44 protein-coding genes and 1 pseudogene (2 of these 45 running past the window's edge) are annotated in these 57,671 nt (G+C 63.8%); 23 read left to right on the plus strand and 22 right to left on the minus strand.

All coding sequences use genetic code 11. The annotated features are described in order from the left end of the window. Nucleotides 1-784, plus strand: the 3' portion of a protein-coding gene (gene pyrC / locus KSS90_RS20115) for a dihydroorotase (protein ID WP_217866986.1). 263 nt of this gene lie to the left of the window's left edge; only the last 784 of its 1,047 coding nucleotides appear in the window; the start codon falls outside the window, past its left edge; the stop codon is at nt 782-784. Nucleotides 785-843: 59 nt separating this feature from the next. After that, entirely contained in the window at nt 844-1,455 is a 612-nt protein-coding gene (gene rnt / locus KSS90_RS20120; protein WP_225933324.1) for a ribonuclease T, read from the plus strand. A gap of 76 nt (nt 1,456-1,531) precedes the next feature. On the opposite strand, the gene KSS90_RS20125 is transcribed toward rnt, so the two are convergent. Beyond that, nucleotides 1,532-2,134 (minus strand): peroxiredoxin, encoded by a 603-nt coding sequence (locus KSS90_RS20125; protein WP_023629028.1) that lies wholly within the window; start codon nt 2,132-2,134, stop codon nt 1,532-1,534. 213 nt (nt 2,135-2,347) lie between these two features. Between KSS90_RS20125 and KSS90_RS20130 the strand changes: the two genes are divergently transcribed. Further along, entirely contained in the window at nt 2,348-2,569 is a 222-nt protein-coding gene (locus tag KSS90_RS20130; protein ID WP_046854452.1) for a bacterioferritin-associated ferredoxin, read from the plus strand. Nucleotides 2,570-2,770: 201 nt separating this feature from the next. Beyond that, nucleotides 2,771-3,244 (plus strand): bacterioferritin, encoded by a 474-nt coding sequence (gene bfr / locus KSS90_RS20135; protein WP_046854451.1) that lies wholly within the window; start codon nt 2,771-2,773, stop codon nt 3,242-3,244. Nucleotides 3,245-3,368: 124 nt separating this feature from the next. Here bfr and grxD read toward each other — a convergent pair whose 3' ends face one another. Beyond that, the gene (grxD, locus tag KSS90_RS20140) at nt 3,369-3,704 is read right to left on the minus strand and encodes a Grx4 family monothiol glutaredoxin (RefSeq protein WP_110701969.1); all 336 of its coding nucleotides are present in this window, start codon (nt 3,702-3,704) and stop codon (nt 3,369-3,371) included. A 91-nt stretch (nt 3,705-3,795) separates the two neighbouring features. Further along, nucleotides 3,796-5,904, minus strand: coding sequence for a molybdopterin oxidoreductase family protein (locus tag KSS90_RS20145; RefSeq protein WP_217866987.1), 2,109 nt, complete (start codon nt 5,902-5,904; stop codon nt 3,796-3,798). Between the two features lie 364 nt (nt 5,905-6,268). Here KSS90_RS20145 and argF point away from each other — a divergent pair, with 364 nt between their 5' ends. Together argF and KSS90_RS20155 are read left to right on the plus strand one after the other, a co-directional pair. Next, nucleotides 6,269-7,189, plus strand: coding sequence for an ornithine carbamoyltransferase (gene argF / locus KSS90_RS20150; protein WP_217866988.1), 921 nt, complete (start codon nt 6,269-6,271; stop codon nt 7,187-7,189). After that, a complete protein-coding gene (locus tag KSS90_RS20155) occupies nt 7,186-8,295 on the plus strand; it encodes an ABC transporter ATP-binding protein (RefSeq protein WP_217866989.1) in 1,110 nt (369 codons plus the stop codon). Before argF ends, KSS90_RS20155 begins: the two co-directional genes overlap by 4 nt. 71 nt (nt 8,296-8,366) lie before the next feature. On the opposite strand, the gene KSS90_RS20160 is transcribed toward KSS90_RS20155, so the two are convergent. Both KSS90_RS20160 and ybaK read right to left on the minus strand, forming a co-directional pair. Beyond that, complete coding sequence (locus KSS90_RS20160; RefSeq protein WP_217866990.1) at nt 8,367-9,146, minus strand: PhzF family phenazine biosynthesis protein; 780 nt, start codon at nt 9,144-9,146, stop codon at nt 8,367-8,369. A 98-nt stretch (nt 9,147-9,244) separates the two neighbouring features. Next, the gene (gene ybaK / locus KSS90_RS20165; protein ID WP_217866991.1) at nt 9,245-9,715 is read right to left on the minus strand and encodes a Cys-tRNA(Pro) deacylase; all 471 of its coding nucleotides are present in this window, start codon (nt 9,713-9,715) and stop codon (nt 9,245-9,247) included. A 305-nt stretch (nt 9,716-10,020) separates the two neighbouring features. Here ybaK and KSS90_RS20170 point away from each other — a divergent pair, with 305 nt between their 5' ends. From KSS90_RS20170 to KSS90_RS20220, 11 genes are all read left to right on the plus strand, one after another. Continuing rightward, a complete protein-coding gene (locus KSS90_RS20170; RefSeq protein WP_217866992.1) occupies nt 10,021-10,872 on the plus strand; it encodes an MIP/aquaporin family protein in 852 nt (283 codons plus the stop codon). A 78-nt stretch (nt 10,873-10,950) separates the two neighbouring features. Further along, nucleotides 10,951-12,450, plus strand: coding sequence for a glycerol kinase GlpK (gene glpK / locus KSS90_RS20175; protein WP_050704018.1), 1,500 nt, complete (start codon nt 10,951-10,953; stop codon nt 12,448-12,450). A gap of 155 nt (nt 12,451-12,605) precedes the next feature. Next, nucleotides 12,606-13,361 carry a DNA-binding transcriptional repressor GlpR gene (gene glpR / locus KSS90_RS20180; RefSeq protein WP_217866993.1) on the plus strand — a complete coding sequence of 252 codons (756 nt, stop codon included), beginning with the start codon at nt 12,606-12,608 and terminating at the stop codon, nt 13,359-13,361. Nucleotides 13,362-13,582: 221 nt separating this feature from the next. Beyond that, a complete protein-coding gene (glpD, locus tag KSS90_RS20185) occupies nt 13,583-15,115 on the plus strand; it encodes a glycerol-3-phosphate dehydrogenase (protein ID WP_217866994.1) in 1,533 nt (510 codons plus the stop codon). A 299-nt stretch (nt 15,116-15,414) separates the two neighbouring features. Further along, the gene (locus tag KSS90_RS20190) at nt 15,415-16,332 is read left to right on the plus strand and encodes a glutamate/aspartate ABC transporter substrate-binding protein (RefSeq protein WP_217866995.1); all 918 of its coding nucleotides are present in this window, start codon (nt 15,415-15,417) and stop codon (nt 16,330-16,332) included. A gap of 147 nt (nt 16,333-16,479) precedes the next feature. Continuing rightward, entirely contained in the window at nt 16,480-17,226 is a 747-nt protein-coding gene (locus KSS90_RS20195) for an amino acid ABC transporter permease (RefSeq protein WP_011532507.1), read from the plus strand. Then, a complete protein-coding gene (locus tag KSS90_RS20200) occupies nt 17,227-17,898 on the plus strand; it encodes an amino acid ABC transporter permease (RefSeq protein WP_217866996.1) in 672 nt (223 codons plus the stop codon). Further along, nucleotides 17,895-18,629, plus strand: a complete 735-nt coding sequence (locus KSS90_RS20205; protein WP_217866997.1) for an amino acid ABC transporter ATP-binding protein — start codon at nt 17,895-17,897, stop codon at nt 18,627-18,629. The genes KSS90_RS20200 and KSS90_RS20205 overlap by 4 nt, the downstream gene beginning before the upstream one ends. A 68-nt stretch (nt 18,630-18,697) precedes the next feature. Next, nucleotides 18,698-20,602, plus strand: coding sequence for a two-component sensor histidine kinase AauS (gene aauS, locus KSS90_RS20210; RefSeq protein WP_217866998.1), 1,905 nt, complete (start codon nt 18,698-18,700; stop codon nt 20,600-20,602). Beyond that, nucleotides 20,599-21,927 carry a two-component response regulator AauR gene (gene aauR, locus KSS90_RS20215; RefSeq protein ID WP_217866999.1) on the plus strand — a complete coding sequence of 443 codons (1,329 nt, stop codon included), beginning with the start codon at nt 20,599-20,601 and terminating at the stop codon, nt 21,925-21,927. The genes aauS and aauR overlap by 4 nt, the downstream gene beginning before the upstream one ends. 27 nt (nt 21,928-21,954) lie before the next feature. Further along, nucleotides 21,955-22,290, plus strand: coding sequence for a GlpM family protein (locus tag KSS90_RS20220; protein WP_110738817.1), 336 nt, complete (start codon nt 21,955-21,957; stop codon nt 22,288-22,290). Between the two features lie 35 nt (nt 22,291-22,325). Here KSS90_RS20220 and KSS90_RS20225 read toward each other — a convergent pair whose 3' ends face one another. After that, complete coding sequence (locus tag KSS90_RS20225; protein WP_217867000.1) at nt 22,326-23,321, minus strand: alpha/beta fold hydrolase; 996 nt, start codon at nt 23,319-23,321, stop codon at nt 22,326-22,328. Between the two features lie 197 nt (nt 23,322-23,518). Between KSS90_RS20225 and metR the strand changes: the two genes are divergently transcribed. After that, complete coding sequence (metR, locus tag KSS90_RS20230) at nt 23,519-24,436, plus strand: transcriptional regulator MetR (protein WP_217867001.1); 918 nt, start codon at nt 23,519-23,521, stop codon at nt 24,434-24,436. Here metR and KSS90_RS20235 read toward each other — a convergent pair. Further along, on the minus strand, nt 24,420-24,833 hold the full coding sequence (locus KSS90_RS20235; RefSeq protein ID WP_217867002.1) for an NUDIX hydrolase: 414 nt from the start codon (nt 24,831-24,833) through the stop codon (nt 24,420-24,422). The genes metR and KSS90_RS20235 overlap by 17 nt on opposite strands. Nucleotides 24,834-24,982: 149 nt before the next feature. Here KSS90_RS20235 and KSS90_RS20240 point away from each other — a divergent pair, with 149 nt between their 5' ends. Then, nucleotides 24,983-29,284 (plus strand): DEAD/DEAH box helicase, encoded by a 4,302-nt coding sequence (locus KSS90_RS20240; protein WP_217867003.1) that lies wholly within the window; start codon nt 24,983-24,985, stop codon nt 29,282-29,284. Here KSS90_RS20240 and KSS90_RS20245 read toward each other — a convergent pair. After that, nucleotides 29,269-29,526, minus strand: coding sequence for a type B 50S ribosomal protein L31 (locus KSS90_RS20245; RefSeq protein WP_217867004.1), 258 nt, complete (start codon nt 29,524-29,526; stop codon nt 29,269-29,271). The genes KSS90_RS20240 and KSS90_RS20245 overlap by 16 nt on opposite strands. Nucleotides 29,527-29,707: 181 nt before the next feature. On the opposite strand from KSS90_RS20245, the gene KSS90_RS20250 reads away from it, so the two are divergent. Continuing rightward, a complete protein-coding gene (locus KSS90_RS20250) occupies nt 29,708-31,327 on the plus strand; it encodes an FMN-binding glutamate synthase family protein (RefSeq protein ID WP_217867005.1) in 1,620 nt (539 codons plus the stop codon). 138 nt (nt 31,328-31,465) lie between these two features. Here the strand turns inward: KSS90_RS20250 and KSS90_RS25615 are convergent. The 4 genes and pseudogenes from KSS90_RS25615 to KSS90_RS20265 all read right to left on the minus strand — a co-directional run. Beyond that, nucleotides 31,466-31,552: pseudogene (locus KSS90_RS25615) on the minus strand (IS5/IS1182 family transposase); the annotation flags it as partial. 25 nt (nt 31,553-31,577) lie between these two features. Continuing rightward, a complete protein-coding gene (locus tag KSS90_RS20255; protein WP_217867006.1) occupies nt 31,578-31,787 on the minus strand; it encodes a hypothetical protein in 210 nt (69 codons plus the stop codon). Nucleotides 31,788-31,869: 82 nt separating this feature from the next. Further along, entirely contained in the window at nt 31,870-40,248 is an 8,379-nt protein-coding gene (locus KSS90_RS20260; RefSeq protein ID WP_217867007.1) for an RHS repeat-associated core domain-containing protein, read from the minus strand. 382 nt (nt 40,249-40,630) lie between these two features. After that, nucleotides 40,631-42,049, minus strand: coding sequence for an amino acid permease (locus KSS90_RS20265; RefSeq protein ID WP_046854430.1), 1,419 nt, complete (start codon nt 42,047-42,049; stop codon nt 40,631-40,633). A 425-nt stretch (nt 42,050-42,474) separates the two neighbouring features. Here KSS90_RS20265 and KSS90_RS20270 point away from each other — a divergent pair, with 425 nt between their 5' ends. From KSS90_RS20270 to KSS90_RS20280, 3 genes are all read left to right on the plus strand, one after another. Next, a complete protein-coding gene (locus KSS90_RS20270; RefSeq protein ID WP_217867008.1) occupies nt 42,475-45,594 on the plus strand; it encodes a biosynthetic peptidoglycan transglycosylase in 3,120 nt (1,039 codons plus the stop codon). A gap of 103 nt (nt 45,595-45,697) precedes the next feature. After that, on the plus strand, nt 45,698-46,231 hold the full coding sequence (locus KSS90_RS20275) for a PadR family transcriptional regulator (RefSeq protein WP_038706671.1): 534 nt from the start codon (nt 45,698-45,700) through the stop codon (nt 46,229-46,231). Next, complete coding sequence (locus KSS90_RS20280; protein WP_046854427.1) at nt 46,228-46,989, plus strand: siderophore-interacting protein; 762 nt, start codon at nt 46,228-46,230, stop codon at nt 46,987-46,989. Before KSS90_RS20275 ends, KSS90_RS20280 begins: the two co-directional genes overlap by 4 nt. Before the next feature lie 48 nt (nt 46,990-47,037). Here KSS90_RS20280 and KSS90_RS20285 read toward each other — a convergent pair whose 3' ends face one another. From KSS90_RS20285 to KSS90_RS20330, 10 genes are all read right to left on the minus strand, one after another. Further along, nucleotides 47,038-47,367, minus strand: coding sequence for a PA3694 family proteiin (locus KSS90_RS20285; protein WP_023632434.1), 330 nt, complete (start codon nt 47,365-47,367; stop codon nt 47,038-47,040). Then, a complete protein-coding gene (locus tag KSS90_RS20290; protein ID WP_217867009.1) occupies nt 47,364-48,287 on the minus strand; it encodes an alpha/beta hydrolase in 924 nt (307 codons plus the stop codon). The genes KSS90_RS20285 and KSS90_RS20290 overlap by 4 nt, the downstream gene beginning before the upstream one ends. Next, the gene (locus KSS90_RS20295; RefSeq protein WP_023632436.1) at nt 48,259-49,536 is read right to left on the minus strand and encodes a flavohemoglobin expression-modulating QEGLA motif protein; all 1,278 of its coding nucleotides are present in this window, start codon (nt 49,534-49,536) and stop codon (nt 48,259-48,261) included. Before KSS90_RS20295 ends, KSS90_RS20290 begins: the two co-directional genes overlap by 29 nt. Before the next feature lie 145 nt (nt 49,537-49,681). Further along, nucleotides 49,682-50,230, minus strand: a complete 549-nt coding sequence (locus tag KSS90_RS20300; RefSeq protein ID WP_217867010.1) for a hypothetical protein — start codon at nt 50,228-50,230, stop codon at nt 49,682-49,684. Nucleotides 50,231-50,259: 29 nt separating this feature from the next. After that, nucleotides 50,260-50,964: a TetR/AcrR family transcriptional regulator gene (locus tag KSS90_RS20305; protein WP_217869831.1), complete on the minus strand. Its 705-nt coding sequence runs from the start codon at nt 50,962-50,964 to the stop codon at nt 50,260-50,262. 211 nt (nt 50,965-51,175) lie between these two features. Continuing rightward, nucleotides 51,176-52,678, minus strand: coding sequence for a lysine--tRNA ligase (gene lysS / locus KSS90_RS20310; RefSeq protein ID WP_003252208.1), 1,503 nt, complete (start codon nt 52,676-52,678; stop codon nt 51,176-51,178). 93 nt (nt 52,679-52,771) lie between these two features. Next, nucleotides 52,772-53,867 (minus strand): peptide chain release factor 2 gene (prfB, locus tag KSS90_RS20315; protein ID WP_156177510.1). Its coding sequence is split into 2 segments (ribosomal slippage): nt 52,772-53,794 and nt 53,796-53,867, totalling 1,095 coding nucleotides; the frame shifts between segments, so codons are not numbered across the junction. A gap of 180 nt (nt 53,868-54,047) precedes the next feature. Continuing rightward, nucleotides 54,048-55,052, minus strand: a complete 1,005-nt coding sequence (locus KSS90_RS20320) for a response regulator (protein ID WP_046856850.1) — start codon at nt 55,050-55,052, stop codon at nt 54,048-54,050. A 51-nt stretch (nt 55,053-55,103) separates the two neighbouring features. Further along, entirely contained in the window at nt 55,104-56,117 is a 1,014-nt protein-coding gene (locus KSS90_RS20325; protein WP_217867011.1) for a chemotaxis response regulator protein-glutamate methylesterase, read from the minus strand. Further along, nucleotides 56,114-57,671: the 3' portion of a hybrid sensor histidine kinase/response regulator gene (locus KSS90_RS20330; RefSeq protein ID WP_217867012.1), read on the minus strand. Its footprint extends 743 nt past the window's final position; the window shows 1,558 of its 2,301 coding nt (coding positions 744-2,301); the start codon falls outside the window, past its right edge; it ends in the stop codon at nt 56,114-56,116. The genes KSS90_RS20325 and KSS90_RS20330 overlap by 4 nt, the downstream gene beginning before the upstream one ends.

The following is a 57,671-nucleotide window of genomic DNA, read 5'->3' on the forward strand; positions in this document are numbered from 1 at the left end:
TGCCGCCAAGGCCAGCGGGATCGTGTACGCCGCCAAGCTCTACCCCGCCGGCGCCACCACCAACTCCGATTCGGGCGTGACCAGCATCGACAATATCTTCCCGGCGATCGAGGCCCTGGCCGAAACCGGCATGCCCTTGCTGGTGCATGGTGAAGTCACGCGCAGCGAGATCGATGTGTTCGACCGTGAGAAGCGCTTCATCGACGAGCACATGCGCCGCCTGGTCGAGCGCTTCCCGACCCTGAAAGTGGTGTTCGAGCACATCACCACTGCCGATGCCGCGCAGTTCGTCACCGAGGCGCCGGCCAACGTCGGTGCGACCATCACCGCCCAGCACCTGCTGTACAACCGTAACCACATGCTGGTCGGCGGCATCCGCCCACACTTCTACTGCCTGCCGATCCTCAAGCGCAACACCCACCAGGTGGCGCTGCTGGATGCCGCCACCAGTGGCAACCCGAAGTTCTTCCTCGGCACCGACTCGGCGCCGCATGCCAAGCACGCCAAAGAAGCCGCTTGCGGCTGCGCCGGCTGCTACACCGCCTATGCCGCAATCGAGCTTTACGCCGAAGCGTTCGAACAACGCAACGCGCTGGACAAGCTCGAAGGCTTCGCCAGCAAGCATGGCCCTGACTTCTATGGGCTACCGCGCAACACCGACACCATTACCCTGGTGCGTGAGGAGTGGACCGCGCCGGACAGCCTGCCCTTCGGCGACACCATCGTAATTCCCCTGCGCGCTGGTGAAACACTGCGCTGGCGCCTGCAGGAGGACAACGCGTGAGCGAAGATCTGTACGAAGACGACCAGGATAGCCAGGTCAGCAGCGGCTCGCGCCATCCGATGGCCGAGCGTTTCCGCGGTTACCTGCCCGTGGTGGTGGATGTCGAGACCGGTGGTTTCAACAGCGCCACCGACGCGCTGCTGGAGATTGCCGCCGTCACCATCGGCATGGATGAAAAGGGCTTCCTGTTCCCCGAGCACACCTACTTCCATCGGGTCGAACCGTTCGAGGGGGCCAATATCGAGGCCGCCGCGCTGGAGTTCACCGGCATCAAGCTCGATCACCCGCTGCGCATGGCGGTGAGCGAGGAAAGCGCGCTGACCGATATTTTCCGCGGCGTGCGCAAGGCGCTGAAGGCCAATGGCTGCAAGCGGGCGATCCTGGTGGGGCATAACAGCAGCTTCGACCTGGGTTTCCTCAATGCTGCAGTGGCGCGCAACGATATCAAGCGCAACCCGTTCCACCCGTTCTCCAGCTTCGATACTGCCACCCTCGCTGGCCTCGCCTACGGCCAGACCGTACTAGCCCGAGCCTGCCAGAGCGCAGACATCGACTTCGACGGCCGTGAGGCGCACTCGGCGCGTTACGACACCGAGAAGACCGCCGAACTGTTCTGCGGCATCGTCAACCGCTGGAAAGAGATGGGCGGCTGGCGCGATTTCAACGATTGAAGCCCGCTCCCGCGACATGTTCGCCACGCATAAAAAAACCGGCCATCAGGGCCGGTTTTTTTATGCGCCAGGCAAATTACAGCTTGCCAGCGTTCTCGCTCAGGTAAGCCGCGACGCCTTCCGGCGAAGCGTTCATGCCCTTGTCGCCTTTCTTCCAGTTGGCCGGGCAGACTTCGCCGTGCTCTTCGTGGAATTGCAGGGCGTCGACCAGACGCAGCAGCTCGTCCATGTTACGACCCAGTGGCAGGTCGTTGACGATCTGCGAACGGACAACACCGTTGGTGTCGATCAGGAAGGCGCCACGGAAGGCCACACCGCCTTCGGACTCAACGTCGTAGGCCTTGCAGATTTCGTGGGTCATATCGGCTGCCAGGGTGTACTTGACCTGACCGATGCCGCCGTTATTGACCGGGGTGTTGCGCCAGGCGTTGTGGGTGAAGTGCGAGTCGATCGACACGCCGATCACTTCCACGTTGCGCGCCTGGAAGTCAGGGATACGGTTGTCCAGGGCGATCAGCTCGGACGGGCAGACGAAGGTGAAGTCCAGCGGGTAGAAGAACACCAGGCCGTACTTGCCCTTGATGGCCGAGGCCAGGTTGAAGCTGTCGACGATCTCGCCGTTGCCCAGCACGGCTGGAACGGTGAAGTCCGGGGCTTGTTTGCCAACGAGTACGCTCATTCGATCTCTCCTGATGAGGGGTGAAAAACCTTGCCCGGGCGGAACGCATCCCCCGGATCCAGCAAAGGCCGACCATCATACACAGCTTTGCGTGACAGGCCGAATCTCAACCGCCGGTCGCTCTGGAACGCACCTTACACAAAGTGTTTTGACAAGCATTCTCATTACCATTACTCTCCAACGCATCGACTCAACCCGCGATGGTCAGCCTTTATGTATGTGTGTCTTTGTGTCGGTGTCACCGACGGACAGATCCGCGATGCGATCTACGAAGGATGCTGCAGCTACAAGGAAGTGCGAGCCGCCACCAACGTGGCCAGCCAGTGCGGCAAGTGCGCCTGCCTCGCCAAACAGGTGGTACGCGAGACCCTCACCGAGCTGCAACTGAGCCAGCAAGCCGCCCTGCCCTACCCCGTTGAATTCAACGCGGCGTAAATTCCCCAAATTCGAAGAACCGGACCTAGTGTCCGGTTTTTTTATGCCTGCAATTCAATAAGTTAGCGCTCGAACGCGGTTCACAAACATTCTTATTCCGATTAATTTTCACTTATTATTCAATAACTTAGGTTTGACATAGATAGTTGCGGAGCTCAAACTTGTTTTCATTGGCTCAACTTCTACAGGGCAGACCCCATCATGAAAGGCGACGTAAGCGTCATCCAGCATCTCAACAAGGTCCTCGGAAACGAGCTGGTCGCAATCAACCAGTACTTCCTGCATGCGCGCATGTACGAAGATTGGGGCCTGAACAAGATCGGCAAACTCGAGTACAAAGAGTCCATCCAGGCGATGAAGGATGCTGACAAGCTGATCAAGCGCATCCTCTTCCTCGAAGGCATCCCCAACGTCCAGGACCTGGGCAAGCTGATGATCGGCGAGCACACCAAGGAGATGCTCGACTGCGACCTGAAGCTTGAGAAAAAGGCCCACGCCGACCTGAAAGCCGCCATCGCCCACTGCGAAACCGCTGGCGACTTCGGTTCGCGCGATGTGCTCGAGGACATCCTCGAAGACCAGGAAGAGCACATCGACTGGCTGGAAACTCAGCTGGGCCTGATCGACAAGATCACTATCGAGAACTACCTGCAATCGCAGATGGGCGAAGAGTAACTGCAACGCCCGCACATGGAGCCCTGCCAGTGCAGGGCTTTTTTGTGGGCGTGTCACTCGATCGAGGTCAACAAAAAGCCCCGCTATTGCGGGGCTTTTGCATCCTGGCGAGAGAACGCCGGAATCAGGCTTCGGAAGCCTTGGCCTTGGCCGCCGCATCCTTGATCAGGGTCTGCAGCTCACCCTTTTCGAACATCTCGATCATGATGTCGCTGCCGCCGACCAGTTCACCCGCCACCCACAGTTGCGGGAAGGTAGGCCAGTTGGCGTACTTGGGCAGGTTGGCGCGGATTTCCGGGTTCTGCAGGATGTCGACATAAGCGAACTTCTCGCCACACCCCATCACGGCTTGCGAAGCCTTGGCCGAGAAACCGCACTGCGGGGCATTCGGCGAACCTTTCATGTAAAGCAGAATGGTGTTGTTGGCGATCTGCTCTTTGATTGTATCGATGATATCCATGAAGCACCTCGGCTGAACTTTCCGACTGGGTCGTCGGCACGGTGACGCATTGTATCGGAAAGCCGAGCGCCGTGCTCGGCCTTGCCAAAGCTCATGCGGCTTCTACCTGGACCGGCACGCCATTGAGGGCCGCATTGCCGGAAACGCCATCACGCAAGCGCTCGTCGGTAAGATCGTTGGCACTGGCCCCTGGCTGCGCAGCGGCCACTTGCAACCGCGCGCCCTGGCGGCCATGGCCGTAGCCATGAGGCAGGCTGACCACGCCCGGCATCATCTCTTCACTGGCCTGAACGGGTACTTCGATCACACCGGTACGGGAACGCACCGTCACCAGCTGGCCATCCTGCAGTTGGCGCTGGTGCATGTCCTGGGGATGCATCAACAGCTGGTGGCGCGGCTTGCCTTTGACCAGCCGATGGTAGTTGTGCATCCACGAATTATTGCTGCGCACATGGCGCCGACCGATCAGCAACAACTGGCCTTCTGGCGGCGGAACTTGCCGGGCCAGGCGTTGCAGATCATCGAGCAGCACCGCTGGTGCGGCTTCGACTTTGCCGCTGGGCGTGCGCAAGCGCGCCGCCAGGTTGGCACTCAGCGGCCCGAGATCGAGACCATGAGGGTGCTCATCGAGCACCTGGAGCGAAAGCGCCCAGGACGACTGCTCGCCATAAGGCCCCCTGCGCAAGGCGACGTCGATCATCTGGGCCGGTGGCAGGGTTGCCTTGAGTTCTACCTGTGCCTGTTGGGCGAAGGCTCTTGCCAGCCCCACGAAGATCTCCCAGTCATGCAGCGCCCCCTGCGGCTTGGGCAGGATCGCCCGGTTGAAGCGGGTGACATTGCGTACCGCCAGCAGGTTGAAGGTGGAGTCGTAGTGATCATTCTCCAACGCCGAAGTGGAGGGCAGGATCAGGTCGGCGTGACGGGTCGTCTCGTTGATGTACAGGTCGATGCTGAGCATGAAGTCCAAACCGGCCAGTGCCTCGTCCAGACGCCGCCCATTGGGTGTGGACAATACCGGGTTGCCCGCCACGGTCAGCAACGCCCGAACCTGCCCCTCGCCGGGCTCGAGGATTTCCTCGGCGAGGGCCGACACAGGCAGCTCGCCTCCGTACTCGGGCAACCCCGAGATGCGGCTGCGCCACTGATCGAAGTGACCTCCAGAGGTGCTGGCGACCAGGTCGACGGCCGGTTCGGTACACAAGGCACCGCCCACGCGGTCAAGATTGCCGGTGACCAGGTTGATCAGTTGCACCAGCCAGTGGCATAGCGAGCCGAAGGCCTGGGTCGAGACCCCCATCCGGCCATAGCACACCGCCTTGTCGGCAGCAGCGAAATCCCGCGCCAGCTGGCGAATATTCTCAGCCGGGATGCCGCACAATGCACTCATGCTGACTGCATCGAACGGCTGGAGTGCCTCACGGACCTGCTCCAGCCCCTTGATCGGCAGGTGTGATCCACGCACCAGGCCCTCGGCGAACAGGGTATGCAACAGCCCGCTCAGCAGCGCCGCGTCGCCACCGGGACGGATGAACAAATGGCGGTCGGCCAGTAATGCCGTCTCGCTGCGCCGCGGGTCCACCACCACCAGTTGTCCGCCCCTGGCCTTGAGTGCCTTCAGGCGTTTTTCCACGTCGGGGACAGTCATGATGCTGCCATTGGACGCCAGGGGATTGCCGCCAAGAATCAGCATGAACTGCGTGTGGTCGATGTCCGGAATGGGCAACAACAGGCCATGGCCGTACATCAAGTGGCTGGTCAGGTGCTGCGGCAGCTGGTCAACCGAGGTGGCCGAAAAGCGGTTGCGGGTCTTGAGCAGGCCAAGGAAATAGTTGCTGTGGGTCATCAGGCCATAGTTATGCACGCTGGGGTTGCCCTGGTAGACCGCCACTGCATTGCGCCCGTGGGCTTGCTGCACCGCCCAAAGTCGCTCTGCGGCGAAGGCGAAGGCCTCATCCCAGCCAATTGGCTGCCACTGGTCACCGATGCGCCGGTGAGGCTGGCGCAGACGGTCGGGGTCCTCCTGGATGTCCTGGAGGGCAACCGCCTTGGGGCAGATATGACCACGGCTGAACGGGTCCTGCGGGTCTCCCTTGATCGAGCTGATCCATGCACGGCCCTCGGCTTCGTGGGTGACTTCGATGTTCAGGCCACAGATGGCCTCGCACAGGTGACAGGCTCGGTGATGCAGGGTCTTGGTCATGGCCGCCTCTGCCTTGTTGTTCTGGAGGTTCGACTATGCGCCGCACCCACGGGCCGTGCCAGCGCGCTTCGCGACGTGAATCGGGCGATATCAGGCCGACGATTCGCAACTACGGGTTTGCCAAACGCGACGCAAGCCGTGTACAACCTCTGTAGCAAATAAAAAACAGCTGCCCACCAAAGGCTTACGACACCCTTTGCCACCGGGCAGCCGTTCTCCCTCTTGGTTTCAGGCGACATTTAATTATAGTATTGCGCCTTTCCCTATTCCGTCCGCCCCGTGCGGCTTACGCCGCAGGTCACTCCCGTTGTCAACAAAACCCATACGGTCGACCTGCAGAACGTTGCAGATAAGGTAGTCAATCATGAGCGCTAGGCACTTTCTCTCCCTGCTGGACTTCACCACCGACGAATTGCTCGGTGTGATCCGCCGAGGCATCGAGCTGAAGGACCTGCGCAAGCGCGGTGTACTGTTCGAACCCTTGAAGAACCGCGTGCTGGGCATGATCTTCGAGAAATCCTCGACCCGTACCCGGGTATCGTTCGAAGCCGGCATGATCCAGCTTGGCGGCCAGGCGATCTTCCTGTCTCCGCGTGACACGCAGCTTGGCCGTGGCGAGCCGATCGCCGACAGCGCCATCGTGCTTTCGAGCATGGTCGATGCGGTGATGATCCGGACCCATGCCCACAGCACCCTCACCGAATTCGCCGCCCATTCGCAGGTGCCGGTCATCAACGGCCTGTCCGACGAATCGCACCCCTGCCAACTGCTCGCCGACATGCAGACCTTCCTCGAGCACCGCGGCGCGATCCAGGGCAAAACCGTGGCGTGGATCGGCGATGGCTTCAACATGTGCAACTCGTATATCGAGGCAGCCATCCGGTTCGACTTCCAACTGCGCATCGCTTGCCCGGAAGGCTACGAGCCCGATCCACGCTTCCTGCAACTGGGTGGCGAGCGCGTGCAGATCATCCGCGATCCGAAGGAAGCCGTGCGCGGGGCGCACCTGGTGACCACGGATGTCTGGACTTCCATGGGCCAGGAAGAGGAAACTGCACGGCGCCTGGCGCATTTCGCGCCTTACCAGGTCACCCGCGAACTGCTCGACCTGGCGGCACCCGACGCCCTGTTCATGCATTGCCTGCCCGCCCACCGTGGCGAGGAGATCAGCCAGGACCTGCTCGACGACCCCCGCTCGGTCGCCTGGGACGAAGCTGAAAACCGCCTGCATGCGCAGAAGGCCCTTCTGGAATTCCTTGTAGAACCGGCTTACCACCACGCATGAGTCAACAGCTACTGCTCAACCTGCGCAACCTGGCCTGCGGCTATGGCGACCAGCGCATCGTCCAGAACCTCAACCTGCACCTCAACGCGGGCGACATCGGTTGCCTGCTGGGGTCCTCCGGTTGCGGCAAGACCACCACGCTGCGCGCCATCGCCGGTTTCGAGCCGATACACGAAGGTGAAATCCAGCTGGACGGCGAAGTCATTTCCCGCGCCGGATTCACCTTGGCCCCGGAAAAGCGCCGGATCGGCATGGTATTTCAGGACTACGCCCTGTTCCCCCACCTCACCGTGGCGCAGAACATCGCCTTCGGTATCGGTAAGCACCCGCGCCAGGCGGCGGTGGTCGACGAGATGCTCGAGCTGGTCAAGCTCGGCGGCCTGGGCGGGCGCTACCCGCACGAGCTGTCCGGCGGCCAGCAGCAACGCGTGGCGCTCGCCCGGGCGCTTGCACCCGAGCCACAGCTGCTGTTGCTCGACGAGCCATTCTCCAACCTCGACGTGGAACTGCGCCGGCGCCTGAGCCATGAGGTCCGCGATATCCTCAAGAGCCGTGGCACCAGCGCCATCCTGGTCACCCACGACCAGGAAGAAGCCTTCGCCGTCAGCGATCATGTCGGCGTCTTCAAGGAGGGCCGCCTGGAGCAGTGGGACACGCCCTACAATCTCTACCATGAGCCGCAGACGCCGTTCGTTGCCAGTTTCATCGGCCAGGGCTACTTCATTCGCGGCCAGATGAGCAGCCACGAAGCGGTGACCACCGAACTCGGTGAGCTACGTGGCAACCGAGCCTACACCATGGCGCCCGGCAGTTCGGTGGACGTGTTGCTGCGCCCTGACGACATCATCCATGCTCCGGACAGCACGTTGCGGGCACAGGTCATCGGCAAGAGCTTCCTCGGCGCGTCGACCTTGTACCGCCTGCGACTTCCCACCGGCAGCCAGCTCGAAGCGATCTTCCCCAGCCACAACGACCACCCGATCGGGCAGGAGGTCGGCATCGCCGTGGCGGCCGATCATCTGGTGCTGTTCGCGGTGCCCGGCAGCGTTGCCGCGCAGTTGGCACCCCAGGAAAACGGCGTACGTCGCATCAGCTCGGCGCTTTAGCGCTTCGAACGCACCGCTCCCGTGTCTTGCTATGAGGTGCGGGAGCGGGCTTGCCCCGCGATCGCTTCGAATCACAACAGAAAGGCGCCGGAGGCTACCAACCGGGCCTGCCCACCAATCTTCACCCGCTCCCCCTCCAGCCGGCAGAACAATTCCCCACCTCGCGCCGACCGTTGGAACGCGTGCAACTCCGGCTTGCCCAGGCGCTCAGCCCAATATGGAATCAGCGAGCAATGGATCGAACCAGTGACCGGGTCTTCCGGGATACCGATACCCGGTGCAAAGTAGCGCGACACGAAATCATGCTGCTCACCTGGTGCCGTCACGATCACACCCAAGCCAGGTAACCTCGCCAATGCCACCATGTCCGGCGTGCAAGCACGCACGGCTTGTTCGGATGCCAGTACCACCAGCAGCTCCTTGGTCTGGTAAACCTCCTGCACCTCGCATCCCAGCGCTTCGGCCACGGCAACCGGTCCAGCCAAGGGCTGCGGATCGATGCGCGGGAAATCGAGCCACAGGCGGCCCCCTTCACGAGTCACGCTCAACGGCCCGGAAAGGCTTTGAAAGTCCAGGCGCACCTGCTGCTCGCCATACACCTCGAACAGCACATGGGCACTGGCGAGAGTGGCATGACCGCACAGCGGCACTTCGGTAGCAGGGGTGAACCAGCGAATCCGATAGCCTTCTCCTTCAGCGACCACGAACGCCGTTTCGGCGAGGTTGTGCTCGGCGGCGACCTGCTGCATCAGCGCATCGTCGAGCCACTGTTCCAGGAGGTAGACCATGGCCGGGTTGCCGGCGAAGGGCCGGTCACTGAATGCATCGACCTGGTGAAAATGCAGCTGCATGCCACGACTCCTGTGCTGGGCGGAAAAGGCCTCGAGCATGGAGCAAGGCGCCTGAGCCGAACAGTGACAGAGTCGTGGAATTTGAATCAGTACAGATGTCAGCCGCGACCGATCTCGGCGAACTGTGCCTGGGTATGGGCAGCGAGCACCGCTGCGGCGAGTTCCACTTCCAGACCACGACGGCCAGCGCTCACATGAATAGTTTCATGTTGTTGCGCGGATTGGTCGATAAAGGTGCGCAGGCGCTTCTTCTGCCCCAACGGACTTATACCCCCAACCAGGTAACCAGTGGCGCGCTGCGCCGCCTGTGGATCGGCCATTTCGCACTTTTTCACCCCCGCCGCCTGCGCCAGCGCCTTCAGGTCGAGGGTGCCGACCACCGGTACCACGGCCACCAGCAGTTCGCCTTTTTCGCTGCTGGCGAGCAGCGTCTTGAACACGCGCAACGGATCAAGGCCCAGCTTTTCCGCCGCCTCCAGGCCATACGAGGCGGTTTTCGGATCATGTTCGTAACTGTGTACGCAGTGCTCGGCGCGCACCTTCTTCAGCAAGTCCAGGGCGGGGGTCATCAACGGCTCCAGTCGATCACGGGTCGGCGGGTACTTTAGGGCAAATCCCCTGGAGCGGCCAGCACAGCGCCCAGTCTAGAGCAGCGGCCATCGATTCACGGCGCGGCACGGCAGTCAGAATGTGGCCATACGTTCATTTTCGACCTTTGACATCAGCGTTTCTTGTCTATATTTTTTCGTTTATGAATAAATGATGCACCTATAAGGTGCGTTTCCTGTACCCGCCCGGCGTCAATGGGGATCGACTCCGGGCTTTTTGCTGTCGAGCGCCCAGCGCCTCACAACAACAAGAACCGAGGTCATACATGACGACTGCACTGCGACAACCCACGCTATCCGCCCAATGCCTGGCCGAATTTCTCGGCACCGCCCTGCTTATCTTCTTCGGTACCGGTTGTGTCGCCGCGCTCAAGGTCGCCGGTGCCAGCTTCGGCCTGTGGGAAATAAGCATCATCTGGGGGGTCGGCGTGAGCATGGCGATCTACCTCACCGCCGGGGTATCCGGGGCGCACCTGAACCCGGCAGTCAGCATCGCGCTGGCCGTGTTCGCCGGCTTCGACAAGCGCAAGCTGCCGTTCTACATGCTGGCCCAGGTGTGCGGCGCATTCTGCGGCGCCGCGCTGGTGTACTTCCTGTACAGCAACCTGTTCTTCGATTTCGAACAAAGCCACGCCATGCTGCGTGGCAGCCAGGCCAGCCTGGAGCTGGCCTCGGTGTTTTCCACCTATCCGCACCCGGCGCTGTCCACCGGCCAGGCGTTTCTGGTCGAGGTGATCATCACTGCCATCCTGATGGCCGTGATCATGGCCCTGACCGACGACAACAACGGTCTGCCCCGTGGCGCCACCGCGCCCCTGTTGATCGGCTTGCTGATTGCCGTGATCGGCAGTGCAATGGGCCCGCTGACCGGCTTCGCGATGAACCCGGCACGTGATTTCGGGCCTAAACTGATGACCTTCCTGGCCGGCTGGGGCGAAATCGCCTTCACCGGTGGACGCGATATTCCGTACTTCCTGGTGCCGGTGTTCGCGCCGATCCTCGGCGCAAGTTTGGGTGCGGCCCTGTACCGTGGGCTGATCGCCCGTAACTTGCCGACCACCCAGGCCGCGGCCCAACAGACAGACGATAATCCTCAGGGCGATACCCAGGTTTCCTGATGCCCGCGCCGGGCCCGGACCGCAAGGCCGGCGCCCGCCACGCCCTGACCTACTCCCTATTCGTGCAAGGCCACCGACATGACCGATACCCTGGACAAGAACTACATCATCGCCCTCGACCAGGGCACCACCAGTTCGCGCGCCATCATTTTCGATCGCGACGCCAACGTGGTGGGTACCTCGCAGCGTGAATTCGCCCAACACTACCCGCAGGCGGGCTGGGTCGAGCACGACCCGATGGAAATCTTCGCCACCCAGAGCGCGACCATGGTCGAAGCCCTGGCCCAGGCCGGCATCAGCCACGCCCAGGTCGCCGCCATCGGCATCACCAACCAGCGCGAGACCACCGTCGTCTGGGACAAGGAAACCGGGCGCCCGGTGTACAACGCCATCGTCTGGCAGTGCCGCCGCAGCACCGACATCTGTGCCCAGCTCAAGCGCGACGGCCACGAGCAGTACATCCGCGAGGCCACCGGCCTGGTCACCGACCCGTACTTCTCCGGCACCAAGCTCAAGTGGATCCTCGACAATGTCGAAGGCGCCCGCGAACGCGCCGAACGTGGCGAGCTGCTGTTCGGCACCATCGATACCTGGCTGATCTGGAAGTTCTCCGGCGGCAAGGTGCATGTCACCGACTACACCAACGCCTCGCGTACCCTGATGTTCAACATCCATACGCTGCAGTGGGACGAGAAGCTGCTCGACATCCTTGGCATTCCGCGCCAGATGCTGCCTGAAGTGCGCCCATCGTCCGAAGTCTATGGCAAGACCAAGAGCGGCATCGATATCGCCGGTATCGCCGGCGACCAGCAGTCGGCGCTGTTCGGCCAGATGTGCGTGGAACCGGGCCAGGCCAAGAATACCTATGGCACCGGCTGCTTCCTGCTGATGAACACCGGCGACAAGGCGGTGCAGTCGTCCCACGGCCTGCTCACCACCATCGCCTGCGGCCCGCGCGGGGAAGTGGCCTACGCCCTCGAAGGCGCGGTCTTCAACGGTGGTTCCACCGTGCAGTGGCTGCGCGACGAACTGAAGATCGTCAATGACGCCTACGACACCGAGTATTTCGCCAGCAAGGTCAAGGACAGTAACGGCGTTTACCTGGTACCGGCCTTCACCGGCCTGGGCGCGCCCTACTGGGACCCCTACGCCCGGGGCGCGCTGTTCGGCCTGACCCGTGGCGTCAAGGTCGACCACATCATCCGTGCCGCCCTGGAATCGATCGCCTACCAGACCCGCGACGTGCTCGACGCCATGCAGCAGGACTGCGGCCAGCGCCTGTCCGAACTGCGCGTGGACGGTGGCGCTGTGGCCAACAACTTCCTCATGCAGTTCCAGGCCGACATCCTCGGCACCTGCGTCGAACGCCCGAAAATGCGCGAAACCACGGCGCTGGGCGCCGCCTACCTGGCGGGCCTGGCCTGTGGTTTCTGGAGTGGCCTGGACGAACTGCGCGACAAGGCGATCATCGAGCGCGAGTTCAGCCCGCAGCTGGATGAAGCGGCGAAAGAGAAGCTCTACAAGGGCTGGCGCAAGGCCGTGGATCGCACCCGCGATTGGGAAGACCACGACGCCTGAGTTCAGAAGCAAAGCGGCACGAGCCCGCTCCCTCAAGGCTGATCCTGGGAGCGGACTTGCCCCGCCATGACCCTTTGCGCAACAACCAGACTGGTCCTGCACCACGACCTACGGCATCATTGCAGAATTTGTCCGGCTGCCCCAAAGGACCGCCCATGAATCTGCCTCCCCGCCAACAACAAATCCTCGAGCTCGTCCGCGAACGCGGCTATGTCAGCATCGAGGAAATGGCGCAGCTGTTCGTCGTCACCCCGCAGACCATCCGCCGCGATATCAACCAGCTCGCTGAAGCCAATCTGCTACGCCGCTATCACGGCGGCGCGGCCTACGACTCGAGCATCGAGAACACCGCCTACGCCATGCGCGCCGACCAGATGCGCGACGAGAAGCAGCGCATTGCCGAAGCTGTGGCGCGGCAGATTCCGGACCATGCCTCGCTGTTCATCAACATCGGTACCACCACCGAATCCATCGCCCGCGCCCTGCTCAACCACAATCAACTGAAAGTCATCACCAACAACCTGCATGTGGCGGCGATCCTGGCAGCCAAGGACGATTTCGAAGTGCTGGTAGCCGGTGGCACGGTGCGCCGCGACGGCGGCGTGGTCGGCCAGGCCAGCGTGGACTTCATCAACCAGTTCAAGGTCGATTTCGCCGTAGTCGGCATCAGCGGGATCGATGAGGACGGCAGCCTGCTGGACTTCGACTACCAGGAGGTGCGGGTATCCCAGGCGATCATCGCCAATGCCCGCCAGGTACTCCTAGCCGCGGACTCGAGCAAGTTTGGGCGTAATGCGATGGTGCGCCTCGGTTCGATCAGTCTGGTCGATTGCCTGGTGACCGATCAGGCGCCATCCCCGGCGCTCACCCAACTGCTCAACCAGCACAAGATTCGCCTCGACGTGGTTTGAGGGGGCAGTAACTCGCCGCTGCGATCAGGCGGCGCTCGATTGCACCGCCCTGTAAAACCCGGGGCCGGTCTCCCTGCTTTTTCGAAAATGTTCATTATTCTGTCATCCGATCAGTTTTTTCTATAAAGACTGGCTGGCAGCCGCCTGTTCATTGCGCTAGTATTTTCGAAAACGAACATAGATGTTCGCATTCGATGCGAACGCCCCAGGAGGCCTTGCCCGTGTCCCAGCCCGTTTCGTCCCAGCCACCCCTGCACGACTGCTACGACCTCGCCGTGATCGGCGGTGGCATCAATGGCGTAGGCATCGCTGCCGATGCTGCCGGACGCGGCCTCAAGGTGTTCCTTTGTGAAAAAGACGACCTGGCCCAGCACACCTCCTCAGCCAGCAGCAAGCTGATCCACGGCGGCCTGCGTTACCTGGAGCATTATGAGTTCCGCCTGGTGCGTGAAGCCCTGGCCGAGCGCGAAGTGCTGCTGGCCAAGGCTCCGCACATCGTCAAGCCGATGCGCTTCGTGTTGCCGCACCGTCCGCACCTGCGCCCGGCCTGGATGATCCGCGCCGGACTGTTCCTCTACGACCACCTGGGCAAACGCAAGCACCTGGGCGCCTCTCGCGGCCTGCGCTTCGGCCCGGGGTACCCGCTCAAGCCGGCCATCAGCCGCGGCTTCGAATACGCCGACTGCGCCGTCGATGACGCTCGCCTGGTGGTGCTCAACGCCATGGCTGCCCGTGAAAAAGGTGCGCACATTCACACCCGTACCCGCTGCTTGCGAGCAGAACGGGTAGACGGCCTGTGGCAGGTGGAACTGCAGCATGCCGACGGCAGTGTGCAGACGCTTCGCGCCCGGGCCCTGGTCAACGCCGCTGGCCCTTGGGTCGCCAGCTTCATCAAGGACGACCTCAAGCTTGACGCGCCGTACGGCATCCGCCTGATCCAGGGCAGCCACCTGATCGTTCCGCGCCTGTACGAAGGCGAACACGCCTACATCCTGCAGAACGAAGATCAGCGGATCGTTTTCTGCATCCCTTACCTGGACCGCTTCACCCTGATCGGTACCACCGATCGGGAATACAGCGGCGACCCGGCCAAGGTGGCGATCACCGAGCAGGAAACCGACTATCTGCTCAAGGTGGTCAATGAGCACTTCAACCACCAGCTCAGCCACACCGACATCCTGCACACCTATTCCGGGGTGCGCCCACTGTGCAACGACGAATCGGACAACCCGTCCGCGGTCACCCGTGACTACACGCTGGCACTGTCCGCCGCCGAGAACGAGGCGCCACTGCTATCGGTATTCGGCGGCAAATTGACCACCTATCGCAAACTGGCTGAATCGGCCATGGCCGAATTGCAGCCATTCTTCACCCAGATGCACGGTAGCTGGACTGCCGGCGCGCCGTTGCCAGGCGGTGAAAACATGACCACCGCGCCAGCGCTGGTCGAGGCCCTGGTGGCGCGCCATGCGTGGCTACCACTGGATATCGCCAAGCGCTGGGCCACGACTTATGGCAGCCGTGTCTGGCGCCTGCTCGAAGGTGTCGATAGCCCCGAGGATCTCGGGCAGTCCATGGGTGGTGGCTTGTTCACTCGCGAAGTCGACTACCTCTGCGCCGAGGAATGGGCCACGACTGCGCACGACATCCTTTGGCGCCGTACCAAGTTGGGCCTGTTCACCAGCAGTACCGAGCAGCAGGCATTGAGCGACTATCTGGCACAAGCGAACAAGGCGCAGATCCGCGCCGCCTGAAGCGCTCTGAGGTCGGGTTGCATGGCCATGCATCCCGACCTTTTTCATATCCCACCCGTTCGGATTTCCGAACAAGGCCCTAGCACTCATCCGGAAAGCCGGACAGCACACGCGCTCTCAAAAGCATCAAAAAAGATTAATCCCCAGCATTTTCGCGGCGTTATGATCGACATCAGAGCTTGGCACGACTCATGCTCTACACTTGGTAGCCGAATGCACCACGCTTCATGCTGTATTCGTTGAACGAAAGAGTCCGCCAACGGCTCCATAAAAAAAACAAACACGTCGAGGAAAATTTGATGCGCATCGTTCGTCAATTGCTGGGCGCCGCCATCGCGGCCGCTGTCATCGCATCGCCGGTCATGGCTGAAGAGCTGACCGGAACCCTGAAGAAGATCAAGGATTCGGGCACCATCACTCTGGGCCACCGCGACTCCTCCATCCCGTTCTCCTACCTGGCCGGCAAACCGGAACCGGTAGGCTACTCCCACGACATCCAGCTGGCCGTCGTCGAAGCCCTGAAAAAGCAACTGGGCACCGACATCAAGGTCAAGTACAACCTCGTCACCTCGCAGACCCGCATCCCGCTGGTGCAGAACGGCACCGTGGATCTGGAGTGCGGCTCTACCACCAACAACGTCGAGCGCCAGCAGCAAGTCGGCTTCTCGGTAGGCATCTTCGAGGTCGGCACCCGTCTGCTGACCAAGGTCAAGGATGGCCAGCCATCCTATAAAGACTTCGCCGACCTGGCCGGCAAGAACGTAGTGACCACCGCCGGCACTACCTCCGAGCGCATCCTCAAGGCGATGAACGCCGACAAGCAGATGAAGATGAACGTGATCTCCGCCAAGGACCACGGTGAAGCCTTCAACATGCTCGAAAGCGGCCGCGCCGTGGCCTTCATGATGGACGACGCGCTGCTGGCCGGTGAAATGGCCAAGGCCAAGAAGCCAGCCGATTGGGTCATCACCGGCACGCCACAGTCGTACGAAATCTACGGCTGCATGGTGCGCAAGGATGATGCTGCGTTCAAGAAAGCGGTCGACGAAGCCATCGTCGCCTACTTCAAGTCGGGTGAAGTCAACAAGAGCTACGACAAGTGGTTCCAGCAACCGATTCCACCAAAGGGCCTGAACCTGCAGTTCCCAATGAGTGACGAGCTGAAGCAGCTGATCGCCGAGCCGACCGACAAGGCGGCGGACGAGAAGAAGTCCTGACCTCCGGCAGATAGTGACCTGAAGCGCATCCGCGCGAATCCATCCAACAGGTCACCTAGTTAGTGTCTAACCTTTACATCCGAGGGCGTCGAACGCCCCCGGATGTATCGAGGTGCCCGTGAAACAACCGTCTGAGGGGAAATCCCGATGAATTACAACTGGGACTGGGGCGTGTTCTTCAAGTCCACCGGCGTGGGCAGCGAGACCTATCTGGACTGGTACATCACCGGTCTGGGCTGGACCATCGCCATCGCCATCTCCGCCTGGATCATCGCCTTGCTGCTGGGCTCGCTGCTCGGCGTGATGCGTACCGTACCCAATCGTCTGGTGTCAGGGATTGCCACCGCTTACGTCGAGCTGTTCCGCAACGTGCCGCTGCTGGTGCAGCTGTTCATCTGGTACTTCCTCGTGCCAGACCTGCTCCCTGAAGGCCTGCAGGAGTGGTTCAAGCAGGACCTCAACCCAACCACCTCGGCGCTGATCAGCGTGGTCATCTGCCTGGGCCTGTTCACCGCCGCCCGTGTCTGCGAGCAAGTGCGTACCGGTATCCAGGCGCTGCCCCGTGGCCAAGAGTCGGCCGGCCGCGCGATGGGCTTCAGCCTGCCGCAGATCTACATGAACGTGCTGCTGCCCCAGGCCTACCGGATCATCATTCCGCCGCTTACTTCGGAATTCCTGAACGTGTTCAAGAACTCCTCGGTAGCCTCGCTGATCGGCCTGATGGAGCTGCTGGCGCAGACCAAGCAGACCGCCGAGTTCTCGGCGAACCTGTTCGAGGCATTCACCCTGGCCACGCTGATCTACTTCACCCTGAACATGGGCCTGATGCTGCTCATGCGCATGGTCGAGAAGAAAGTCGCGGTACCCGGCCTGATTTCCGTGGGAGGCAAGTAAATGGACATGGATTTCAGTGAAATCATCCCGGCCCTGCCCGCCCTTTGGGACGGCATGGTCCTGACCCTGCAACTGATGGTCATGGGCGTGGTCGGCGGTATCGCCCTGGGCACCATCCTCGCCCTGATGCGCCTGTCGTCGAACAAGCTGCTGGCCAATATCGCCGGCACCTACGTCAACTACTTCCGCTCCATCCCCCTGCTGCTGGTGATCACCTGGTTCTACCTGGCGGTGCCGTTCGTGCTGCGCTGGATCACCGGCGAAGACACCCCGGTGGGCGCGTTCACCTCCTGCGTCGTGGCCTTCATGATGTTCGAGGCGGCCTACTTCTGCGAAATCGTCCGCGCCGGTGTGCAGTCGATCTCCAAGGGCCAGATGGGCGCCGCGCAGGCGCTGGGCATGAGCTACGGCCAGTGCATGCGCCTGATCATCCTGCCCCAGGCGTTTCGCAAGATGACCCCGCTGCTGCTGCAACAGAGCATCATCCTGTTCCAGGACACCTCGCTGGTCTACACCGTCGGCCTGATCGACTTCCTCAACTCGGCTCGCTCCAACGGCGACATCATTGGGCGCTCCCACGAGTTCCTGATCTTCGCCGGTGTCGTCTACTTCCTCGTCAGCTTCTCCGCTTCCTGGCTGGTCAAGCGCCTGCAAAAAAGGATCACCGTATGATTTCCATCAAGAACGTCAATAAATGGTACGGGGACTTCCAGGTACTGACCGACTGCAGCACCGAGGTCAAGAAAGGTGAAGTGGTGGTCGTGTGCGGCCCGTCCGGGTCGGGCAAGTCGACACTGATCAAGTGTGTCAACGCCCTGGAGCCGTTCCAGAAAGGCGACATCATCGTCGACGGCACTTCCATCGCCGACCCAAAGACCAACCTGCCCAAGTTGCGTTCGCGGGTGGGCATGGTGTTCCAGCACTTCGAGCTGTTCCCGCACCTGTCGATCACCGAGAACCTGACCATCGCCCAGCGCAAGGTACTCGGCCGCAGCGAAGCGGAAGCCACCAAGAAAGGCCTGGCTTTGCTCGACCGCGTTGGCCTTGGCGCCCACGCCAAGAAGCACCCTGGCCAACTGTCAGGCGGCCAGCAGCAGCGCGTGGCGATCGCCCGTGCCCTGTCGATGGACCCGATCGTCATGCTGTTCGACGAACCGACCTCGGCGCTGGACCCGGAAATGGTCAACGAAGTCTTGGACGTGATGGTCGAACTGGCCCACGAAGGCATGACCATGATGTGCGTGACCCACGAGATGGGCTTCGCCCGCAAGGTCGCCAACCGGGTGATCTTCATGGACAAGGGCAACATCATCGAGGATTGTCAGAAGGAAGACTTCTTCGGTAATCCCGAGGGCCGCCACGAGCGTACCCAGCACTTCCTCAGCAAGATCCTGCAACACTAAGTCGGCCACAGTGACGCTGCCCGGCCACCTGCCGGGCAGCGGAAGCTGGTCGTAACAAGGCCACTGTGATGAAATGCGACCCTTCGCTCCTTCGCCCCGCCCAGCCCACCGTGAAAACCCGCCTGATTCGCCAATTGCTCGTCCCGCCCCTGGTCATACTGCTGATGGTCGGCCTGGGTTTCGCGGGCTTCCTGATCAGCGAAAGCAACGGCATCCGCACCCTCAGCGAAAACGGCGAACGCCAGCTGGAGCTGCATGCGCGCACCGTCGAAAGCGAAATCAGCAAGTACACCTACCTGCCCAGCCTGCTCGAGCTGGAAGACAGCGTCTCGCGCCTGCTCACCGACCCTGACGCCGGTGACCGCCAGGCCGTCAACGAATACCTCGAAGGCCTGAACCGGCGCAGCCGCAGCCGGGCGATCTTCGTCCTCGATACCAATGGCCGGGTCCAGGCCACCAGCAACTGGCGCGATGCCGACTCTTTCCTCGGCGAGGATCTGGCATTCCGCGCCTACTTCCAGGTCGCCGTGCGCGGCGAGCCCGGGCGGTTCTACGGTATCGGCAGCACCACCGGCGAGGCGGGCTACTACCTGGCCCACGGCCTGGAGGAACACGGCAAGATCATCGGCGTGGCCGTGATCAAGGTGCGGCTCGACACCCTCGAGGAGCGCTGGCAGCGTGCCCGCCTGGAGGCCTTCGTCAGCGACGAGAACGGCATCATCATCCTCTCCAGCGACCCGTCCCGGCGCCTGAAATCGGTGCGCCCGCTTAACCCGCAGATCAAGGAACGCCTGGCGCGCAGCCTGCAGTACTACTGGTGGCCGCTCAACGAGCTGCAACCGCTGGCACGGGAAACCCTCGCCGATGGCGTGGAGAAACTGACCTTCCCGGCCAACAGCGAGACCGAGCACGGCAAGCAGCGCGACGTCTCCTACCTGGCCCAGACCCGGCGCCTGGCCGACACGCCCTGGCACTTCACCCTGCTTACCCCTTTGCAGGACCTGCGCCGCGAGTCGATGGTGCAGGGCATCCTGGTCGGGGTGGCCTTCGCTCTGCTGGCGATCCTGGCCATCGCCTGGAATGAGCGACGTAAAGTGATCGCCACCCGCCTGGCGGCCCGCGAGGCACTGGAAGAGGCAAACAGCCAGCTGGAGCGCAAGATCACCGAGCGCACCGCCGACCTGCGCGCCAGCAACGAACGCCTCAAGGGCCAGATCCGCGAACGCCGCCACGCCGAACAGACCCTGCGCCACGCCCAGGACGAACTGGTCCAGGCCGGCAAGCTGGCGGCCATCGGCCAGATGTCCACCAGCATCGCCCACGAACTCAACCAGCCGCTGGCGGCGTTGCGCACCCTGTCCGGCAACACGGTACGTTTCCTCGAACGCGGCGCACTGGAAACCGCCAGCGCCAACCTGCGCACCATGAACGACCTGATCGATCGCATGGGCCGCATCACCGCCAGCCTGCGCTCATTCGCCCGACGCGGCGACGACAGCGGCCAGGCCTCGCTGGAGAAGGCCGTGGAAGCCACGTTGCAGGTGCTGGCCAACCGCATCAGCGCCTGCCACCTGCAACTGCACCGGCAGTTCGACGACCCGCTGCTGGCCATCGACCAGACCCGCCTGGAACAGATCCTGGTCAACCTGATCGGCAACGCCCTCGACGCCATGGCCACCCAGCCCTTGCCTCAACTGTGGCTGGAAGGCGAGATCCAGGGCGACAAATACCGCCTACGGGTACTCGACAATGGCCACGGCATCGACGCCGAGGCGCGCAAGCACCTGTTCGAACCCTTCTTCACCACCAAACCGGGCGAGCATGGCCTGGGCCTCGGCCTGACCTTGTCGGCAAGCCTGGCCACCGCGGCCAAGGGTACACTGAGCGTCGAACACCCCAGCGGTGGCGGCACTGCTTTCGTCCTTGCCCTGCCCCTGGTCACGCCCCCTAGCGAATCGGCTGAGCCACTATGAAACAAGCACCTCTCACCGTCCTGATCGTCGAAGACGACCCGCACGTGCTGCTCGGCTGCCAGCAGGCGCTGGCCCTGGAAGACATCGCCTGTGAAGGCGTCGGCAGCGCCGAGCAGGCCCTCGAGCGCATCGGCGACGACTTCGCCGGCATCGTCGTCAGCGATATCCGCCTGCCGGGCATCGATGGCCTGGAGCTGCTCAACCGCCTCAAGGCCCGCGACCGCAGCCTGCCGGTGGTGCTGATCACCGGCCACGGCGATATCAACATGGCGGTAGGCGCCATGCGTAACGGCGCCTACGACTTCATGGAAAAGCCCTTCTCGCCGGAGCGCCTGGTCGACGTCGTGCGCCGCGCCCTGGAGCAACGCGGACTGTCCCGCGAGGTGTTCGCCCTGCGCCGCCAGTTGGCCGAGCAGAGCAGCCTGGAAGGGCGCATCATTGGCCGCTCGCCGGCCATGGAACACTTGCGCGAACTTATCGCCAACGTCGCAGATACCTCGGCCAACGTGTTGATCGAAGGCGAGACCGGCACCGGCAAAGAGCTGGTCGCCCGCTGCCTGCACGATGTCAGCCGCCGCCAGAACCAGCCGTTCGTGGCGCTGAACTGCGGTGGCCTGCCAGAGAACCTGTTCGAGAGCGAGATCTTCGGCCATGAGGCCAACGCCTTCACCGGCGCCGGCAAGCGCCGCATCGGCAAGATCGAGCACGCCAACGGCGGCACGCTGTTCCTCGATGAGGTCGAGAGCATGCCGATCAACCTGCAGATCAAGCTGCTGCGCGTTCTGCAGGAGCGCACCCTGGAGCGCCTGGGCTCGAACCAAAGCATACCGGTGGACTGCCGGGTGATCGCCGCGACCAAGGCCGACCTCGCCACCCTGGGCCAGAGCGGGCAGTTCCGCAGCGACCTGTACTACCGCCTCAACGTGGTGACGCTCGAGTTGCCGCCACTGCGCGAACGTCGCGAAGACATCCTGCAACTGTTCGAACACTTCCTCCAGCAGTCGGCGCTGCGCTTCGACCGCGAAGCACCGGCCCTCGACAGCCAGACCCTGTCGCAACTGATGGCCCATGACTGGCCAGGCAACGTGCGCGAGTTGCGCAACGTCGCCGAGCGCCATGCCTTGGGCCTGCCGGCGTTCAAGAAGAACACCAGCGGCGGCGCCAGCCAGGGGCTTGGCTTCGCCGAAGCGGTGGAGGCATTCGAGCGCAACTTGCTCAGCGATGCCCTGCAGCGCACCGGCGGCAACCTCAGCCAAGCCAGCCAGGAACTGGGCATGGCCAAGACCACGCTGTTCGACAAAGTGAAGAAATACGGCCTCGGCTGACCCGCAACCCGAATCTGGAAAGACAACGTGGACCTGGTATTCAAAGCGGCCCTGGGCGCCGGCGTGGTGGTGCTCCTGGCGATTCTGTCGAAGACCCGCAACTACTACATCGCCGGGCTGGTGCCGCTGTTTCCCACCTTTGCCCTGATCGCTCACTACATCGTCGGCAAGGGACGGTCGCTGGAAGATTTGAAGACCACCATCCTGTTCGGGATGTGGTCGATCATTCCGTACTTCGTGTACCTGGCGACCTTGTACGTACTGGTCGACCGCCTGCGCCTGGAAGCATCGCTGGCACTGGCCACGGTGGCCTGGCTGGTGGCGGCGACGGTGTTGGTAAGCCTCTGGGTAAGGATGCACTGAGCGCATCGCCGCTGCGCCGTGCCCCGCGCAGGGAGCTAAAGCCGGGCGATGTGCGTGACATCCTGCCGATGCGCCTGCAGGTAAGGTAGGACCGCCCCCAGCAGCGGCGCCTTGAATCGCTCCTGGAAGCGATGCGCCAGCCCCGGAATCAGCCGCAACTGGCTGCCCCGGATATGTGCAGCCAGATGCACCCCGTGCATTACCGGCAGCAACGGATCGGCAGTGCCATGCACCACCAGCGTCGGCACCCGCAGCTGGTTGAGCAGCTCGACCCGACTGGGTTCGGCGAGGATCGCCATGATCTGGCGCTTGACCCCCTCCGGGTTGAACGCCCGGTCATACGCCACCGCGGCCTGCTCGAGCAGCGCGGCACGGTCATCAGGCACCTCGGGGCTGCCCAACGCCGCCAGCAGATCGGCCTGCTGCTCGATGGCCGCCTCACGACTCGGCGCGCCACGCCGCGCCAGGAGTTGCACCAACGCTGGCGCCGGGGCCGGCAGGCCGATGGCGCCCGAGCTGGACATTACCAGCGTCAGGCTGCGCACCCGACCCGGCGCCATGGCGGCGATGTGCTGGGCGATCATGCCGCCCATGCTCACCCCCAACACGTGAAACTGGCGGATCTCGAGTGTATCCATCAAACGTACGCCATCATTGGCCATGTCGGTGAGGCTGTAAGGCGCCGAAACCGGCAGCCCCAGCTTGTAGCGCAGCAGCTCGACGGTCAGGCTCGCCGAAGCCGGCGGCTGGTTCCACCGCGACAGGCCGACATCCCGGTTGTCGTAGCGGATCACCCGAAAGCCCTGGCGGCACAATGCCGCAACCACATCGTCCGGCCAGTGGATGAGCTGCCCGCCCAGGCCCATGACCAGCAACAAAGCTGGATCGCGGGGCGCGCCAACGCTCTGATAGACCAGGCTCAGCTCACCCAGGTCGACGCGTTGCACCGGCACGTGGACGTCGCAGCGAGCGTCGGCGAAACTCGCCGGCACGCTGACCAGCAGCAAGAAGAAAAGTAGTAAAGCCCGCATGAAAGAAACACCAGAATGCAGATCCCCAGTAGAGCGCGAGTCTGATGAAATCCGTTCGGGCGCGCTGCCACAAAACCGTGACAGTTTCGTGAACATTGCCGAGCGGTCGTGTGCATCTGGCTGTCGACAGCACTGGGCAACATGAGAGAAACTCAACGCCATCTCGTTTTAGCTCAAAGAATGCTCACGGAGCCGTCGTGCTGGAAATCCGCCACCTGAAAACCCTTCATGCCCTACGCGAAGCCGACAGCCTGGTGGAGGCCGCCGAACGCCTGCATCTGACCCAATCGGCGCTGTCGCACCAGTTCAAGGAACTGGAGGAACGCCTGGGGCTGCCACTGTTCGTGCGCAAGACCAAGCCGATCCGCTTCACCAGCGCCGGCCTGCGCCTGCTGCAACTGGCCGACGCCACCCTGCCGCTGCTGCGCGGTGCCGAGCGCGATATCGCTCGCCTGGCCGGCGGCACCGCCGGGCGCCTGCACATGGCCATCGAATGCCATAGCTGCTTCCAGTGGCTGATGCCGACCATCGACCAGTTCCGTGACGCCTGGCCGGAAGTGGAGCTGGATCTGGCCTCTGGCTTCGCCTTCGCCCCGTTGCCGGCCCTGGCCCGTGGCGACCTCGACCTCGTAGTGACCTCCGACCCGGTGGACCTGGCCGGCATTACCTACGTGCCACTGTTCACCTACGAAGCCATGCTTGCCGTGGCCAACCAGCACCCACTGGCCGGCAAGCCATACATCGTGCCCCAGGACTTGCTCGACCAGACCCTGATCACCTACCCGGTGGAACGCGACCGCCTGGACATCTTCACCCGTTTCCTGGAGCCGGCCGACATCGAGCCGGCGGCGGTGCGCACCTCGGAGCTGACGGTGATGATGATGCAACTGGTGGCCAGCGGGCGTGGCGTGTGCGGCATGCCGCACTGGGCCCTGCACGAGTACAGCTCGCGGGGTTATGTGAAGGGCAAGCGCCTGGGCGAGAAAGGCCTGTTTGCCACGCTCTATGCGGCGGTGCGCACCGATATGCTCGATGCGCCGTACATGCGTGACTTCCTGCTGACCGCCAAGGACACCTCGTTCGCCACCCTCGACGGGGTCAGCGCGGTGCGTTGAGGCCCTCGCGCCACAGCGGCAGGATCAGGTCGCGGGTCAGCGGCGCCAGGTCCAGGTCCGTCGCCTGGTCGCTAGCCAGCCACATCACCTCTTCGATTTCCGCCGCCGGTACTACCGCCTCGCGGCACTCGACACGGAACAGTTCGGCCTGGACCTCGAAGCCCGGCTCGTTGGCGGCCGGGGCGCTGAAGCGGCCCAGGTGGACGGCCTGGGCGGGATCGACATGCAGCCCCAGCTCCTCGTGCAGCTCACGCACCAGCGCCTGCGCCGGCGATTCGCCCGGGTCGATCTTGCCCCCCGGCTGCATGAAGGCCAGGGTATCGCGCTTGCGTACCAGCAGGGTCCGGCCCTGGAGGTCGATGAGCAGGGCGGCGGCGATTCGGATGGTCTTGGGCATGCTGGACTCTCGGTTTACTGAGGTTGCGCAGGATACCTGACAGGGTCCTGTCGCGGGACAAGCCCGCGCTCACAACGATTGCGATGGGGCCGGAACAGGCAGACGAACGGCCCCTTGCCATTCCCCTGCTTACCCGCCATAACCAACCCATGAATCTGCCCGCCCAGCTCCACCCGGTGCTCGACCTGTTCCACCCTGCTGTCGCCACCTGGTTCCGCCAGCGCTTTGCCACGGTCACCGAGGCCCAGGCCCGCGCCTGGCCGCTGATCCATGCCGGCCAGTCGATGCTGCTGGCCGCGCCGACCGGCTCGGGTAAGACCCTCAGTGCCTTTCTCGCGGTGCTCGACGAATTGTTCCGCCAAGGGTTGCAACAAGGCGGCGAGCTGCCCGCGCAAACCCAGGTGGTCTATGTGTCGCCGCTCAAGGCGCTGTCCAATGACATTCGCCTCAACCTCGACGCGCCGCTCGAGGGTATCGGCCAGCAGTTCGCACAACTCGGCCTCGAGGCCCCACGCATCACCACCGCCGTGCGTACCGGCGACACGCCCCAGAAGGAGCGCGCCGCCATGCGCAAGCTGGCGCCGCACATCCTGGTGACCACGCCGGAATCACTGTATGTGCTGATGGGCTCGGCCTCCGGTCGCCAGGGGCTGGCCAGTGTGCACACGGTGATCGTCGACGAGATCCACGCCTTGGCCGGCAACAAACGTGGCTGCCACCTGGCGCTGACCCTAGAACGTTTGCAGGCCCTCGCTGGCCGACCTTTGAGACGTATTGGCCTGTCTGCGACCCAGCGGCCGGTGGAGCGCGTGGCGCAGTTTCTGGTTGGCCACGAACGGCCCTGCGCCATCGTCGATATCGGCCATGTCCGCCAACGCGACCTGGCTCTGGAAGTACCGCCTGTGCCACTGGGCGCGGTCATGGCCACCGATGTCTGGAGCCTGGTCTACGAGCGCCTCGCGGTGCTCGCCCGCGAGCATCGCACCACGCTGGTGTTCGTCAACACCCGGCGCCTGGCCGAGCGCCTGACGCGTCACCTGGGCGAGCGCCTGGGCAACGACGCGGTCGCCGCCCATCACGGCAGCCTGGCCAAGGAGCATCGCCTGGCCGCCGAGCAGCGGCTCAAAGCCGGCGAACTGCAGGTGCTGGTGGCCACCGCGTCGCTGGAGCTGGGCATCGATATCGGCGATGTCGACCTGGTCTGCCAGATCGCCTCGCCGGGCTCGATCGCCGCGTTCCTGCAGCGGGTCGGACGCTCCGGCCACCAGGTCGAGGGCATCCCCAAGGGCCGCCTGTTCCCCACCTCGCGGGACGACCTGATCGAATGCGTGGCGTTGCTCGACTGCGTGCGCCAGGGCGAGCTGGACGCCCTGCACATCCCTCACGCACCGCTTGACGTGCTGGCTCAGCAGATCGTCGCCGAGGTCAGCAACCAGCCGTGGTCCGAACGCGCGCTGTTCGACCTGCTGCGCCAGGCCACGCCTTATGCCGAGCTGGACGAGGGCCATTACCAGGCCTTGCTGCGCATGCTCGCCGAGGGCTACAACGGCCGCCAGGGCGTGCGCGGCGCCTACCTGCATCGCGATGCGGTGAACGGCACCCTGCGTGGGCGTCGCGGCAGCCAGCTGACCGCGCTGACCAGCGGCGGCACCATTCCCGAGACGGCCGACTATGCGGTGCTGCTCGAGCCCCAAGCGTTGAACATCGGCAGCGTCAACGAGGATTTCGCCGTCGAGAGCATTGCCGGCGATATCTTCCAACTGGGCAACGCGTCGTACCGCATCCTGCGCGTCGAGCCTGGGCGGGTGCGGGTCGAGGACGCCCACGGCCTGCCACCGACCATTCCGTTCTGGCTCGGCGAAGCGCCTGGGCGCAGTGACGAACTGTCCGCCGCAGTGGCTCGGCTGCAGCAACGTCTCGACCAGCAATTGCAGGCCGGCGACACTCAACAGGTGCAGGCCTGGCTCCAGGCGACTTATGAACTGGACGAAGCCTGCGCCAGCCAACTGCTCGACTACCTTGGCCGTACCTGGCAGGTACTCGGCGCCCTGCCCTCGCAGCAGACGCTGGTGATGGAGCGCTTTTTCGACGAGTCCGGCGGCACCCAGCTGATCATCCACTCGCCCTTTGGCAGCCGTATCAACCGCGCCTGGGGCCTGGCCCTGCGCAAGCGCTTCTGCCGCACCTTCAACTTCGAACTGCAGGCGGCGGCCAGCGAGGACGCCATCGTGCTGTCCCTGTCCACCAGCCACAGTTTCGACCTGGACGAGGTGTGGCGCTACCTGAACAGCCGCAGTGCCGAAGCGATCCTGATCCAGGCGTTGCTCGACGCCCCGCTGTTCGGCGTGCGCTGGCGCTGGAATGCCGCGGTGGCCATGGCCCTGCCGCGTTACGTGGGCGGTCGCAAGGTGGCGCCGCAGATCCAGCGCATGAAGAGCGAGGACCTGGTGGCCTCGGTGTTCCCCGACCAGCTTGCCTGCCTGGAGAACATCGTCGGCGAGCGGCAGATCCCCGATCATCCATTGGTCGAGCAGACCCTCGACGACTGCCTGCACGAGGCCATGGACAGCGAGGGCTGGCTGGAGCTGCTGCGGCGCATGGAGCGCGGTGAAGTAGCCTTGCTCAGTCGCGATCTGCCGGCCCCCTCGCCGCTGGCCTCGGCGATACTCAATGCCCGCCCCTACACCTTCCTCGACGACGCGCCGCTGGAAGAGCGCCGCACCCAAGCCGTACACAACCGACGCTGGAGCGACGTGCACAGCGCCGACGACCTGGGCGCGCTGGACGCCGACGCCATTGCCGCGGTGCAAGCCGAAGCCTGGCCCCAAGCTCGTAACCCCGACGAAATGCATGAGGCGCTGATGAGCCTGGGGGCCATGACCGAGCACGAAGTAGATACCAATGGCGCCTGGCGCGACCTGTTGCAGCAACTGGCCAAGGCGGGCCGGGCCTGTCGCCTGGGTACGGGCGAACACAGTCTGTGGCTGGCCCGCGAGCGCCAGCAGGCGCTGCTGACGCTGTACCCGGATGCTCGCCTGGAACCGGACATGCCGCTATTGCCGGGCTATGACGCCCCGGTCGACAGCGATACCGCCCTCACCGAACTGCTGCGCTGCCGCCTCGATGGCTTTGGCCCGATGACGCTGGAGCAGATCGCGACACCTCTGGCGCTGAAGGCCGGGGACTGCGAACAGTCCCTGGCCCGCCTGGAGGGCCAGGGCCTGGTGATGCGCGGCCATTTCAGCCCCGGCCAGACGCGCCTGCAATGGTGCGAGCGGCACCTGCTGGCGCGCATTCATCGCTACACGGTCAAACGCCTGCGCCAGGAGATCGAACCGGTCAGTCTGCAGGACTACCTGCGCTTCCTGTTCGACTGGCAGCACGTGAGCGGCGAAACCCGTCTGCGTGGGTCGCAGGCGCTGCCCGAGGTGCTCGCCCAGCTGCAAGGTTTTCCCGCCGCCGCCGGGGCCTGGGAGGGCGACCTGCTGCCAGCGCGAATCAAGGACTACAGCCCCCACTGGCTCGATGAGGCCTGCCGCAGCGGCCAGTGGTCCTGGAGTCGGCTAGCGGCGACGCTATCGGCCAGCACCCTGGCCAGCACGCCCCTGGTGTTGCTGCCGCGCGAGCACCTGGGACTGTGGCGCAGCCTCACCCCCACGCCCGACCTCCAACAGCTGGGGGCCCGCGCGCAGCGAGTCTTGCAAACCTTGCAGGAGCAAGGCGCTTTGTTCTTCGACGAACTGGCCCATGAAGCCCACCTGTTGCCCAGCGAACTGGAATCGGCGCTGCAGGAACTGGTGGGCTCGGGCCTGGCCAGCGCCGACGGTTTCAGCGGCCTGCGCAGCCTCATCAGCCCCGCGGCCAGGCGCAAGCCGCGCACCAGCCGGCGCGGGCACCCAGCGCTGTCGAGCAGCATGGTCCATGCCGGGCGCTGGGCGTTGCTGCGCCGCTCGACCGTCACGGTCGACAGCGACCAGCGCCTGGAACATGTGGCCCGCAGCCTGCTGCGCCGCTATGGCGTGGTGTGCTGGCGCTTGCTGGAGCGCGAGAGCGATGTGCTGCCCCCGTGGCGCACACTGTTGCGCTGCTATCAGCGTCTCGAGGCGCGAGGCGAGATCCGCGGGGGGCGCTTCATTGCCGGGCTGGCGGGCGAGCAGTTCGCCCTGCCCGAAGCGGTAGGGTTGCTGCGCCAGGTGCGCAACCGCACGCCGGGCGGGGAACTAGTGATGGTCAGCGGCTGCGACCCTCTGAACCTGGTCGGCACACTGCTGCCGGGAACGAAAGTGCCGGCAGTGGCGGGCAATCGGCTGCTGTATCGCGACGGGGTGCCAGTCGCCAGTCGCGTGGCAGGGAAGTACCTGTTTGCGGTAGAAGCATCGGCCAGCGAACAGGACCGTTGGCGCCAGCTTCTGTTGCGCGATACAGCGGCGCAGGTTCAGCCCTTGGTCTGAAACCCGGCGAAGCGCTTGTTGAACCCGGCCACCCGCCCTTCCACCGTGGTCTTGCGCTGCTGCCCGGTGTACACCGGATGCGAAGCGCTGGAGACATCCAGCGCGACATAGGGATACGTCTGGCCATCGCTATGCACCTGGGTGCGGTCGGTATGCACCGTAGAACCGATCAGGAAGTACACATCGGCAGCCGTATCGTGGAACAGCACCGGGCGGTAGTCGGGGTGAATGCCAGCTTTCATGACGCAATCTCCTGGGAAGCAATAGTGATACTTTATAACGTATCACGATGCGAATGATTTTCGATACCCGAGTTTTCATTTTTCTGCCACCCGGTACGCTGGCAAAGCGCCGTCCAACCGGGCTATGGTCGGCCTTTGCCCAGGCCCCTGAGCCTGACCGAGCCATCCGCAAGGACCCCGTATGAGCCTGTCACTTCTCAGCCGTTACGCCTTCTTCGCCGCCTGCGTGCTGTTCACCCTCGCCAGCCTGCCGTTCCTCGCTCACGACTGGCTGTGGCCGTTCGCCCTGACCACCGGCGTACTGAGCCTGATCGGTGTGTTCGACCTACTGCAGCAACGCCACGCGGTACGCCGCAACTATCCGATCCTCGGCAATATCCGCTACCTGGTCGAGGGCATCCGCCCGGAGATCCGCCAGTACCTGCTGGAGTCCGACAGCGATGCGCTGCCCTTCTCCCGGGCCCAGCGCTCGCTGGTGTATGCCCGGGCCAAGAACGAGGCCTCGGACAAACCCTTCGGCACCCTGATCGATGTGTACGAGTCGGGCTTCGAATTCATCGGCCATTCCATGCGCCCCGCGCCGCTGGCCGACCCGGCAGCCTTTCGCGTCGTGGTCGGCGGCCCGCAATGCACGCAGCCGTACTCCGCGTCGATCTTCAACATCTCGGCCATGAGCTTCGGCTCGCTCAGCGCCAACGCCATCCGCGCCCTCAATCAGGGCGCCAAGCTGGGCAACTTCCACCACGACACCGGCGAAGGCAGCATCAGCCCCTACCACCGCGAGCACGGCGGCGACCTGGTGTGGGAACTGGGCAGTGGCTACTTCGGCTGCCGCACCGCAGATGGCCGCTTCGACCCCGAGCGCTTCGCCGCCCAGGCGCAGAGCCCGCAGGTGCGGATGATCGAGATCAAGATGAGCCAGGGCGCCAAACCCGGCCACGGCGGGATCCTGCCCAAGCACAAGGTGACCAAGGAGATCGCCGAGACCCGCGGCATCCTGATGGGCGAGGACTGCATCTCGCCGTCGCGTCACAGCGCCTTCTCCACGCCGATCGAAATGATGCAGTTCATCGCCCAGTTGCGTGAGCTGTCCGGCGGCAAGCCGGTGGGCTTCAAGTTCTGCCTCGGCCACCCCTGGGAGTTCATGGGCATTGCCAAGGCCATGCTGGAAACCGGCATTCTCCCTGACTTCATCGTCGTCGACGGCAAGGAAGGCGGTACTGGCGCCGCCCCGGTGGAGTTCACCGACCATATCGGCGTGCCGCTGCGTGAAGGCCTGCTGTTCGTGCATAACACCATGGTGGGCCTGAATCTGCGCGACAAGATCAAGCTCGGCGCCAGCGGCAAGATCGTCAGCGCCTTCGACATCGCCAGCGTGCTGGCCATCGGCGCCGACTGGGCCAACTCGGCGCGCGGCTTCATGTTCGCCATCGGCTGCATCCAGTCGCAGAGTTGCCACACCAACAAGTGCCCCACCGGCGTGGCCACCCAGGACGCCCTGCGCCAGCGCGCACTGGTAGTGCCGGACAAGGCCCAGCGGGTGTTCAACTTCCATCACAACACCCTGCGCGCCCTGGCCGAAATGCTCGCCGCCGCAGGGCTGGAGCACCCCGCGCAACTGGAGGCCAAGCACCTGGTGCGGCGTATCTCGGCTACCGAGATCAAGCTGTTCTCGCAGATGCATGTATTCCTCAAGCCGGGTGAGTTGCTCACCGGCGAGGTGAACGGGCAGTTCTATTCGCGGATGTGGCAGCTGGCGCGGGCGGATAGTTTTGAGCCGCAGAGTGAGGTGGCGGCTTGAGGGAGGCGAGCTTACCGGGATATTGGGTAAGGGCTACCAAGTGTTCGCCGATATTTTTCAACGCCTATGAGATCGAGCGCCGACCGCGCGGCGCATCGCTGACAAAACAAAGCGTTCCGCGAAACTAGGCTCTGTCTGGAAAAACCGTCGCATACACCGCATGACACAAGCCAGCGAGACCATCGCGGCATAACTTCTTGCGAGATTGTCGAAGCGCGTGACGATGTGGACGGCCACGCTGGGCCTTGGTCTACTTGAGTTTCACGCCAACGGCTTGCGGTGTCGACCCAGTCATCTTGATAGTGAACGTGACCTCGCACTCCTCTTCCAGCTCCAGGCCTTCGGCCTCGGCCGGGGCGAGGTAAACCTTATCTTCATCTTCATCGTATTCAATCCAACCCCACTTCTTCACTGCATCGTATTCCACCAGTTTTCCTGTTTTTCGTGTTGCTTCGCTCATGACATCAACCCTCGCTTCATTGACTGTGGGTACTCTCCCGCGCCCCAACGCGGGCACGGGAAAACCTGCTGCCGGCGCCTAACTACCAAAACCGCAGATTATTGGTGGTCGGTAACAAACTGTGTTCTACGGTTTTCAGATACGGCAGCTTGGGCACTACCGAAGGCTCATGTACACCCGCCCTCACACTGACTACAGCCTGTTGCTGTTCATGCAGGCTTTGACTGGTCTCGATCGTCCCTTTCAGCGCATTGGCCTCGAGCGCCGTGTTGAGGTAGTAGATTGCGTACGACAGGCCGCGCGCTGCGCCCTCTGTATGCATCGACTCGGTCAAGAAACCGCCAATTTTCCCAAGCCATCCTGAATTCGCCAATTTGCTCGAGGACTGTTCAGCCATTTCGACGGGGGCCGCCAGGTAGTTCCCCCCCTGCCTCGCCGCACCGCGCAGGCCTTGGCGCGCCAACCACTGCGCAGCTGGGTCCAAGGTGTTGTACTTGAAGCGGCCCAGAACCCCGAGGTTGCGAGGGCCACTAAGCCCCCCCAGCCCACCGTGGGGGCGGGTAGGGCCCAGGCCGTTGGGGCCAACGCGCTGTGCCCTCAGCAAGCGCATTCTGCGAGTGCCTCTGATGCCCTGCTGCACCAGGGGTTTGCTGCTGCTCCAAGCGGCTTTGGCAGCGCGCCTCACTGCTTTGGTGGCGCTCCAAATGACCTTTCCGACCGATCGGACCGCTTTCGCCAGGGACAGCGCCACTTTGAGGCCAGCCTTGAACACCCCGACAAAGGCCAAACAGCTCGCTATGCCCATGACGACCGAGGCGATACTCATTGCCCTGGACACTTCAGGAGCACCTAATTTATTCGCCAGCAGCGCCCCCGCCTCGAAAGCGAACGACGCCGCGCTCATCGCAACAACGAATGTGGTCAACCACAGCGACTGACCTGCGGTGAACGCGGCCAGAGCGATGCCTATCGCGGCTACCGTCGCTGAGAACAGCAGGCCGCGATAATCGCTACCGACCTTCATCTTCTCGGTGTCTTGCAGCGCCTTGTCGTAGGTCTCCAGCTGGTGGTTTTGACCCCAGCGGCTGAGCATGATCGCTCCGCTAGGGTCGTGCAGGTTGACCGGGTCCGGGCAGTGCTGGTAGTCATTCAGCCCGCCTTGACCGAACGGGCTGAGCCAGTCGGGCTGGGCATAACGACGCAGCCCGGGGACGTAACTGCGGTAACCGTTACCGGCGTGGTAATGCCCAGTCAGGGGGTCGAGGCGCATACCGTTGTAGCCACTGACCAGCCCCTCCAACGCCACGCCCTCGCCAAACGGTAGTAGCGGTGCCAGTTCCAGCGTGCCGCCCTTGACCTGGCCGGCAACGCCCACCTGCGGGTCGTCGATCAGCCAGCGCACTTCGTTGCCATCATATTGCGCCAGCCCGCTGGACAGGCTGATGGTCCTGCTGACCGTATCCTGCTGGTCATAGTGGATCTCGCCGATCAGTAGTTCGCCGTCGTAGCGCAGCTCGCGGGTGCTTCCGTCGCTCTTGAGGTACTGCGCCGCCAGGCGCTGGCTGCCATCGTACTCGTAGCGGGTCAGCAGGTTGCCGGTGCTATCGAACACCTTGTCAACCTGGCCGGCAGCGCTATAGCGGTAGCGGTGTTGCCCGGTGACCTCGGTCAGGTAGCCGTTGGCGTTCCACGTCAATGTGCGTTCCTCATTGCCGTGAGTGATCCCTGTCAGGCGCGTCGGGTCGCTGGCAGCGCCATAAGCCAGGCTCTCGCTCCACTTCTGGCCATCGAAGCCGGTGGTGACGCACCGGGTCAGGTTGCTCAGGGCATCCCAGCCATACTCCTGAGCCTTGACCGCCCTGCCTTGGGCGTCTCGCGGGCAATGCTCCGTCGCGACGGCCTCGCAGTCATAACGCTGCAGACGGTCAAGCGCATCGTAGGCAAAGCGTTCGACGCGCACCTGCTGACCGTTCTGGTAGCTCGTCTTGCTGGCCATACGGCCGTCACCTTGCCACTTCAGGCACTGCTTGAAGCACTCGACGCCGTTGTACAGGAAGCGCCGGGTAACCTCCTGGCCAAAACCGTCATGTTCGCTAAGCACTCTCCATTGCCCACCGGCCTTCAGTGCCTGGGCTTGGCGCGACTGCAGGCGGCCCAGTGCGTCGTAGCGGTACACGACTTCCTCGTGGTCCTGACAGGTGCGCAGCACACGGCCCTGCTCGTCGCTGAACACCCGCTGCCAGTGGCCGTCAGCGCGCAGCGAGGCCATTGGCCGGCCACGCAGGCTCAACCAGCGATAGCCTTGGCGCCTGGCACGTGGCGAGGTTTGCGTGAGCGATTGCCGACCGGGCAGGCTGCTGCTACCCAGGACCTGCTCCCAGCCATGCTTCATCGTGTCATCGCTGACGGGGGAGGCCTGGGTCTGTGTGCCATTGCTCTCAGTGAAGCTGGAAAGGGTCTGTTCGTTCGCGTTGAAGCGCTGGCCCTCAGCATTTCGAAGCACGGAGAGCCGGGTTTTGTCGGGCAGGGTGACGGTATCGTCCTTGAAGCTGTATGCACGACTACCGACCGTTCGCGTAGACAATGTGCTGTCGTGTTCCACTGTCTGTTTCGCCACGCTCGCGCCGCCTACCTTGAGCTCGGTGGCATGGGTGCTCAGCCCGTGGTAGCTGTACTCGACGACAGAGTCGTCGGGGCGGGTAATCCGGGTCACCCGGCCCACGGCGTCGCGCTCCAGCGCATACGAACGGGTTTGCGCACCCAGGGTACGGTCATAACCGATGATGTCGCCCGAGTTGTTCAAGCGTTTGCGCAGCTGCATCTGTGTTTGGCCGTCACCGTCGAGCAGGTGCTCCACCTGCTCGACGGTGCCGTTCTTGCGGTAGTGGTAATCGATCTTGCGTTGGTAAAGGCGTTGCTCGTCAAGGCCTTCTTCGATGCTGTATTGGCTCGAAATGTCTTGCGTCGCATACGGCTCAAACACCGAGGCATCGGCCGCCACGTCTTTCGCGTTGTCTGCCACCTCGCTGTGCTGGGCTTGCAGCAGGCTGCGCATGGCGGGTCCATCCAGCCCTCCTTGCTCTGTGACCCACGCTTGCGGCCCTACGGCCGACGGCGCCGGGGTCATGTCCACCACGGCCTGCCCCCCCGGCAGGTAGTCCCACTCGCAACTGGCCAGCAACTGCGATCCATCCAGCCCTTGCAGGGTGTATTGAGCCAGTGGCACGAAGTGCTCGGTGCCGTTCTTGCGCCACTCGTGCAGCCAGGCCCGTTGCACGCCGTCCAGGTGGCTGCGGCTGATACCCTTGTTCGCGTGGGTATGGGTTGCCACTTTGCCATCAGCCGAATATTCGGTGGTGGTCTGCTCGACGGGCTGTTGCTCCTTGCCCCTGTTCAGGTACACACCCCGGCTGTCCTTCTTGAGTGCGTAGCGCCTCACTTGGGTTACCCGCCCCAACGCATCGTACTGCCAATGCACCTCTTTACCTTGTTCAACTTGCTCCAGGAGGCGCCGACCACGACGCGAGCGCAGCTCCTTGCGCAGTTCCTTAATACCGGCCGTGGTGGTTTTGATACGTACCACGAAACCGTCATTGTTAGGATTGTCTACGCATTCAAGGTGGTTGCTCATTGTGAATACGCGTTCGCCCGAGTCACAGACCTCGTGGGTGACCTGGGTGTCTTCCTCCGACCACTTCCGGACCTTGCTGTCCTCGCCGCCTTCACGGGCAGGCGGTGTCGACTTGGTGCTGCGCTGGCGCCACAGCAGCTTGGCAGGGGCGTCGGCCATGCTCCAACCAGCACTGGCGCCGAGCAGGTTGCCACTGATGCTGCCCTTGACCCCCTCGATAGTCAGCACTTCGGCAAGCTCCAACAGCTTCCGGCTACCTCGCGTCACCTCGCGGTAACCGAACAAGCGCAGGCCCTGGGGGTTGCCGAAGGGGTCACATTGGTATTCCGCCATGACCGGCGCCGAGGCATGCCGGGGGATAGCCGGGCAGTTCAGGGTCGGTAAACCTCGAAGTGCTTTGATGTCCTTCAGTTGAGTGGACTGGCCAGGCGCGTCCACCGTGAACGGGTTTTTCTGCGCCTCTTTGTAGTAACAACGATACAGCGTGTGCTCACCGCCAACGTGCCTGTACAGCTCGTTGCCGTCCAGATCCTCAACGTGCTTCGCCAGCTCTACCGCACGCCCCAGCGCATCACGCTCGGCAGGCGTGTAACTGGCCAGTAAGCGCGTGATGCACGCGGCCAGTTTCGGGCGGTCGGCCTTGTTGGATTTATCGATGATCCATGCGAGCAGATCCTGCTGGTGCGGCACCAGCGCCGCCCCCTCCTGCACGTTGACCTTGGAGCCCTGGGCGCCCGTTTCGAGGGCGTACAGCAGTTCAGCGAACTCATCGCCTGCCCCGGTGTAGCGGTAGGCCTTGGTCTCCCTGTACTGGTCCTTTTTCCGCTGGTTCTTGCGTGTGCAGAAGTTGAGCCAATGGCCTTGCGCCGATGCCTCTGCACGCAATACTTCAAAACGATTGACGCTACCGCTGTGCGAGACGTTGCCGTGAACCAGCATGTGTTGCTTGCGTGCCCCATGCGAGCCGCTTTCGTACTCGACGCTGACCACACGCTGTTTGGTATTCAGGAAGTCCCCATCGTAGCGGTAGGCTGTCACCTGATTCTCTTGCCCATCGCCCGGTACCAGGGTGTGAAGTGCCACCCGTGGCAGGCGCGGTTGTTCCCCCCTGTTGCTTTTACCCGCCTGGTACTTGACGCACTCCACCGACCCATCCAGCTCGCGCAAGCCGCACAACACCCGGTCCAGGGTCAGGTCGTGGTCATAGTCACAATCGACCTGCTGCAGGACATTGAGCTCACCATCCGCTCGTCGCTCGCTGCGTTTTATCGTGCGCAGCAGGTAATCCTTGAGCTGCAACTCGACCTCGTAACACTCGGTCTTGCTTTGCGGCCACACCTGCATCTTCACCTGCGCAGCCTTCTCGCGCGGTGTGCTGTACTGAGCCTTGAACAGCGGCTCATCCCCACTCTTGACCGCCAACAGCATGAACTGGCCCTTCTGACGTAGCCATTCCAACGTCAAGGATTCGCCATCGCGCGACTCGATAGTCGACGGCAGCAGCAACACGAAGGGCTTCTGGTAGTCGGCAATGAGCTTTTTCAGCTTGATGATGTTCTGGTCAGTGTGCCACTTACCGATGGCTTCGTCGTAGTCCGCGCTCGCACTTGCGTAATACTGAAGGGGGTTGAATATCGCTGCTACCCATTGCTGCCAGTTCTCCGGCTTCGCAGGAAAGTCTGGTTTGGATTTGTCCCTGATCGCGATCAAGGTTTTCAGTACCTGATCGTGGAACGCTTTGTTCGGCTCCTCTTCGTCACTGCCTGCGGCCGCAGGTTTCTTCAGGATCTCTTGACGGCCAGTAGGCAGGTCGAGGGTGAACTCGCTGTAGGCCTGGTTGCTGCGCACCACGCAGGAGGGCAACTTGATTGCCTCGCCTTTGCCCAGCTGGGTCCATTGCGCGTCGGTGAACGTGAACTGGCCGCCGTCGGCCAGTGTCAGCAACCGGCTGCGCACTTCCACGCTGGAAAAACGCCAGGCCCAGCCGTCACCCAACCCGGCTTCGTTGGCACGCAGCGCCGAGTAATGCAACGTCAGGTCGACCACTGGCCCCTGGCCTAGCAAGCCCTGCAGATGGGCCACCGGGTAATGGGCGTGGAACAACCCGGTGCGCGCATCCACCCCGGCTTCGCCGTGGCCCGTGGTGTCGAACAGTTCAGAGCGGTGCGTGTGGCCGTAGTCCTCGCAGAGGAAGCTGATTTCATTTTGCGGCTCGAGCGCTTTAGGCGGGGTGAAGCTGACCGGCCTGGGGTCGTGCCAGAACTGGCTGACTTGCAGGGTACCGATATGCCCTACCGTCAAGGCTGCGTTGCCGCGCTCGGACTCGGGGCAGTCCAGGTAGAGGTCATAGGCTTGGTCTGTCAACGGGCCTCGCCAGGTGATGGTGTCGCTGGTGACCGACACCGGCCACACCCCGGTGGGCTCCTTACGGACGGCTGCAATCGCCTCGACGAGCTTAACGGCAGCGGCAGCGGCGGCACCGTCGGCTTTGGCGGCGGCCCAGGCGGCTTCACTGGCGGCTTTACTGGCGGCTTTACTGGCGGCGTCAGCTTCGGCGGCCTTGGTTTTGGCGGCAGCGGCTTTGGCGACGTGGGCTCCTTCGTACATCCTGGCGTAGTCGTTGGCGACTATGAGCTCCGCACTGGCAGCGGCGGCGGCGTCGGCGGCAGCGTCGGTGCCGTAGGCCCACTCGTGGGCACCGATGCTGGCGATCTCATAAACGTTGGTAGTATCGGCCAGAGCGTCGGCGGTAGCTGCGCCAGCGGCATCGGCAGCGGCAACGGCAACGGCAGCTTCATCGTAGGCGGCGGTGTAGGCGGCGGAGGCGGCGGTGGGGTCAGCGTAGGCGGCGGCGTAGGCGACGGCGGCGTCAGCGTAGGCGCGGTCGTAGGCCATGGGGGCGGTGTCGTAGGCCGCGGAGGCGGCGGAGACTCTGACACGGTTGTCGTCGGCGCTGAAGGAGGCTTTGGCGTTGCGGTAGGCTCTTTTGGCGGCGGTGTAGGCGGCGGTGTAGGCTGCGGCGTGAACAGCAGCGGCGCCGTAGGACTTGCCGACGGAGGCGGCAGCGACGGCGATACCGACGACAGGATCGAGGAGGTCGGTATCTTCGAGGACGGCCGCAGTACCTTTGACGACCAAGCTCCTGGCGCTAACCTCAATGCTACGCCTCTCGCTATCACCAGCGCGGATGGGGATGGCACTGGCGACGGCAACAGCAGCAGCAACGGCCGTCAACGTACCGGCTTCGGCGAACGTGAAGGCGACAGGCATCTTTGCCTCAAGAGTAGCCTCCACATAGCGGATGTAGGCCTCTCTGAGCTGATTGGCCGCTGCCTGTCTCGGCACACACGCCATCACCCGGTAGCCTTTGTCGCGTGCCGTTTGGTCCAAACGAAACGCCAGCTCTGCCTCGAGCGAGCTGATGGTCACCCCTGCCAGGCCCTCGCCGGGCTCGACAGTGACCGTCACCGGATCAACAGCCTGCTCATCTGGCCATTCCTCAGCGCTCAGCAGTTCCAGCCGATAATCCTCAGCCTCCCACCGTTGGCCATCACCGGCATTCTCCAGCGCGACCGACACTTCAGCCGCCCCCAACAGCCACAGCTGGCTGCCCTCCTTGACAGACAATTCTGGCCACTGCTGTGTTTCGATGAAGCTGGCCAGCGCCTGTACCCAGCTTTGTTCGTCGCTGGGCAGCGCAGCGCAGGCCTGGGGCCTGAACAGCGCATGGTGCAGCAAGGTTTGGTTACCGGGATGACGCACGGTCACCAGCACGGCATCCTCCGGGGCCTCGAACGCCGACGCCAGCAGCGGGCCTTCTGCGTCGTAGTGATCGCCTGGCAACCTGACGAAAATGCGCAAGCCGTCGCCGCGCTGCTCGAGCATCGCCGTGGTCGTGTCGACACGCAGGTAGGGCGCCACCGCTGACGTGGCCAGCGCCGCAGCCCAGTCCTTGAGCCATTTGCCACCTTCGCGCTGGGTGCTGTTCGGGGTCCATGAGTGGTGGCCGAGCAGGCGCTGGGAGAAAGCATCATAGACCCAGGCATGCAACACGCCTTTGTCAGGCAGCGCCGGCGTGCCATCGAACGTGCGGCTGGCCCACCAGCTCACCTCGGTCAACGTCACGCACAACTCGGCACACTGCGGCCCCCAGAACGCGTTGTCCACCTCGCCTGGAGTCACCGTGCAGCCTGCACCTTTGACCCCAGCCCGCAGCAGGCGGCTGTCACGGTTGACCTGCTCGCACAAGGCCTTGCTCCAGCCGCTATCGGCCGCGGCCGTAAACAGATGTTGCTCGTGCAACGCCTGGGTTTTGAGGTCGCGCACCTGCAGGCTCAGGGTCTTGCCCTTGCCCAGCGAGAAGCTATCGTCACAGACCAACACCTGCACCAGGTTGCTGTCGAATGGCGCCGTGCTGAACGCACGATAGTCAGCCTGGCACCACAGCCGCGGATCCTTGTGACTGCTGGAAAACACCTGGCTGTCGTTCCAGGCGCCGGCCGTGATGGGCATACCCGCCGCCGCAACCTCCTGGGCGAAGTCCTTCGGCCACTGTGTCTTGCCCAACTTGCCGGCCTTGGCGGTGTAATCGAAACGGGTCAGCTCGCCACTGCGGCGGTGCACCAGGCAAGCGCTGAGGACTTCGCCAGCAGCCAAGGCGCGGTCGGCCTTGATCGGGCACAGGCTGTACCAGCCACCCTCGGCACTGCCCACCCGCTCCAGACCGAAGCCTTGCATATCGGGCAGGGAGCCATCGGGTTGGTTGCTGATCAGGTAGGGCACCTGAAAGACCTGGTTGCCGTCGATTGCGGTTGCCGGAGTGTTGGACATACTGTGAACTCCATGTAGATCAGAACCCATGGAGTCATTCTTGAGGTACCGCCTCAGCAACGTCTACTGGCAGAAATGCCAGGTGTCTTCCGCTAGTGTGGTGTTTTGCAAATACGACCAATAACTCGCGAGTGATTTTTGCGCTCAGGCAAGGCGTCGCGACGAGTCGTAGCCCAGCTACGGCGAGGAGCGACAACGCAGCATGAGCGCAAAAAGCACCGCGAGTTATGGTCGTTCTTTGTGAAACACCACACTAGTGAGCTAGCCGGGGGAGTTGCGGACCGGCGGAGTGAGTGAAGGCCACCAAGTGCTTGAGGGATATTTTGGGGTAGGCCGGTACGCCCCAAAAACAAAACCCCGGCACTGGCCGGGGCTTCGTTCGTCAGGAGGCGGTACTCACCGTACCCTGCGCCTCTTTGGGCGCCAGGCGGAAGGTGTAGTACAGCGCCGTCAACAGCACCAGGAACGCCGGGCCGATGTACAGGGCCACGCGGGTGTCCGGGAAGTACGCCATCAGGCCCACCACCAGCACCAGGAACGCCAGCGCCAGGTACGAGCTCAGCGGCCACAGCCACATGCGGTATTTCAGCGCGTTGCGCTCGGCGGTGGTGAGCCCGGCGCGGAACTTCAGTTGCGCCAGCAGGATCATCACCCAGGTCCAGATCGCGCCGAAGGTGGCGATCGAGGTTACCCAGACGAACACTTTCTCCGGCACCAGGTAGTTGGCCAGCACGCCCAGCAGCAGCGCGCCGATCGACAGCAGCAAGGCGTTGCGCGGCACGCCGCTCTTCGAGGTGCGGGCGAAGGTGGCCGGGGCCTGGCCGTTCTGCGCCAGGCTGTAGAGCATGCGCCCGGTGCTGAAGATGCCGCCATTGCACGACGACAGCGCGGCGGTGATCACCACGAAGTTGATGATGCCGGCGGCGGTCTTGATGCCGAGGCGCTCGAAGGTCATCACGAACGGGCTGCCCTGGCTGCCAATCTCGTTCCACGGGTAGATCGACAGGATCACGAACAGCGCGCCCACGTAGAACAGCAGGATGCGCCAGAACACCGAGCCGATGGCCTGGGGGATGGTCTTCTGCGGGTTGCGCGCTTCGCCGGCGGTCAGGCCGATCATCTCCACGCCCAGGTAGGCGAACATCACCATCTGCAGCGACATCAGCACGCCGGTCACGCCGTTGGGCATGAAACCGCCGTTGCTCCACAGGTTGGAGACGCCCATGGCCACACCGTCGTTGCCGAAGCCGAAGGCGATGATGCCGATGCCACCGAGCACCATGGCGATGATGGTGACGATCTTGATCAGGGCGAACCAGAATTCGAACTCACCGAACGCCTTGACCGCGATCAGATTGATCGCGCCCATGCTGCCCAGGGCCATCAACGCCCAGATCCAGCGCGGCACGTCGGGGAACCAGATGCCCATGTAGATGGCCACCGCGGTGATCTCGGCGACGCAGGTCACCAGCCACAGGAACCAGTAGTTCCAGCCGGTCAAGAAGCCCGCCAGCGGGCCGAGGTAGTCTTGGGCGTAGCGGCTGAACGACCCGGCGACCGGGTTGTGCACGGCCATTTCACCAAGGGCGCGCATGATAACCAGGATGGCCAGGCCACCGATGATGTAGGAGAGCATGATGGCGGGGCCGGCCATTTCGATGGCCTTGGCCGAACCGAGGAACAGGCCGACGCCGATACAGGCGCCGAGGGCCATCAGACGGATGTGCCGTTCGCCCAGCTCGCGCTTGAGCGGGCCGCCCTGGGCGGACTCGCCTTGGGCAGGGTGGTTGCCGACTGGCATAGCAATACAACCTCATTTTGTTATTGGATTTGACCTTCGTGCAGCACCGGCCGCGCCGATAGGCGGGGCGTCGGCTCGCCAGGCCGCCTTGTGGGCGGGCCTGTCCACCGGGCACACAGCACCGGCAGTTCGAAGGGGGCGAGCAGTATAGGAAGCCACTTGTAGGGCTTTTCACTATATACAGCGGGAAATTTGGCGAGAATTCTCGGCCGAATCCCCTTCACCGGAGGGGCATCCTAGCCTCGCTCCGCCCATGCACAGGAATGGGGCAGCTACCTTAGCAACATTGCCGAAGAATGGAAGTCGCACCAAAGGCGCATGTTCATACGCAATTGCCCGAAGCTTCTTACAAATTTTTCACCAAACTCGGCCACCGTCTAAGCTTCAGACAAGCAACGCGAAAACACCTGGCCGGACTCAAGACTATGGGCGCACTGTGGCAATCGGAATCAACCAGAACGGAAGCACCCAAAGAAAACCAGGCTGAAGCCCCTTTGCCCAAGACCCCACGTCAGCGCCGCCTGTGGTGGCGCCTGATCCTGCTCATCCTGCTGATCGGCCTGGTGGCGGTGGGCCTGGCCGCCTACGACGAGTTCCAGACCTCGCGCCTGCAGTCCCGTGAATTCAGCCGCCTGGCCGGCACCCTGACCTATGCCCTGGAGCCCGGCCCGAGCGATGCCATCGTCTACCCGGGCGACGGCCCGTTCGACAAACGCCTGGGCTACAGCGCCCTGGGCGAGTTCCTGCCACGGCTGCTCAAGCGCGACTACCTGATCAACCAGCAGGTGCGCTTCTCCCCGGCGCTGATGAACTACGTCGATCACGGCCTGTTCGTGCCCTACGTGGAGAAGATCCAGGCCGGCCTGTCGATCACCGACTGCCGCGGCGACATGCTCTACCAGTACAACTACCCGCAGCACCTGTACCCGAACTTCGCCGCGATCCCGCCGGTGATGGTAAATAGCCTGCTGTTCATCGAAAACCGCGACCTGCTCGACCCAAAGGACCCGCAGAACAACCCGGCGGTGGATTGGCCGCGCTTCGCCAAGGCGGCCTACAGCCAGATCGCCAAGTATCTGGCCCTGCCCGGCCAGTCGGCCGGTGGCAGCACCCTGGCCACCCAACTTGAGAAATATCGCCACTCGCCGGACGGACTGACCGTCTCCGGCGCCGAAAAGATCCGCCAGATGATTTCCGCCAGCGTGCGCGCCTACCAGGGCGGCCCCGACACCACCGAGGCCCGCGAACGCATCGTGCGCGACTACCTCAACAGCGTGCCGCTGTCGGCGGTCCCCGGCCACGGTGAGGTGCATGGCATGGCTGAAGGCTTGCGGGTGTGGTACGGCGCCGACTTCGATCAGGTCAACCAGGCCCTCACTTCCACCGCCACCGATGAAAAGAGCATGGCCGAGCGCGGCCTGGCCCTGCGCCAGGTGCTGTCGCTGATGATCGCCCAGCGCCGCCCCTCGCATTACCTGTCCAAGGGCCGCATCGAACTGGCGGAACTGACCGATTCGCACATCCGGGTACTCGCCGCCAACGCTGTCATCGACCGTCCACTGGCCGACGCCGCCCTGGCCAGCAAGGCGGTGTACCGCGACTGGGTGGCCCAGCCGACCATCGTGCCGATCATCACCAACAAGGGCATCAGCCTGGCCCGCAACCGCCTGGCGGCGATGCTCAACCGGCCGCTGTACGACCTCGACCGCCTCGACCTGTCGGCCACCAGCACCCTGCAGGCCGACCTGCAAGTGCAGGTCAGCCAGTACCTGAAGAACCTCGCCGACCCGGCGTTCGCCGCACAGCTCGGCCTGATCGGCGAACGCCTGCTGACCAGCAAGACCACCGACCAGGTCAGCTACAGCTTCACCCTGTTCGAACGCACCGCCGACGGCTCGCGGGTACGGGTGCAGACCGACAGCACCAACCAGCCCTTCGACATCAACGAAGGCAGCAAGCTTGAACTGGGCTCCACCGCCAAGCTGCGGGTGCTTACCACCTACCTGGAAATCGTTGCCGAGCTGCATGACAAGTACGCCGGCAAACCCGCCGCCGAACTTAAGAAAGTCCCGGTGGCCGAACTCGACCGCATCAGCCAGTGGTCACTGGAATGGCTGTTGCTGAACGGCAAGAACCAGAGCCTGGACGCCATGCTCGACGCAGCCCTTGAGCGCAAGTACTCGGCCAACACCGGCGAGGCCTTCTTCACCGGTGGCGGTATGCACGTGTTCAACAACTTCCGCAAGGAAGACAACAACCGCAACCCGACCCTCAAGGATGCCCTGCGCGAGTCGATCAACCTGCCGTTCATCCGCCTGATGCGCGACATCGTGCGCTACGTCACCTACCAGCAGCCGTTCAACCGCGAACCGCTGCTCAGGGACGACAGCGACCCACGCCGCCAGGAATACCTGGCGCGCTTCGCCGACCGCGAAGGCTCCAACTACACCATGCGCTTCTGGAAGAAATACCAGCGCAAGACCTCGCAGCAGCGCCTGGACACCTTCCTCGACAGCATGCGCGTGACCCCGCAGCGCCTGGCCGCGGTGCATCGCTACCTGTTCCCCGAGGCCGGCCAGGAAACCTTCAACGCCTTCGTCCGCGCCCACAGCAAGGACGACAAGAAGGCCATGGCCAAGCTCACCGATGGCCGCCTGGTGGAGATGTACGAGGCCTACGGCCCGGGCAAGTACGACCTGCCCGACCAGGGCTACATCGCCAAGGTCCATCCCTTGGACCTGTGGCTGCTCGGCTACCTGCTGAAAAACCCAGGCGCCTCGCTCAAGGACGTCCTCAACGCCAGCCGCTTCGAACGCCAGGAGGTCTACAGCTGGCTGTTCAAGAGCCGCCACCAGGGTGCCCGCGACAGCCGCATCCGCACCATGGTCGAGATCGAGGCGTTCACCGACATTCACCAGCGCTGGAAGCGCGTGGGTTATCCGTTCGACCACCTGGTACCGTCGCTGGCCACCGCCATCGGCAGCTCCGGCGACCGGCCGGCCGCCCTCTCCGAACTGGTCGGGATCATCCAGAACGATGGCGTGCGCCTGCCGACCCTGCGCATCGACACCTTGCACTTCGCCCAGAACACCCCGTACGAGACGCAACTGATCAGCGACCCGGACCGCGGTCAGCGGATCTTGCCCGTCGAGGTCGCCCGGGCGCTCAAGGGCGCCATGTCGCAGGTGGTCGATGCCGGTACCGCGCGGCGCATCTCCGGCAGCTTCAAACTGCACGACGGCACGCCGCTGGTGATGGGCGGCAAGACCGGTACTGGCGATAACCGCATCGAAAGCTTCGGCGCTGGCGGCCGGCTGATCGGCTCGCGCTCGCTGAACCGCACCGCCACCTTCGTGTTCTTCCTCGGCGACAACCACTTCGGCACCCTTACTGCGTTCGTTCCGGGGCGCACGGCCGAGGCCTTCACCTTCACCTCGGCACTGCCGGTGCAGGTGCTCAAGGGCATGGCGCCGATCCTCATGCCGTACCTGGAACCAGGCAACCCCACCGCATGCAAGGCGCCGCAGGTGGCGGGCCAGTCATGAATCATCAAAAAACCAGATGATAATCATCTGCATTTGAAGGCTTGTCTTTAGATACATCTTGAGTAATATCTTGCGATATATCTAAACAGACGGAGCCCTCTCCATGCGTGACCATGATCCCTTCGAACGCCGCCCCGGTCGCGGCGAACGTGGCCCACGGGTATTCGCCCCGGGCGACCTGAAACTGCTGATGCTGTCGATGCTGGCCGAGCAACCGGGCCACGGCTACGACCTGATCCGCCAGATCGAGAGCCTCTTCGACGGCAGCTACAGCCCCAGCCCCGGGGTGATCTACCCGACCCTCAGCTACCTCGAGGAAGCCGAGCTGGTCACCGGCGCCATCCAGGGCAGCAAGCGCCTTTACGCCATCACCGACGCCGGTCGCAGCGCCCTGGCGGAACAGGCCGTTGCCCTCGACGGCGTGCGCATGCGCATCGAGGTGAGCAAGCGTGCCTTGCGCGGCCACGACCGCCCCGCGGAAATCCATGAAGCCGTCGGTAACCTGCGCCATGCCCTGCACATGCACAGCGGCCGCTGGAGCGCCGAAGAGATCGAGCGGGTGCGCAACCTGCTCAACGAAACCGCCAAAGCCATCGCCTCCGGGCCGGCCATCCCTGTTACGGAGAACACCCCATGAGCGACACCATCCACCGCGTCAACCACGAGATCCGCCAACGCCGCCTCGACGTGCTGCGGGTCACCGACCTGACCCCACGCATGCGCCGCATCACCCTGGGTGGCGCGGAGCTGGCGGGCTTCGCCAGCGTCGGCAGCGACGACCACATCAAGCTGCTGTTCGCCTGCACGCCCGAAGAACAGCAGGCCATCGACGCCCGCAACCTGGGCCGCGACGGCGGCGCCAGACCGACCATGCGCGAGTACACGCCACGGCGCATCGACCTGGCGAACCTTGAACTGGATATCGACTTCGTCCTGCATGGCGACGGCCCCGCCTCCACCTGGGCCGCGCAGGCGGCGCCAGGGCAGACCCTGGACATCGCCGGCCCACGCGCCTCGATGGTGGTGCCGGACATCTTCGACAGCTACCTGCTGATCGGTGACGAAACCGCAATCCCGGCCATCGCCCGGCGCCTTGAAGAATTGCCGGCAGGGCGCCAGGTACTGGCGGTGATCCAGATCGAGGACGAGCAAGAGCGCCAGGCATTGGCCAGCAAGGCGCAGGTGGAGGTGATCTGGGTGCGCCGGCATGCAGAAGACCTGCTGGAGCGGGTCAAACACCTGGCGCTGCCCCAGGGCCGGCTGTATGGCTGGGTGGCGCTGGAGAAGGCACTGACCCGGCAGGCCAAGGCGCTGCTGCTGGAGAAGGGCGTGCAGGAAGACGCCCTCAAGGCTGCCGCCTACTGGCGGGCCGACGGCACTGCCGACGACGAATGACGCCGGCCGGGCCTGTGGCAGCGGGCAAGCCCGTTGCCAGGGGGCCTGTTACTGCAGCTCCTGCTGCGGCGTCTCCTGCCCGGCGCAACGCACCGCGCGCTTGCGGTTGTCCACCAGCACGCCGGTCAGCCCTTTCTGCTGGGTATCGAACAGCACCAGCACGCCATCGATGCATTGCGCCACCTGCGGCGCCGGGGTCAGCGAGAGCTTGTAGTCCTCGCCGGGAATGGTCTTGAGCATGGTGAAGTCCTGCAGCAACAGGGCGTCCTCAGGCTTGGCGAAATGCAGGTAGCCGTAGTACCAGAGGGCTCCCACCGTCACGATGATGCTGCCGACACCGGTCAGGATCAGCGGGATGGCGTTGCGTTCTTCACTCATTGCTTGTTCTTCTCGTCAGGATAGTTGGGTACTTCGGCCAGACGACGCAGGCCGTTGAAGTGCGTGGGATCGTCCAGGAAGCGCAGCATCACCTGGCGCCAGGTCGGGTCGGCGAAGGTCTGCACATGATCGCCACGGGTCAGTTGCAGCACCCGCGGCGGCGGTGCATGCCGGTACAGGCGCAGGCCGTTGTCCAGCGGCACCAGGTTGTCGTCGATGCTGTGGAAGAACAGCTTTGGCGGGCTGTCCAGGCGCTCGATCGAGTGGATCGCGCTATCGCCATCGGGCACCAGCAACGACAGAGGTATCTGCAACGGCCAGGTCATCCACGACGTGCTCAGTGCATATCGCCCCACGGTCCGGTAACTGGCCGGCACACCGTCGAACACCAATGCGCTGAAACGCCGACGCTGCTCCGGGTACTGCGCCAGATAGTGGATCGCCATCGCCCCGCCGAGGCTCTGGCCCAGCAGCACCAGCGGCTTGTCTTGCACCTGGGGAGCGGCACGCAGCCAGTCCAGGGCCGCAGCGATGTCGCCATACACCTCGGGCAGCGTCGGCTTGCCCAGGGACAACCCATACCCGCGATAGTCGAGCATCAGCACCTGGTAACCCTCTTTCGGCAGCCAGTAGCTGCCGCCCAGATGCCAGGCCAGGTTGCCGCCGTTGCCATGCAGGTGCAGCACGGTGCCCTTGACCTCGACACCCTGCGGCACCGGGATCCACCAGCCATGCAGGCGCGTGCCGTCGGCCGCGGTGAGGCTCACGTCCTGATACTGCAAATGTGCCTGTGCCGGGGTGAACGGCTGGCCCGGTTCGGGGTAGAACAGCAGGCTGCTGCAGCCCCCCAGCAGCAGCAAGCCGAGGCCGAAGGCGAGGTGACGGCAGGCGTCAGAGAATGTTCGCGTAGTCGGCTTCAATACGGTCCAGGCTCAGGTGATTGAGGAAGTTGGAGAAGCACATCCACGCCGACAGCGCGTTGAGGTCGCGGAACTGTTCCGGCAGGTACTTGGGCGGCTCCACCAGCCCCTCTTCGACCAGCTGGCGCAGCGTGCGCATGTCTTCCAGGGTGGTCTTGCCGCAGAACAACAGCGGGATCTGCTCGAGCTTGCCCTTCTTCACGGCCAACTGAATGTAGTTGTAAACCATGATGAAGCCCTTGAGGTAGGACAAGTCCTTGGTAAACGGCAGGCCATTGGGCACCGAGCCGCGGAACACCCGGCTGGCGTTGCTGTAGCTCTGGCCCATCTCGAAGCCCTGGCCGCGGAAGAACTCGAAGACCTGCAGGAAGTCCGCGCCCTCCTCGACCATGTGGATGGCCCGGGTACGGTTGGTGAGCTTGCGCAGGCGGCTCGGGTAGGAGGCGAAGGCGATCACTTCCATGAGGATCGCCAGGCCCTCCTGGGTCACCGTCGACGAGGGCGGGCCCTTGGCCAGGAAGGTGCAGATCGGCTGGTTCAGGCCATTGAGGGTGGTGCCGACATGCACCAGCCCTTCGTGCACCTCCAGCGCCCGCACGTCGCGGCTGTTGAACATGGCGTCGGCGCGCACCTTGATGTAGTCGGCGCCGGCTGCGGCATCGGCGACGATACCGTCGGACTCGAACACGCGGATGGTTTCCTCGGCTTCGCCGAACACCTTGTTCAGGCGCCGCTGGAGAATCTCCACCGCTTCCTTGGCGGTGAGGTTCTTCGGCTCGTCCTTCAGGTCGCCGCGGCCGTCGATGTTGTTCAGGTAGTCCGAGAGCATCAGGCCCAGGTCGGCCAGGGTCGGGTCACCGGCGTGGAAGGCATCGGAGGCGGCGCCATAGAGCTCCTGGGAGATCAGGCCGAAATCCTCGGTGCCTCGCGCCTCGAGCATGCGCACCACCATGCGGTACTCCTTGCACATGCGTCGCATGATCTGGCCGACCGGGTTGAACTGGCCCAACTGCCGGGTGATGTCGCGCTCGATGCTCTGGAACTCGGCCTTCACCGCGCTGGAATCGAACGACAACGGCCGGTTCTGGTAATAGGCGCGATCCACCGCAGGCGGCTCCTTGCCCTTGGCCTTGAGGAAGCCCTGGCGGATGCCGTCGTCCCATTTAACCGCGTCGAGCACGCGGATCGGGGTCTGCGTGGCGACAATGCGATCGGACAGGCTGCGGATGGTTTGCTGGTATTCGTCCACCGGGGACTCCTTGAATCAAAATGCCTTGCAACTAACGTAGCCGGGGCCGCCTTGCGGCCCTTTCGCCGGCAAGCCGGCTCCCACAGAAAACGCTGCTCAACATGTGGGAGCCGGCTTGCCGGCGATGAAGCCAACGCAGTCCACGCTACTTACCGGAACGCTGGAACCGCGCCACTTCGACGAACAGGTCGGAGTTGGCCGGGTCGTCCAGGTAGGCCAGCACACGCTCCGTCGGGCTGTCGATCAGCACGCCGGGGCCGTTGTCCTCGGGCACCTGGGTGCTGCGCCCGCTCAACTCCTTCTCGTCCACGGCCTGCTGGACCTGCTCGACATCGAGGTTGTAGACCACCAGCTGCTTGCCGTCGATTACCTCGAAGCCGCCAATCAGGAAGTTGCCGCCCAGCCGCTTGGGCACGCCCGCCGACAGGTACCAGCGGTTGCCATGCCGGGCCACGGTGAAGACGTATTCCTTGGGCGCCTCGCCCTGGGCACGGGCCACTGCCTTGTAGGTGTTGCCACCGGCGCGGCTGATACTCAGCTTGAGCGGCTGACCCCAGGCGTCCTTGCTGCTCCACTGCCCGAGTAGGGCCTTAGGCGCTGGCTGGTTGGCCGGCAGCGGTTCGTCGAAGGTCACCAGACAACCGCCCAGCAGGAGGAATGACAAGGTCAACAACACCACACGCCAGGCTTTCATCAGGGTCTCCTTGAAAAATCGTTCGCCACTCAGGCCGAGGCCAGCACCATCTGCAGGTATCGGACAAGGATAGCGAGCATCTGCCCATCGGCCTGCGCATTCGCCTCCTTGAGCAGGCCCTGATATTCCATCTGCTCGATAATCGCCGTCAACATCTGGGCATCCTGTTCCGGCTGGCGCGAGCCGACCACCTGCAGTATCTGGCGCGCGCCATGCAGCAGGATCTGCTCGTGGGCCTGCACCAGTTCGGCCAGGCGCGGGCACAACAGCGCCTCCTGGCGGAAGGCCTGTTCGGCCATGAGGAAGTCGCGGCGGTTGTTCAACTGGCGCAATACGTAGTCGGCCAGCATGCGCGCGACCTCATCGGCCAGGTGTGCCCGGGCCTCGGGCGTGCCGTCGCCCTGGGCCAGCAACTGGCGCAGCACGCCTTCGGTGTTGGTCCAGAGCTTGGCCATGTAGGCCGCGCTGCGCTCGACGTACTGGGCGAAGGTATCGGCCAGCAGGTCCTGGATATCCTTGAAGTAGTAGGTGGTGGCCGACAACGGCACGCCGGCCTCGGCGGCCACGGCGCGGTGGCGCACACCGCGCACGCCATCGCGCACGACGATGCGCATGGCGGCGTCGAGGATCTGCTGGCGGCGTTGCTCGCTGCCCTGGCGGGCGGTCTTGCGGCCTTGGTACTGCACGCTTTCGGCGACGGCGGTGGCGATGCCGGCGGCGCCCTGATGGGGCATGGCGGGGGTCACGGGGCGGTACCTCATAGTTCGAGTCATCTGCTGCCCGTGCCGGCCTATCGCCGGCAAGCCGGCTCCCACAGGGGCCCCACAATGTTCAGGTGCTGTGCAGTACCTGTGGGAGCTGGCTTGCCAGCGATAGGGCCGACACAGACAACATAAAGCTTCAGGCAAGAAAAAGCCGCCTCGAAAGGCGGCTTGTTCAGATCGCTCAGGCCTGTGGACGCATGTGCGGGAACAGGATCACGTCGCGAATCGACGGCGAGTTGGTCAACAGCATCACCAGGCGGTCGATGCCGATGCCTTCACCGGCGGTCGGCGGCATGCCGTACTCCAGGGCGCGGACGAAATCGGCGTCGTAGTGCATGGCCTCGTCGTCACCGGCGTCCTTCTCGGCCACCTGAGCCAGGAAGCGCTCGGCCTGGTCTTCGGCATCGTTGAGCTCGGAATAGGCGTTGGCGATCTCGCGGCCACCGATGAACAGCTCGAAACGGTCGGTCACCGCCGGGTTGTCGTCATTGCGACGGGCCAGCGGCGAGACTTCGAACGGGTACTCGGTGATGAAGTGCGGCTGCTCCAGCTTGTGCTCGACCAGCTCTTCGAAAATCATCACCTGCAGCTTGCCCAGGCCCTCGTGGCCAAGCACCTTGGCGCCGGCCTTCTTGGCGATCTCGCGGGCGCGGTCGACGTCCTGCAGATCGGCAGCGGTGAGTTCCGGGTTGTACTTGAGGATCGAGTCGAACACCGACAGGCGCACGAACGGCTCGCCGAAGTGGAACACCTTGTCGCCGTACGGCACGTCGGTGCTGCCCAGCACCAGCTGCGCCAGCTCGCGGAACAGTTCCTCGGTGAGGTCCATGTTGTCGCGGTAGTCGGCGTAGGCCTGGTAGAACTCGAGCATGGTGAATTCTGGGTTGTGACGAGTCGAAACGCCTTCGTTACGGAAGTTGCGGTTGATCTCGAACACTTTCTCGAAACCACCGACAACCAGGCGCTTGAGGTACAGCTCCGGCGCGATGCGCAGGAACATGGCCATGTCCAGCGCGTTGTGGTGGGTTTCGAACGGCTTGGCCGCGGCACCACCGGGGATGGTCTGCAGCATCGGCGTCTCGACTTCGAGGAAGTCGCGCTCGATGAGGAACTTGCGGATGTGCGAGATCACCTGCGAACGCACACGGAAGGTGTGGCGGGTTTCCTCGTTGACCATCAGGTCGACGTAGCGCTGGCGGTAGCGCTGCTCGGTGTCGGTCAGGCCGTGGTGCTTGTCCGGCAGCGGGCGCAGCGACTTGGTCAGCAGGCGCACGTTGGTCATCTCGACGTACAGGTCGCCCTTGCCGGAACGGGCCAGGGTGCCTTCGGCGCTGATGATGTCGCCCAGGTCCCAGGTCTTGACCGCCGCCAGGGTCTCTTCCGGCAGGGTCTTGCGGTTGACGTAGACCTGGATACGGCCAGTCATGTCCTGGATGACCATGAACGAGCCACGGTTGAGCATGATGCGACCGGCAACCTTGACCGGGATCGCGGCTGCTTCCAGCTCTTCCTTGGTCTTGTCCGCGTACTGTTTCTGCAGGTCGTTGCAGTAGCTGTCGCGACGGAAGTCGTTGGGGAAGGCGTTACCCTTGGCGCGTTCTGCGGCAAGTTTTTCCTTGCGCAGCGCGATCAGGGCGTTTTCTTCCTGTTGCAGGTCTTGCGATTCGGTCTTGAGGTCGCTCATGTCGTCATTCTTTCCATCAGGTATTCGTTGCCCCTGTCGGGCAGGGCGCGCGATACGGGCAGCAAGCCTCGTATCGCGGCGGTGGTGTGCGGTTTACAGCCCCTGCTTGAGGCTCGCTTCCAGATACTCGTCGAGGTCGCCGTCGAGCACCTTCTGGCAGTCGCTACGCTCGACGCCGGTACGCAGATCCTTGATGCGCGAGTCATCCAGCACGTAGGAACGGATCTGGTGGCCCCAGCCGATGTCCGACTTGCTGTCTTCCAGCGCCTGCGAGGCGGCGTTGCGCTTCTGCATCTCCAGCTCGTACAACTTGGCCCGCAGCATTTTCATGGCGGTGTCCTTGTTGGCGTGCTGGGAACGTTCGTTCTGGCAGGCCACCACGGTGTTGGTCGGCACGTGGGTGATACGCACCGCCGAGTCGGTGGTGTTGACGTGCTGGCCGCCCGCGCCGGAGGAGCGGTAGGTGTCGATGCGCAGGTCGGACGGGTTGATTTCGATCTCGACCTTGTCGTCGATCTCGGGCGAGACGAACACCGCCGAGAACGAGGTGTGGCGACGGGCGCCGGAGTCGAACGGGCTCTTGCGCACCAGGCGATGCACACCGATCTCGGTGCGCAGCCAGCCGAAGGCGTACTCGCCCTTGATATGCACGGTGGCGCCCTTGATGCCGGCGACTTCGCCTTCGGACAGCTCGATGATGGTGGCGTCGAAGCCACGCTTGTCGGCCCAGCGCAGGTACATGCGCAACAGGATGTTGGCCCAGTCCTGGGCCTCGGTGCCGCCGGAGCCGGCCTGGATGTCCAGGTAGGCGTTGTTCGGGTCCATCTCGCCGCTGAACATGCGACGGAACTCGAGCAGGGCGAGGGATTCCTCCAGCCCTTGCAGCTCGGTCACGACATCGCTGACGGCGCCTTCGTCGTTTTCCTCGACCGCCATGTCGAGCAAGTCCTTGCAGTCACCCAGGCCGTTGGACAGTTTGTCGAGCGTCTCGACAACCTGCGCCAGCATGGCGCGCTCGCGGCCCAGGGCCTGGGCGTACTCGGGCTTGTTCCAGACGGCGGCGTCTTCCAGCTCGCGGTTTACTTCGACCAGACGATCATGTTTGTGATCGTAGTCAAAGATACCCCCGAATAGACTGGGAACGCTCGGTGAGGTCCTTGATGGTGTTCAGGATTGGTTGGATTTCCATGGGCGGGCGGCTCTCGTGCGAATTCGGTGAAAAGCCCGCGAGTATAACCGACTCTGCGCCAGGGCGGCAGACCCGCCGGGCAGTCTGGCTGCAGACTCACTCGCTGTTGCCGTTGCCGATCAAGAGGTAACCGCGAGCGGCAACTGCGTAGGCGCAGGCGCCGCCCGTCACTTCGCGACCTCAGGCAATCCCAACTTGATTACGCCCACTGTTCTTGGCCAGGTACAGCCCCTTGTCCGCCGCCGAGATCAGTTGCCGGCAATGGCTGCCGACACTCGGGGTCAAGGTCGCCAGACCGATGCTCACGGTCAGGTGCGAAGCCGCCTCGGGCACAGTGTGGGCGATCTTCAGCCCCATGATGGTCTGGCGCAGCTTTTCGGCCACCAGGCGTGCGCCGCCGGGCGAGGTGTTGGGCAGCACCAGGGCGAACTCCTCGCCGCCGTAGCGCGCCGGTAGGTCGGTAGGCCGCGAGCAGCAGCCACGAATGGCCTCGGCCACCTGGCGCAGGGCCTCGTCGCCGGCCAAATGGCCGAAACTGTCGTTGAACGCCTTGAAGTAGTCGACATCGATCATCAGCAGCGACAACTGCTGCTGCTCGCGGATCGCCCGACGCCACTCCAGCTCCAGGTACTCGTCGAAGTGACGGCGGTTGGACAACCCGGTCAGGCCGTCCGAGTTCATCAGCCGCTGCAGCATCAGGTTGGTGTCGAGCAGCTGCTGCTGGCTCACGCGCAACGCGCGATAGGCCTCGTCACGCTGCAGCAGGGTAAGGTAGGAACGCGAGTGGTAGCGGATACGCGCCACCAGCTCGATGGTGTCCGGCAACTTGACCAGGTAGTCGTTGGCCCCCGCGGCGAACGCCGCGCTCTTGACCAACGGATCCTCCTTGGTCGACAGGACGATGATCGGAATGTCCTGGGTGGCCGGGTTGTTGCGGTACTCGCGCACCAGGGTCAGGCCATCGAGGCCCGGCATGATCAGGTCCTGAAGGATCACCGTGGGCTTGATGCGCATGGCTTGGGCCACCGCCTGATGCGGGTCGGCGCAGAAGTGGAAGTCGATGTTCTCCTCGTGGGCCAGGCCACGACGCACCGCTTCGCCGATCATCGCCTGATCGTCGACCAGCAGGACCATCGCCGCACTTTCGTTGATGGTCGTGAAACCTTCGATCGGTAGATCATTCATCCGTCATCACCCGTTCACTGCCGACCACGCGGCGCGAATCAATACATATCGTCATTTCGAAAAGATTTCCATCAGTCGTCCGGCGATTCGCTCCAGCGGGCGAATCTCCACCGCCGCGTCGATCGCCGCGGCAGCCTTGGGCATGCCATACACCGCGCTGCTCTGCTGGTCCTGGGCGATGGTCAGGAAGCCTTGCTGGCGCATCAGCTTCAGGCCCTGGGCGCCATCTCGCCCCATGCCGGTGAGCAGCACGCCCACCGCATCGCCTGACCAGTAACGCGCCACGCTCTCGAAGAACACATCGATGGAGGGCCGGTAGATTTCGTTGACCGGTTCGGCAGTGTAGGCCAGCTCGCCATTCTTCAGCAGGCGGATATGGTGGTTGGTGCCGGCCAGCAGCACCTGCCCCGGTTGCGGCGGCTCGCCCTCGCGGGCCAGGCGCACCGGCAGGCCGGAGGCGCTGCTGAGCCACTCAGCCATGCCGGCGGCGAATACCTGGTCGACATGCTGGACCAGCACGATGGCCGCCGGAAAACTGCGCGGCAGTCCCTTGAGCAGTACCTCCAGGGCCGCCGGGCCGCCCGCGGACGAGCCGATGGCCACCAGGGCACGGCGCTGCGACGCCTCGCGCAATGGCACAGTCACCGCCCGGGCGGCGCTGGGCCGCTGCTGGCCGATCAGCCAGCCGATATTGAGGATCTTGCGCAACAGCGGCGCTGCCGCCTCACGTGCATCGCCCGCGCCCAACGCCGGGGTATCGACCACATCCAGGGCGCCATGGCCCATCGCCTCGAACACCCGATGCACGTTCTGCTTGCGGTCCACGGTGACGATGACGATGGCGCAGGGGGTTTCGGCCATGATCCGCCGGGTGGCTTCCACACCGTCCATCACCGGCATGATCAGGTCCATGAGGATCAGGTCCGGGGTCTGCTCGGCGCACAGGCGCACCGCCTCGGCTCCGTTGCCGGCCACCCAGATCACCTGGTGCGCCGGCTCGAATGCCAACGCCCGGCGCAGGGCCTCGACGGCCATGGGCATGTCGTTGACGATGGCGACTCTCATCCCTGGGCACCTCCGATCAGCTCCACGACCGCATCCAGCAACGCATCGTCATGGAAGCTGGCCTTGGCCAAATAATAGTCGGCGCCGGCATCCAGTCCACGACGCCGGTCTTCTTCGCGATCCTTGTACGACACCACCATCACCGGCAGCGATTGCAGGCGGTTGTCACGCCGCACCAGGGTGACCAGTTCGATCCCGTCCATGCGCGGCATGTCGATGTCGGTGATCAACAGGTCGAAATCTTCGCTGCGCAGGGCGTTCCAGCCATCCATGCCATCCACGGCCACCGCCACTTCGTAGCCTCGATTGCCCAGCAGCTTGCGTTGCAGCTCGCGCACGGTGAGCGAGTCGTCAACCACCAGGATCCGCTTGCGCGCCACCCCCTTCGCGCCCCGGCCACCGCGCTCGATACGCTCCAGGCGGCCGGTGCTGAGCAACTTGTCCAGCGAGCGCAGCAAATCCTCGACGTCGACGATCAGCACCACCGAGCCGTCGTCGAGCAAGGCGCCGGCGGAAATGTCCTGGACCTTGCCCAGGCGCGGGTCCAGCGGCATCACCACCAGCACCCGCTCGCCGATCAGCCGCTCGACGGCCACGCCATAGAGCTGCTCGCGCTCGCGGATCACCACCACCCGCAGGCTTTGTTCATCGCCCTGTGCCGCCGGCCGGTTGAGCAGTTGGCTGGCGGCCACCAGGCCGATGTGTCGCCCTTCGTGCCAGAAGTGCTGGCGCCCCTCGATCTGCACGATGGCCTCGGCCGCCACCTCGACGGTGCGCTCGATATGCGCCAGCGGGAAGGCGTAGGCCTCGCCACCCACCTCGACCACCAGGCTGCGAACCACCGACAAGGTCAGCGGCACCTCCAGGTGGAAGCAACATCCCTGGCCGGCCACCTGGGTCAACTCGATAGAGCCGCGCAGTTCACGGACCATGTGCTGGACCGCATCCAGGCCGACACCGCGCCCGGATACTTCGGTGACCGTGTCGCGCAGGCTGAAGCCCGGCAGGAACAGGAACGTCAGCAGCTCAGCCTCGCTCATCTGCGCCACCGTCTCGGCCGGTGACAGGGCACGCTCGACGATACTGTCGCGCAGGCGCTGCAGGTCGATGCCGGCACCGTCGTCGGACAACTCCAGGATCAGCAGCCCGGCCTGGTGCGAGGCGCGCAGGCGCACGGTGCCTTCACTCGGCTTGCCGGCCAGCACGCGTTGCTCGGGCAGTTCGATGCCATGATCGACCGCGTTGCGCAGCAGATGCGTCAGCGGTGCCTCGAGCTTTTCCAGCACGTCACGGTCGACCTGGGTCTTCTCGCCCTCGATCAACAGGCGCACTGGCTTGTCCAGCGAGCGCCCGAGGTCGCGGACCATCCGGCTCTGGCCGGTGAGAACATCGGCGAACGGCCGCATGCGGCAGGCCAGCGCCGTGTCGTACAGCAGTTGCGCGCGCTGGCTGGCCTGCCAACCGAATTCGTCGAGATCGGCCGCCTGTTGCAACAGGATCTGCTGAGTCTCAGCCAACAACTGCTGGGTCTGGGCCAACGCTTCCAACACCTCC

It is taken from the genome of Pseudomonas maumuensis (genome assembly GCF_019139675.1).
Classification (GTDB): Bacteria; Pseudomonadota; Gammaproteobacteria; order Pseudomonadales; family Pseudomonadaceae; genus Aquipseudomonas; species Aquipseudomonas maumuensis.

Bases quoted from the DNA above. Each gene is read 5' to 3' on its own strand.
- rnt (WP_225933324.1), top strand. From the start codon at position 844: ATGGCCGAGCGTTTCCGCGGTTACCTGCCCGTGGTGGTGGATGTCGAG.
- KSS90_RS20125 (WP_023629028.1), bottom strand. From the start codon at position 2,134: ATGAGCGTACTCGTTGGCAAACAAGCCCCGGACTTCACCGTTCCAGCC.
- KSS90_RS20130 (WP_046854452.1), top strand. From the start codon at position 2,348: ATGTATGTGTGTCTTTGTGTCGGTGTCACCGACGGACAGATCCGCGAT.
- bfr (WP_046854451.1), top strand. From the start codon at position 2,771: ATGAAAGGCGACGTAAGCGTCATCCAGCATCTCAACAAGGTCCTCGGA.
- grxD (WP_110701969.1), bottom strand. From the start codon at position 3,704: ATGGATATCATCGATACAATCAAAGAGCAGATCGCCAACAACACCATT.
- KSS90_RS20145 (WP_217866987.1), bottom strand. From the start codon at position 5,904: ATGACCAAGACCCTGCATCACCGAGCCTGTCACCTGTGCGAGGCCATC.
- argF (WP_217866988.1), top strand. From the start codon at position 6,269: ATGAGCGCTAGGCACTTTCTCTCCCTGCTGGACTTCACCACCGACGAA.
- KSS90_RS20155 (WP_217866989.1), top strand. From the start codon at position 7,186: ATGAGTCAACAGCTACTGCTCAACCTGCGCAACCTGGCCTGCGGCTAT.
- KSS90_RS20160 (WP_217866990.1), bottom strand. From the start codon at position 9,146: ATGCAGCTGCATTTTCACCAGGTCGATGCATTCAGTGACCGGCCCTTC.
- ybaK (WP_217866991.1), bottom strand. From the start codon at position 9,715: ATGACCCCCGCCCTGGACTTGCTGAAGAAGGTGCGCGCCGAGCACTGC.
- KSS90_RS20170 (WP_217866992.1), top strand. From the start codon at position 10,021: ATGACGACTGCACTGCGACAACCCACGCTATCCGCCCAATGCCTGGCC.
- glpK (WP_050704018.1), top strand. From the start codon at position 10,951: ATGACCGATACCCTGGACAAGAACTACATCATCGCCCTCGACCAGGGC.
- glpR (WP_217866993.1), top strand. From the start codon at position 12,606: ATGAATCTGCCTCCCCGCCAACAACAAATCCTCGAGCTCGTCCGCGAA.
- KSS90_RS20190 (WP_217866995.1), top strand. From the start codon at position 15,415: ATGCGCATCGTTCGTCAATTGCTGGGCGCCGCCATCGCGGCCGCTGTC.
- KSS90_RS20195 (WP_011532507.1), top strand. From the start codon at position 16,480: ATGAATTACAACTGGGACTGGGGCGTGTTCTTCAAGTCCACCGGCGTG.
- KSS90_RS20200 (WP_217866996.1), top strand. From the start codon at position 17,227: ATGGACATGGATTTCAGTGAAATCATCCCGGCCCTGCCCGCCCTTTGG.
- KSS90_RS20205 (WP_217866997.1), top strand. From the start codon at position 17,895: ATGATTTCCATCAAGAACGTCAATAAATGGTACGGGGACTTCCAGGTA.
- aauS (WP_217866998.1), top strand. From the start codon at position 18,698: ATGAAATGCGACCCTTCGCTCCTTCGCCCCGCCCAGCCCACCGTGAAA.
- aauR (WP_217866999.1), top strand. From the start codon at position 20,599: ATGAAACAAGCACCTCTCACCGTCCTGATCGTCGAAGACGACCCGCAC.
- KSS90_RS20225 (WP_217867000.1), bottom strand. From the start codon at position 23,321: ATGCGGGCTTTACTACTTTTCTTCTTGCTGCTGGTCAGCGTGCCGGCG.
- KSS90_RS20235 (WP_217867002.1), bottom strand. From the start codon at position 24,833: ATGCCCAAGACCATCCGAATCGCCGCCGCCCTGCTCATCGACCTCCAG.
- KSS90_RS20240 (WP_217867003.1), top strand. From the start codon at position 24,983: ATGAATCTGCCCGCCCAGCTCCACCCGGTGCTCGACCTGTTCCACCCT.
- KSS90_RS20245 (WP_217867004.1), bottom strand. From the start codon at position 29,526: ATGAAAGCTGGCATTCACCCCGACTACCGCCCGGTGCTGTTCCACGAT.
- KSS90_RS20250 (WP_217867005.1), top strand. From the start codon at position 29,708: ATGAGCCTGTCACTTCTCAGCCGTTACGCCTTCTTCGCCGCCTGCGTG.
- KSS90_RS20255 (WP_217867006.1), bottom strand. From the start codon at position 31,787: ATGAGCGAAGCAACACGAAAAACAGGAAAACTGGTGGAATACGATGCA.
- KSS90_RS20260 (WP_217867007.1), bottom strand. From the start codon at position 40,248: ATGTCCAACACTCCGGCAACCGCAATCGACGGCAACCAGGTCTTTCAG.
- KSS90_RS20265 (WP_046854430.1), bottom strand. From the start codon at position 42,049: ATGCCAGTCGGCAACCACCCTGCCCAAGGCGAGTCCGCCCAGGGCGGC.
- KSS90_RS20270 (WP_217867008.1), top strand. From the start codon at position 42,475: ATGGGCGCACTGTGGCAATCGGAATCAACCAGAACGGAAGCACCCAAA.
- KSS90_RS20275 (WP_038706671.1), top strand. From the start codon at position 45,698: ATGCGTGACCATGATCCCTTCGAACGCCGCCCCGGTCGCGGCGAACGT.
- KSS90_RS20280 (WP_046854427.1), top strand. From the start codon at position 46,228: ATGAGCGACACCATCCACCGCGTCAACCACGAGATCCGCCAACGCCGC.
- KSS90_RS20285 (WP_023632434.1), bottom strand. From the start codon at position 47,367: ATGAGTGAAGAACGCAACGCCATCCCGCTGATCCTGACCGGTGTCGGC.
- KSS90_RS20300 (WP_217867010.1), bottom strand. From the start codon at position 50,230: ATGAAAGCCTGGCGTGTGGTGTTGTTGACCTTGTCATTCCTCCTGCTG.
- KSS90_RS20305 (WP_217869831.1), bottom strand. From the start codon at position 50,964: ATGCCCCATCAGGGCGCCGCCGGCATCGCCACCGCCGTCGCCGAAAGC.
- lysS (WP_003252208.1), bottom strand. From the start codon at position 52,678: ATGAGCGACCTCAAGACCGAATCGCAAGACCTGCAACAGGAAGAAAAC.
- KSS90_RS20320 (WP_046856850.1), bottom strand. From the start codon at position 55,052: ATGAATGATCTACCGATCGAAGGTTTCACGACCATCAACGAAAGTGCG.
- KSS90_RS20325 (WP_217867011.1), bottom strand. From the start codon at position 56,117: ATGAGAGTCGCCATCGTCAACGACATGCCCATGGCCGTCGAGGCCCTG.